The following is a 49,840-nucleotide window of genomic DNA, read 5'->3' on the forward strand; positions in this document are numbered from 1 at the left end:
GCCGCCGAGTCCGAAGACTCGGCGGCACCGGGCCGCCCACACACCGCCGAGCCAGCAGCAGCTAATCCGTGGCGATCGCGTTCAGCACGTTCATCCGTCCCGCCCTGAACGCCGGCACCAGCGCCGCGAACAGGCCCACGAAGGCCGATCCGACGAAGACTCCGATGATCGTCGGCCAGGGGATGTCGAGGACCTTCAGGCCCTCCAGGGCGAGGAGCTTCTGGGCGGTGGCGCCCCAGCCCATGCCCAGGCCCAGGCCCAGCAGCGCTCCGAAGAGGGCGATGACGACCGACTCCAGGCGGATCATGCGGCGCATCTGGCGGCGGGAGAGGCCGATGGCGCGCATGAGGCCGATCTCCCGGGTCCGCTCGACGACCGAGAGGGCCAGCGTGTTCACGACGCCCAGGACCGCCACGATGATCGCGAGGGCCAGCAGGCCGTAGACCATGTTCAGGAGCTGGCCGATCTGGTCCTTGAGCTCCTGCTTGTAGTCGGTCTGGTCACGGACCTGGTACTGCGGGTACGGGTCCAGGGCCTTCTTGATGGCCGCGTACGCCGTCTTCTCCTGGCCGTCCTTGGCGGTGGCGAACATCATGTCGTTCGGCGGCATCTTGTCGGCCGGGACATACTGCTCCAGCGTGGTGATGTTCAGGTAGCGCGAGCCCTTGTCGAGGGCCGTGTCGTCGTCCGTGATCGCCGCGACCTTCAGCTTCGCGGTCTGCCCGCCCTTGAAGGCGACGGTCATCGTGTCGCCGACCCGCATGCCGTGCTTCTTGGCGTAGAGGGAGCCGACCGACATCGCGTTCTTGCCGTACGCCGCCGACAGCTCACCGGCGATCGTCTCGCGGCGCAGGTCACTCACGTACGTCGGGTCCGCGGCCGTGACGTCGCTGTTCTCGGTCTTGCCGTCGGGCGAGGTCAGTTTCGCCTCGACCATCTTGTAGCTGGTGACGTGCGCCATGCCCGGTGTCGACTCGATGGCCTTCTGGGCCTGCGGCACGATCCGCTGGTTGCCCTGGACGATGAAGTCCGTGCCGACCGACTTGTCGAGTTCCTCCGTCGCGGAGGCAACCATGGAGGAGCCGACCACGGAGAGGCAGGCGACCAGCGCGAGGCCGATCATCAGGGCCGCTCCGGTGGCCCCCGTACGCCTCGGGTTGCGCAGGGCGTTCCGCTCGGCGAGGCGCCCGATGGGGCCGAAGGCGCGCAGCAGGACCGCGCTGAGGGCCCGGACCACGCCGCCCGCGAGCAGCGGGCCGATGATGACGAAGCCGATCAGCGAGAGCACCACACCGGCGCCCAGCATCGTCGCGCCTTCGCTCGCCTTGTCCGCGCCGGCCGCCGTGAAGAGTGCGGCGGCACCGGCGCCCGTGAGGGCCAGGCCGATCAGTCCGCGTATCCAGCCGGCCCTGCCGTCGGCCGGCGTACCGGCGTCGCGCAGTGCGGCCATCGGGGAGACCTTGCCGGCGCGGCGGGCCGGCAGGTAGGCGGCGAGGACGGTGACGACGACGCCGAGGACCAGGCCGATGACCGGGGTGGTGGCCTTCACCGTCAGGTCGGCGGTGGAGAGGTTCATGCCCGCCATCGACATGAGCTTCATCAGGCCGATCGCGATGCCGACGCCCGCGGCGACACCCAGGATCGAGCCGACGACACCGAGGAACAGTGCCTCGAAAAGCACGGACCGGTTGACCTGCTTGCGGGACGAGCCGATGGCCCGCATCAGGCCGATCTCACGGGTGCGCTGGGCGACCAGCATCGAGAAGGTGTTGATGATCAGGAAGATGCCGACGAGGAAGGCGATCCCGGCGAAGCCGAGCATGGCGTACTTGATGACGTTCATGAACTCGCCGATGCCCTCTTGGCCTTCGTCCGAGAGCTCCTTCTGCGTCTGGACCTTGAGCGCCTCGTCGGACCCCGTGAGGACCTGGGAGACGTTCTGCTTGAGCTGCGTGTGGGTCATGCCGGAGGCGGCTGTGACGTTGATCTGTGTGAACCGGTCTGTGGAACCGAGCAGTTCGCGCTGAGCGGTGGCGGTGTCGAAGTAGACGATGGCGGCACCGGGGTTGGTGATCTTGAAGGTGGCGATGCCGACGATCTTCGCCTTGAAGTCACCGGTGACGGCGATGGTGCGCAGCTCGTCACCCATCTTGAGGTGGTGCTTGTCCGCGGTGTCGGCGTCGACCATCGCCTCGGTGGGGCCGCGCGGGGCGTGCCCGGAGGTGATCTCCATCGAACGCAGGTCGTTCTTCGTCCAGTTGCCCGCGATCGTCGGGGCGCCGGTGGTGGACCCCATGTTCTTGTTGTCACTGTTGACGACGGTCACGTTCAGCGAGCTGACGGCACCCTCGGCCGACGTGACGCCGTCCGCCTTCTGCGTCCGCTCGACGAGCGAGGCGGGCAGCGACTCCGGCTTGCCGTTCTGCGGCGTGTCGTTGGTCGAAGCCCCCTTGGGGGAGACCGTGACGTCGGACGAGGTCGTCGCGAAGAGCTTGTCGAAGGTCGTGTTCATCGTGTCGGTGAAGACGAGCGTGCCGCACACGAAGCCCACCGACAGCAGGACCGCCACGGCCGACAGGGCCATGCGTCCCTTGTGTGCGAAGAAGTTGCGCCTCGAGGTCTTGAAGACGGTCATGACGTGCGCCCCCGGGCGTCGAAGTCCTTCATGCGGTCGAGGACGGCGTCGGCGGTCGGCCTGAGCATCTCGTCGACGATCCGCCCGTCGGCCAGGTACAGCACGCGGTCCGCGTAGGAGGCGGCGACCGGGTCGTGCGTCACCATCACGATGGTCTGGCCGAGTTCGTCGACGGAGCGGCGCAGGAAGCCCAGCACCTCGGCGCCGGCCCGGGAGTCGAGGTTGCCGGTCGGTTCGTCACCGAAGATGATCTCGGGTCGCGCGGCCAGTGCCCGGGCCACCGCGACGCGCTGCTGCTGGCCGCCGGAGAGCTGGTTCGGCCGGTGCTTCAGGCGGGAGGAGAGCCCGACGGTCTCGATGACCTGGTTCAGCCAGGCCTTGTCCGGCTTGCGGCCTGCTATGTCCATCGGCAGCGTGATGTTCTCCAGGGCGTTCAGCGTCGGCAGCAGGTTGTAGGACTGGAATATGAAGCCGATCCGGTCCCGGCGCAGTTGCGTGAGCTTCTTGTCCTTGAGCCCGGTGATCTCGGTCTCGTCCAGGTAGATCTGTCCGGAGGAGACGGTGTCGAGCCCGGCGAGGCAGTGCATCAGCGTGGACTTGCCGGACCCGGAGGGGCCCATGATCGCGGTGAACCCGCCCCGCGCGATGTCCACGTCGACCTGGTCCAGGGCGACGACGCGGGTCTCCCCGGACCCGTACGCCTTGACGACCTGCCGTGCCCGCGCGGCAACGGCCGTACGCTCTCCAGTGCCCCCGTGCCTGGGAATGGTTACAGCCGATGTCACGGTATGTCTCCTAAGTCGGTCACTGACAGGACAGTGACGATCTGCGGTTGTTCACATTGAGCGGTCGCGCCGTGTGGTTACAACGACAAGTCTCGTGGCCGGGGCGGTCCCCCGCGCTGGTGCCCAGCGCAGTCTTTTGCTGGGGAAAACCCCACCCCCGAAGGTGCGGGACACCGCCCTCAGCGGCATAAAGCCAGACTAAGGACGGCCTCGCCCCGTCTCGTCCTCCGGCGGGACGAACCCTCCCCGAGCCGAAGTACCGAGGTCTCCCCTAGGGGCTGTCCACCCAGCGGTGGACTCCCTCTCAGGGGTGCCTCCACCCTTGAACGCACTCAGCGTCCACCCTCCCGCGACGTGAGGCTCAAGTGGGAGAGTGTGCAACGGCCAATAGATGCAAGGGGAATGAATCAGATCCCCGGGACATGGGGGAGGCATCCGGTGGACAGCGCGACACCCGGCATACGGAAGGCGACGCCGGATCACCCCCCGACTCCGCGCGGGCGCCGGGCCGTCGTCGCCTCTCTGATGCTCTGTATGGGTCTGGCCGCGCTCGACGCCACGATCGTGTCGACCGCCGTCCCGCAGATCGTCGGCGACCTCGGCGGCTTCTCCGTCTTCTCGTGGCTGTTCTCCGGCTATCTGCTCGCCGTGACCGTCACGCTGCCCGTCTACGGCAAGCTCTCCGACACCTTCGGCCGCAAGCCGGTGCTGATCGTCGGCTGCGTCCTCTTCCTCCTCGGCTCGCTGCTCTGCGCGCTCGCCTGGAACATGGCCTCGCTGATCGCGTTCCGCATCGTCCAGGGCCTCGGCGGCGGCGCCCTCCAGGGCACGGTCCAGACGCTCGCCGCCGACCTCTACCCGCTGGAGCAACGGCCCAAGATCCAGGCCAAGTTGTCCACGGTGTGGGCCACCTCGGCGGTCGCAGGCCCGGCGCTCGGCGGGGTACTCGCCACGTACGCCGACTGGCGCTGGATCTTCCTCATCAACCTGCCGCTGGGCGCGGTCGCCCTCTGGCTCCTGATCCGCCACCTTCACGAGCCCGAGCGGGCCGCCCCCGCGCGCCCGCCGCGCATCGACTGGGCGGGCGCGCTCACCGTCTTCGCCTGCGGCGGCGTACTCCTCACGGCCCTGGTGCAGGGCGGCGTCGCCTGGCCATGGCTGTCGGCGCCCTCAATGGCCCTGTTCTGCACGGGACTCGGGCTCATAGCCGTCCTCGTACTCGTCGAACGCCGGGCGGCCGAGCCGATCATCCCCGGCTGGGTCTGGCGCCGCCGGACCATCGCCGCCGTGAACCTCGCACTCGGCGCCCTGGGCCTGCTCATGGTCGCCCCGACGGTCTTCCTCCCCACGTACGCGCAGTCGGTGCTCGGCCTCGCCCCCGTCGCCGCCGGATTCGTGCTCTCCGTATGGACGTTGAGCTGGCCGGTGTCGGCGGCCCTCAGCCAGCACGTCTACCGTCGCATCGGCTTCCGCAACACGGCGATGCTCGGCATCGGCACGGCCACGCTGATCCTGCTCGCCTTCCCCTTCCTGCCCTACCCCGGCGAGGCCTGGCAGCCCACCCTGCTGATGTTCTTCCTCGGCGGGGCGCTCGGGCTCTTCCAACTCCCCCTGCTCATCGGCGTCCAGGCGACCGTCGACTGGGCGGAGCGCGGCACGGCCACCGCCTCCGTCCTCTTCTGCCGCCAGACCGGTCAGACGATCGGCGCCGCCCTCTTCGGCGCTGTCGCCAACGGGGTGCTGGCCTCCCGGCTGGGCGGTGCGGGCGACCTGGACTCGGTGACCACGTCCCTGGAGTCGGGCGCGCCCGCCGAGCACGTGCGCCGAGCGGTGGCGGAGGCGGTCCACTCCGTCTATCTCGGCGCGGCCTGCGCGGCCGGAGTCGCCTTCCTGGTCCTGCTGTTCGTGGCCCCCCGCCGTTTCCCGGTGCTGAAGAACCCCGGGGACTAGAAGAACCCCGGGGACCAGGGGGCTTCCGAGCGCCGTCCACGCGACCTTCACCGTTCCCCCTCAGGCAGGGCTCAGGTAGAACTCAGATAGGTCTCAGGCAGGGCAGAACGCGAACAAAGTGCGGCAGATGTAAAGGGCGCGATGCGGGTAACACCCCAGGTCAGCGTAGTAAGCGCATACCGACCAGCCAGTCTGGTGAAACCCTCGCTTCGCTTGGCTACCTGCGGGTAGCCTGCGGTCGCTCACCCCGATCTCTGCGGTCCACACCGGACCGGAGCCACGCAAGGAGAACCGGGATGTCTTACGACTCGTCCCCGCCCTACTCCACCTACCACTGGGACCCACAATGGGACCCACAGCAGCCGGAGCCCGAACCCGTCGGGCCGCAACGCTCCCGGCACGCCGCACTCGGACAGCACAGCGACATCCGCCACCTGCGCACCGCGTACCGCTGGCAGCGGCGCGTGGCGACTCTGGCGGCGCTCGGCTACTTCACGCTGTTCCTCGTCCTGTCGGCGACCGCGCCCTCGTTGATGACGGGCGAGGTGACCGAGGGGCTGCCCCTCGGACTGCTACTCGGACTGCTCCAGGTCCCCGTCACCTGTGCGGCGATCGCGCTGTACGAGTACACCGCCCGCAGGAGCGTGGACCCGATCGCCGAGCGCCTCAGGAAGCAGGCCGAGCTGGACGCCAAGCGGGCGGAGGGACGCCGATGACCGGCTTCAGCAGTTCCGCCCAGGCGATGTCCCTGGTGGCGTTCACCGTCGTGGCCACCATCACCCTGCTGCTCTGCGTGATGACCGGCCCCGACCGGGACGACCTCGACGAGTTCTACACCGGCTACGGCAGCCTCTCCCCGATGCGCAACGGCCTTGCCATCGCCGGTGACTACATCTCCGCCGCGTCGGTCCTCGGCACGGGCGGCGTGATCGCGCTCGCCGGGTACGACGGGGTCGTACTCGCCCTGAGCACCGCGCTGTCCCTCATGCTCCTGATGTTCCTGCTGGCCGAACCCCTGCGGAACGCGGGCCGGTTCACCATGGGCGACGCCCTGGCGCGGCGGATGCCGGGCCGGTCGGTACGGATCGCGGCGTGCGCGGCGACGCTGACCGCGCTGCTCCCGCTGATGCTCGTACAGCTGGCGGGCACCGGCGACCTGCTGGCGTTCATCCTCGGTTTCTCCAGCGACGGGCTGAAGACGGGCTGCATCGTCGGTCTCGGCATCCTGATGATCAGTTACGCGGCGATCGGCGGGATGAAGGGCACCGCGCTGATCCAGATCATGAAGATCGTGATGCTGCTCGGCTCCGGTGCCGTCATCGCCGTACTCATCCTGAACAAGTTCGACTGGAACCTCGGCAGCCTGTTCGGCCAGGCGGCGCGCAACAGTGGTGCGGGGTCCGCGTTCCTCAACTCCGGTCTGCAGTTCTCGGGCGGACCCAGCCCGCGCCTGGACATGATCACCTCGGAGCTGACGGTGGTACTGGGCGGGGCCTGCCTGCCGCACATCACCATGCGCATGTACACGGCGGGCAGCGCCCGCCAGGTGCGCCGGTCGATGTCCTGGGCGGTGCCGGCCGTGGCCCTGTTCGTCCTCGTCATCACGGTCGTCTGCTTCGGAGCGACGGCGCTGATCGGGCGGGAGGCGATCGCGGCCGCGGACCCACAGGGCAACACGGCGTATCTGCTGGGGTCCCGGGCCGCGTTCGGGGCGGACGTCTCGACTGCCGAGACGTTCCTCTTCACCACCGTCACCGCCGCGCTCTTCCTGACGGTGCTCGCCTCCGTCGCCGGCATGATCCTCGCCTGCGCCAACTCCCTCGCCCACGACGTCTTCGCGCACGGCAGGGCCCAGCTCTCGCCGCGTCGCGAGATGACGCTGGCCCGGGTGTCCGCGGTGGCGGTCGGCATCCCGGCGATCGTGCTGGCCACGCTCGTCCAGCACCACAGCCTGCAGCCGCTGGTCACGCTGTCGTTCTGCCTGGGCGCCTCGGCCCTGGCCCCCGCACTGGTCTACAGCCTCTTCTGGCGCCGCTACACCCGGGCGGGTCTCATGTGCACGCTCATCGGCGGCTCACTCGGCACGCTCATCCTGATGACCGGCACGAACCTCGTCTCCGGTTCCCCCGTCTCCGCGTTCCCCGACCACGACTTCACCTGGTTCCCGTTCACCACGACCGGCCTCGTCTCCATCCCGCTGGGCTTCGCCCTCGGCTGGCTCGGCACGGTGGCCTCGGGCCGCAGGAAGGTGGAGGAACACCGGAAGCAGTACGAGGCCGTGGAGGGCTGGATCCTCGCGGGAGCCGTACGCAAGGAGTGAACGAACCTTCGCGGGCGGGTTCGTGGGCGGTGGGCGCGTGAGCGGTGGCCGCGCGGGCGGCGGGTACGTATAGCGGACGGTGGGCGGCAGGGACGTATGCAGCGGACGGTGGGCGGCAGGGACGTATGCAGCGGGCAGTGGGCGGCGGACGCGTGAGTGTTACTCGGCCGCCGCCCGCCCCGTCAGCGCCGCGAGGCTGCTGCGCACATGGTCCATGTGGGCCTGTACGTTGTCCCACTGCTCGCCGTGTTCGCGCAGGACCCGTTCCGTCTCGCGGGCGATGCGCTCCTCCTGGACCCGGGCCTCGGCGAGGAGTTCGGCGGCGCGGGCGTCCGCGTCCTCCTGGAGGTGGCGGGCCGACTCCTCGGCCTCGGCCAGGGCCCGTCCCGCCTCGGCCGAACCCGACTCGGCGCGCGCGACGAGTTCCTCGTGGTGCACGTCGAGCGCGGTCTCCCGTTCGGCGGCCTCGCACCCGGCCCTCTCCCAGCGCTCGGCGTGCTCCTTCTCCTGCTCGGCGAGCAGGTTCTCGCTGCGCCGCCGCGTCTCGCGCAGCGCGGCCAGCGCCTCACCGCGGGCCTCCTTCACCTCGCGCCGTGCGGAGATCCTCATCTCGTCGGCCTCGGTCTGGGCGGCGAGCAGCCCGTGCCGGGCCCGGTCGTCGGCCTCGGCGCGCACCTCGTCGGCGTCCGCCCGCGCTGCCGCGCGCACCCGCCCGGCCGCCGCCTCCGCCTCCTCCACGACTTGGCGCGCCTGCTGCCGCGCGCTCTCGCGCACCGCCGCGGCCTCCTCCTCCCCCAGCTCGAAGAGTTGCCGGGCCCGGTCGCCCAGCAGCTCGTACGTCTGGGGGGCGAGTTCCGTCACGACCTCGCGCAGCCGCAGCGCCTCGGCCTCCATCTCCCTGGCCAGCACGGTCAGTCGGGCGGCCCGTTCCCAGGCGGCGTCACGGCCCGCCGAGAGCACCGCGGCGTACGCGTCGACCTGCTCGGGACGGTAACCACGCCCCCGTACGACCTCGAAGCCCTGAGTCGACACCGATGCGCTGCTCATCCTCGAATCCCCTCTCCGGCGTGCGACTACGGTGCGCGGCGTACGTCGTACACCGTGATGCACCGCATGTGCCGCACATCCTGGCGGATCAGACGGAAGTGCGCATAATGCGACACTCCGCCGCGTGCCCCAGCAGGGCACCCCACCAACGACAGAACCACGACAGAAGGACGGCAGAAGGACGGCAGAAGGACGACAGAAAAAGGGCCGGGTCCGGTCGGTCGACCGGGCTCGGCCCTCTCACCATGCTCGGTGAAGCGTCAGAGCAGGCCGTCCCACATCTGTTCCAGCAGCACCGACCACCAGCTCTCCGGCGACCCGAGGGCCGCCGGGTCGATCGCGGCCAACTGCGCCTGGAAGTCGACGGTCCAGCGCCCCGCCTGCTCCTGGTTGAGTCCGAAGCGAAGCCGCCACATACGGCCCAGCAGCGCGAGGCTGCGCGCGAACTCGGGCAGCCCCGTGTTCACGAACTGCGGCGGTACGGGAGCACCGCCGGGGCCCGCCTCCACGGGCACGGCCACGATGTTCGCCGTCCCGTACTGGACACAGATCGCCCTGCCGAAGTCACTGCCCATGACGAGGTACGAGCCGGCGTCCGCGCCCGGTTGCACCCCACGCTCCTGCGCCAGTTCGGCGAGCGTCGGCACCGGACGGCCCGGCTGGGCCTGCGCCCAGAAGAACGGGTTCATGTCGACGGGCAGTCCGGCCACCACCAGGGTGTGCGCCACGATCGGCGGCACGCCCTGCCGGGACACCGCAGCCTGGTCGAACCGGAACACGCCAGGACCGAAGGCCGCCGCCAGCTCCTGCCCGATCGCCTCCGGCGGAATCGGCGGCACGGACTGCACCGGCGGCAACGGCGCCCGTACGGGTCCCGGCCTCGCCGGGCCGTCCGCGACCTGGTGCAGCTCGCCCTGGTGCGCGAGCAGTTGGGCCATGCCCTGCTGACGGCTCGCATGGTCGGTGCCGTACGAGGCGATGCTCGTGATCCTCGCCTGCGGCCAGCTCTCCCGGATCATCCGCGCGCAGTACGCGCCCGGCAGCTCGCAGGACTCCAGTTCGGTGTGCAGTTCCAGCACCTGCTGCGGCGGCACGTTCATCGCCCGCAGCTCGTGCAGGATCTGCCACTCCGGGTGCGGGGTGCCCGGCGCGGACCGCCGGATCAGCTGCTGCTCACTGCCGTCCTGGGCCCGGTAGCGCAGAACCGCCTGGTAGCCCGGGCCGACCGTGGGCGGAGCCTGCTGGGGGTAACCGTAGGCCGGGGGCTGCTGACCGGGCAGGGACTGACCCGGCATCGGCTGACCCGGGAACGACTGCTGGCCCGGGAACGGCTGGTGCGGGGCGGGCGGCGGCATGCCGGGGCCCCCGGGAGGCATGCCGGGCGCGCCGGGAGCGGGAGGCGGCGGAGCGGTGCCCGAACCACCGACCGCGGGACCGGCGAGCTGGGTCGCGGCATGGTGGACCCCACCGGAGGACGTACCGCCGGGCGGGTTGGGGGCACCCGGAGCGCGAGGCACGCCGGGAGCACCGGGAACGCCAGGAGCACCCGGGGCGCCTGGAGGCTGCGGAGCACCGGGGCCGCCGATCGCGGGACCGGCGAGCTGGGTCGCGGCATGGTGGACCCCACCGGAGGACGTACCGCCGGGCGGGTTGGGGGCACCTGGGGCACCCGGAGCGCCAGGGGCACCCGGAGGCTGCGGGGCTCCGGGCCCGCCCGGCCGGCCCGGAGCGCCAGGCGCACCTGGACCGGCACCCGGACCTGGACCCTGACCCTGACCCTGACCCTGACCCTGACCCGCGAGACCCTCCGGCCCGTCGGGGCCGATCTGCGAGACGAGTTGCGTCGGCACATACCCACCGGCCGGTGCGCCCGGCGCACCGGGCCCCGACGCCGGGGCCGGACCACCCGGCCGCGCACCCGGCGTACCGGGTGCCCCGGGAGGCGGCGGCGTACCGGGCGCGCCCGCGCCCCGCGCACCACGCGGCGGAGACTGCGCCTTGCTGGTCGCCGCGTCCGCGATGTCACCGGCGTTGGACGGCAGCGGCCGACCCTGCGCACTCGAAGCGGGCGGCGACTGCGGTGTGTGGGCAGCGGCGGGCGGCTGCGGGGCACCCTGCGGATAGCCGTAGGAAGGCGCGCCCGGAGGGGGCGTAGTACCGGCACCGGCACTCTGCGGGTGGCCGTACGAGGACGGCGCGGGCGGCGCGGGCGGCGTCGCACCGGGCGCCGCCGGTCCCTGGGGCGCGGTGCCCGGCGCGCCCGGACCCTGGGGGAACGCGGGCGGTTGCGGATCGCCCAGCGCGGGCGCGACGGCGGTACGCGGCAGTTGGCTGCCTCCCGAGATCAGCTTGGTCCTGGCCTCGGGTGCGGTCTCGGGCGGGAGCGGCGTGGCGCCGTCCCCGACATCCCGGATCTGCCGCGCGTACACCGTCGCGGGCAGCGGCACGGAACGGTCGTCCCCCGCTTCGGCGTTGGTGTCGGTACCGGCCCACGGAGTCGCGTCGGCGGGCAGCCCGGGGCCGGCGGGCCCGTCCCCGCCGGCGGCGGGCCACGCCGTGCCGCCGCCCGGAGCGGCAGGCGCGCCCGTGCCGGACGAGGCCCCCGAACCGGCGGCTGGTCCCGGCAACGTCTGGGGCAGCGAGCCCCCGGCACCGCCGTGACCGGCAGGGGCGGCATCGACCGGAGGAGTGGCAGCGGCGGGAGGAACGGCATCCGCGGGGGGAACGGCCGCGGCAGCGGCGACGGCAGGAGGAACCGCGTCGGAAGGAGGAACGGCGTCTTCGGGCTGGGACCCGGCCCCGCCCGAAGGTGCGCCCGAAGAACCGGCCGCAGCCCCGCCCGAGGACCCGCCGGGCGGCCTTCCCCGGTGATCCGGAACCCCCATCCGGTCCGCCGCCTCCTGCAGCCACTCCGGCGGAGTGAGCAGGAACGACGTCTGGTTGAGGTCGACGCGCGCGGGAGGCGCGGGCGCCTGGTCGGGCACCGCGTCCGGGAGCCCGTACTCCTCCTCGTACCGGCGGATCACCTCGCCCACCGGCAGCGAGGGCCACAGCGTGGCCTCCCCGCTGTCGCGCGCGATGACGAGCCGCTGGGCGCCGCCGTCGGAACGCGGACCGTCGGCCCGGTCCTCCGCCCACACCACGAACCCGAGATCGAACTCCCGGACCCGCACCTCACGGTGCTGGTAACCGGGCACTTCCCCGTTGATCCACTCTTCCGCGCGCTCCTGCGCCTGCGCGAAGGTCACCATCGGACGCTCACTCCCCCACCGAAGACACGGTGGACACCGGCATGGCCCGCGCGAAGCCGCCGTCCACCATCAGGTTCGCCACCGTCGCCAGCTCGGGCGGATTGCCCGCGAGCCGGGACAGGAACTGATCGAAGTCGTCACCACAGGGCAACAGCAGCCGCTGTACGCGCTCCGCGGGCGGCCACGCGTCCTGGTCACGGGCATCGTCGTACGCGCAGAACCACACGGAGCCGACCCGCTCGCCCTTCACCTTCACCGCGAGCAGCCCGCCCTGCACGAACCCGACTCCCAGATAGTCCTTGGTGAGATGGTCCCGCAGGCACTTGTTGACGTAGACGAGGTCGTTGACGGCGGCCTCGTCCCGCACCGTGAAGAACGGCTGATCGACCAGCAGTCCCAGCTCGGCGTCCAGCGCGGCCCCGGCCGGGGCACACCCGCCGGCGGCCTTCAGGAAGGACCGGTACGCGCCCGGCAGCCGGTACCCGAGATCCTCCTCGGCCGCCAGCACCTGCTGCTCGGTCACGGCGACCGCCGCCTTCGGCAGCCCGAAGTGCGCGGGCCGGGTCTCCTGCAGTGGCCGGGTGCCCCGCTTGTCCTGGTCGACCGCCGCGGTGGCGAGCCCGCCGTGATGCCGCAGCAACGCCTTCACCTCGACCGGCACCAGCTCCAGCCGGCGGGTCCGCGGGACGTGATGCCAGGTCCAGCCGTGCGGAGTCGCGACGGCCGGGATGGTGTCCCACAGGTCGTGCCCGGAAGCCGCCAGGGCGGCGTTCGCCGACACGTAGTCGGTCAGCCGCAGCTCGTCGACGCCGAACCCCTCGGGCGGCTCGGCGATCTCGGCGATCGCACGCGCATAGAACGAGAAGTCCGGGTAGCCGGCCTCGTCGACACGTACCCCTCTCGGGTGACGTGCCGCCCGGACCGGATCCGGGAAGTGCACGACCTGCCCGGTATAGGCCGCGTTCGGCGGCGCGGCCTGTTGCCCGAGCCGACCTGTCGTCATGGCGGTTGCCCCCTGCGGCGTTCTGAAGGATCGCGGATGTCGACAGCCTATGCGGTGGAGCGACACCGGTCACCGGGCCTCCTGTCCCGTACCGGCCAAGGGTCCTCCGCTTCCGTGACCTGCCGTCATCGGGCCGTGACGGTACGACGAGGACATCGCGTGTCGCAGCGCCCCAGCTTCCGCACCAGCCACGGAGTTTGGCACTCTGTCCGAGCACCGGGGGATGCGGTAAGAGCCTGCGTCTGAACCCCGGCCTGGCGCACGCACCAGACGGCGTGCGCCGATCCGACCGGAGTTCGGACACAGGCTCTATTGGGAGGGAACGGGACAATGAGCGCAACGCAGACGGGTACGTCCGGGGATCCGCGGGTCGGCTGGAGCAGCACCGAGGTGCCCAGCGCCCCGGTTCTCCTCCACCGCCGCGACGGCATACTTCCCACCATCGCGGCCGCTCTGTCCGTACGCGGCGCCACGCTCACCGGCACAGCGGGCCGCGGCGACCAGCCGCCGCCCTTGCACCCCCTCGTGCAGGACTTTCTCGACACCCTGACGAGCGGCCAGCGCGACCGCTTCACCGGCCGCTGCGCCGAGGTGATCCTCATCTCCCGTCACCTCGCCGCGGCCGACACCGCCCGCTCCAAACGAGCCATTCGAAAACCCATGACCAACGGCGAGGCCCGGAAATCCCTCAAGCAGGCAAAACTGACCGCCCGCCGCATCCGCGAGGACGGCGACCCGCTGCACGGCAGCTTCGCGCAGCCCTGCCGCGCCTGCACCGCACTCAGCGCCCACTTCGGCGTACGCATCGTCGACCCGACCGCCCAGGAGAAATGACAGGGCCCGCGGCCGCACGGTCCAGCACCCGCACGGTCCCGGTCCCGCACCCGTACGAAGGCGTCACCGGCGCCACCCGAAGAAGCCGACCGGGAATCCACCCGGCAGCTCAGAACGATCGCGAAGGGCAGATGCACACCGACCGCACCGCCACCACCCGCTTCTCCGTCCCGGTCGATGCAGCGCTGCGCTCCGCCGGATGGCTACCGGGCCGCTGGGACATAAGGCAGGCCGAGTTCTGGGCCGACGCCCTGCGCAACCACGAGTCCACCGCCGGGCACCGCCACGCCGTGTTCCCGGCGGCGGTGGAGGCATGGGCGGAGTTCGGCGGGCTGCGCGTCACCACGATCGAGACCGGCCGGCAGATCGCCCCGTCCCCTCTCCACCTGGATCCCCTCCACGGCCTCCACATGGCCCGTACTCTCGCCGACCTCGGCAGAGCCCTGGGCACCGAAGTGGCTCCCCTCGGCGAGGAGACCGACAGCAGAGCCCTGCTGGCCATCGACACGGAGGGCCGCGTCTACATCCTGGACCACACGGGCGACTGGTATCTGGGCAGCGACATCGGCCAGGCCCTGACCACCCTCGTCGCGGGCCGGGAACCGGTACGCCTGACAGCCGGCTGAGCCGGCTCCGGCAACTGAGCAGGCCCCGGCATCCGAGCCGACGGCCGAGCGGACAGTTGAGCCGACAGCCGAGCGGGCCCCGACAGCGGTGAACCCCGGCTCGCTATTGCGCCGGAATGACCGCCGACACCCGGAAGCCGCCCGCGTCCGTGGGCCCGGACACGAACACGCCGCCGAGACCGACGACCCGCTCCTTCATCCCCAGCAGACCGTTCCCCCCACTGGGCAGCCTGGCGTCGGACGCGGCCCCCGGCTCGGGCGGCGGCCCGTTCTCCACCTGCATCGCGATCTCCGCCCCCCGGTGCGCCAGCCGCACCCGGGTCTTCGCCCCCGCCGCATGCTTGTGGACGTTGGTCAACGCCTCCTGCACCACGCGGTAGGCGGTCTGTTCCACCATCGCCGCGTACACCCGCGCCGCCCCCTCCACGGAGAGATCGACGATCATTCCCGCGGCGGCGGACTGCCCGACCAGTTCCTCCAGATCATCGAGGCAGGGCCCCTCCCCCGACTCCTCGTCGACGGCCCGGGACGCGGCCGCCGCCGCCGCGGCCCCCACAGCCGCCAGCGGCAAGGCCTGCGCCTGCACCGACGAGAACCCGCTTCCCTGCGCCGCACCGTCGCCCCTGCGCAGCACCCCCAGCATCTCCCGCAACTCGGTCAACGCCTGCCGCCCCATGTCACCCACGAGTGAGGCGTTCTTCACGGCCTTCTCCGGATCCTTTCGGGCCACCGCCTGCAGCGCGGCGGCATGCACGACCATCAGACTCACCCGGTGCGCGACGACGTCGTGCATCTCACGGGCGATCCGGGTCCGCTCCTCGTTGCGCGCCCACTCCGCCCGCTCCTCGGCCCGCTCCGCCAGCAGCTGCAACTCCCGCTCCAGGGAGTCGGCCCGCTCCCGCAGACTCTCCATCAACCGCCTCCGGGCCCCCACGTACAGCCCGAGCAGCACCGGCGGGGCGGTCATCCCGAGCGAGGTCGTGATGGACACGAAGGGCACGGACCAGTCCCCCAGCCCCATGCCCCCCCGCGCCATCCCCTGGTACGCCCGCACATACGTGACGATGAGCATCCCCACCATCGACATGCCCGCGAGCGCCCCGATGATCCGCCGGGGCGACTCGGACGCCGCCAGCGTGTAGAGCCCCACGAGCCCCATCAGGAACCCCATCTGGGCAGGCGTGATGGCGATCGACACCAGGACGACGGCGATCGGCCACCGCCTCCGGAACAGCAGCACGGACCCGGCGACCGCCCCGAAGAGCATCCCCGCGGGCACCGGCACCCCCGCCGCCCCCGCGAACGGGAACCCCTCTATCGCGCACTCCACGGACGACACCAGCGCGAGGCCTCCGTCGAGCACCGCACTGCGCCACCTCGCCCACCACCACGGCCCGGTCAAGGCCGCGGTGCCGTCTTCCCCCGTCGTGGTCATGTCCCCAGCCTACGGTCGCCCCCCGCCCCATTTCCGGCGAGTTTCCCGTACTGGCCTACACCACTCCCCGTAATCGAACAGAAGCGAAACCGGCCGTTATCCCTCGAACTGCCGAATCGGCGCCCGTTCGACACCGGAAGCCCACATTCCGCCGGGACCGGCGGCCCTCGCGTGATCGGTGTCCGCCATGACGCGCACCCCCAGGAGCGCGGACTTGTACCGTCGCACCGAAGGGTCTTGGTACGGCATAGTGTTGGGTATCGATTTGGCGATGCGACCGGATGCCCGGTTTAGCCTGCTTCGATCCCCCATGGTGTAATCAGGCAGCACTGCGGTTTTTGGTACCGTATGTTCAGGTTCGAATCCTGATGGGGGAGCCGCTCACCTCCGGGCCCTGACAGCACTGTCAGGGCCCGCTCTCATGTCGCCCCTGAAACGCCCCGGTATCCTGCGGATGTCCGCACCCCAGACACCAGTAGCCGAAGGGCATTCCCGTGAGCGCCAACCCTCCCCAAGCTCTCGGCTCCGGAGCAGGGGATACCCCACTCGCAGCCGTCGTCGTTCTCGCAGCGGGTGAGGGCACCCGTATGAAGTCGGCCACACCGAAGGTCCTGCACGACCTCTGCGGCCGTTCCCTCGTCGGCCATGTACTCGCCGCCGCGGGCGAGTTGGACCCCGAGCACCCCGACAAACTGGTCGTCGTCGTGGGTCACGCCCGCGAGAAGGTCACCGCGCACCTCGCCGGGACCGCTCCGGGTGTACGGACGGCCGTCCAGGCCGAGCAGAACGGCACGGGGCACGCCGTGCGGATGGGCCTGGAGGAACTGGGCGGCGTCGTCGACGGCACCGTCGTGGTCGTCTGCGGGGACACCCCCCTCCTCACCGGCGCGACGCTCCAGAAGCTCGCCGCGACGCACACGGGCGACGGCAACGCGGTCACCGTGCTGACCGCCGAGGTGCCGGACGCCACCGGCTACGGCCGTATCGTCCGCGACAACGTCTCGGGAGCCGTGACGGCGATCGTCGAGCACAAGGACGCCTCCGACTCCCAGCGCGCGATCCGTGAGATCAACTCCGGTGTCTTCGCGTTCGACGGGCAGCTCCTCGCGGACGCGCTCGGCAAGGTCCGTACGGACAACAGCCAGGGCGAGGAGTACCTGACGGACGTCCTCGGCATCCTCCGGGAGGCGGGGCACCGCGTCGGCGCCGCCGTGGCGGGCGACCACCGCGAGATCGCCGGCATCAACAACCGGGTACAGCTGGCGGAAGCCCGCCGCATCCTCAACGACCGTCTGCTGCGGGACGCGATGCTCGCGGGCGTGACCGTCGTCGACCCGGCCTCGACATGGGTCGACGTCACCGTCACCTTCGAGCAGGACGCGATCGTGCACCCCGGCACCCAGCTCCAGGGCGCCACGCACCTGGGCGAGGGCGCCGAGGTCGGCCCCAACACCCGCCTGAACGACACCACGGTGGGCGCGGGCGCGAGGGTCGACAACACGGTCGCGAACGGCGCCGAGGTCGGCCCCCAGGCGAACGTGGGCCCCTACGCGTATCTCCGTCCCGGCACCCGCCTCGGGCTGAAGGCCAAGGTGGGTACATATGTGGAGACGAAGAACTCCTCGATCGGCGAGGGCACGAAGATCCCGCACCTCTCGTACGTCGGTGACGCGACGATCGGCGAGTACTCCAACATCGGGGCCGCGAGCGTCTTCGTGAACTACGACGGTGAGGCCAAGCACCACACGACGGTGGGGTCACACTGCAAGACGGGTTCGGACAACATGTTTGTGGCTCCTGTCACCATCGGGGACGGCGCGTACACCGCCGCCGGATCCGTGATCACGAAGGATGTGCCGCCCGGTTCGCTGGCCGTGGCCCGCGGCCAGCAACGGAATATCGAGGGCTGGGTGGCCCGGAAGCGTCCGGGGAGCGCCGCCGCGAGGGCAGCGGAAGCGACGTCCCGGGAGGCCGGCGGCGAAAGCTGACCGGAAAAGGTCGGGCCGGACTCGGCGTACCGTGATAGACGAACACCCGCACATCCAGCTGAGACCGCGCTTGAGGGCACGAGACCGCACTTGAGAGCACATCTCGACATCCAGCTGAGACACCTCTGAGGAGACAGTGCTGTGACCGGGATCAAGACGACCGGCGAGAAGAAGATGATGTTCTTCTCCGGCCGCGCCCACCCCGAGCTTGCCGAGGAGGTCGCCCACCAGCTGGGTGTCGGGGTCGTCCCGACGAAGGCCTTCGACTTCGCCAACGGTGAGATCTACGTCCGCTACGAGGAGTCGGCCCGCGGCGCCGACTGCTTCCTGATCCAGAGCCACACGGCCCCGATCAACAAATGGATCATGGAACAGCTGATCATGATCGACGCTCTGAAGCGGGCTTCCGCCCGGAGCATCACCGTGATCATGCCGTTCTACGGTTACGCCCGTCAGGACAAGAAGCACCGTGGGCGTGAACCCATCTCGGCGCGTCTGATCGCCGACCTGCTGAAGACGGCCGGTGCGGACCGCCTTCTGACGGTCGATCTGCACACCGACCAGATCCAGGGCTTCTTCAACGGTCCGGTGGATCATCTGTTCGCACTGCCGCTGCTCGCCGACTACGTGGGCCACAAGGTGGACCGCTCGAAGCTCACGGTGGTCTCGCCGGACGCCGGCCGGGTGCGGGTGGCCGATCGCTGGTGCGACCGGCTGGGCGCGCCGCTGGCGATCGTGCACAAGCGCCGTGACAAGGACATCGCGAACCAGGTCACCGTGCACGAGGTCGTGGGTGACGTCGAGGGCCGGGTCTGTGTGCTGGTCGACGACATGATCGACACGGGTGGCACGATCTGCGCCGCGGCGGACGCGCTGTTCGCGCACGGCGCGGAGGACGTCATCGTGACGGCGACGCACGGTGTGCTGTCGGGCCCGGCCGCGGAGCGTCTGATGAACTCGAAGGTCAGCGAGTTCGTCTTCACGGACACGCTGCCCACTCCGGGAGAGCTGGAACTGGACAAGATCACAGTGCTCTCGATCGCGCCGACGATCGCGAACGCGGTACGTGAGGTCTTCGAGGACGGCTCGGTGACGAGCCTCTTCGACGAGTAGCCGGCCCCCGGCCCGCTACGGGCCCGCGTAGATCGATTTCTTGTACGGCCTCCCCGCCGCGTAAGCTGCCACAGTTGCTCGGCGAGGGAGGCCGCACTCTTTGGTGCGGCGGTCCGTTATCGACGCGCTCTTCGTAGCAGGCCGATGGTTCGGCCGGGTGACTTATCTTCCCTGGCTTCCCCTGTACTACGAGGAGTGACCATGTCCGAGGTCAAGATCGCCGCCGAGACCCGCACCGAGTTCGGCAAGGGTGCCGCGCGCCGCATCCGCCGCGAGAGCAAGGTTCCCGCCGTTGTGTACGGCCACGGCGGCGAGCCGCTCCACATCACGCTGCCGGGCCACGAGCTCCAGCTCGCCCTGCGTACCCCGAACGTCCTGCTGACCCTGGACGTCGAGGGCAAGACCCAGCTGGTGATCCCGAAGGCCGTCCAGCGTGACGCCATCAAGGGCTTCCTCGAGCACGTCGACCTGCTGCTGGTGAAGAGCGGCGAGAAGGTCACCGTCGAGGTCTACGTGCACACCGAGGGCGACCTGGCCCCGGGCGCGTTCCTGCTCGAGCACGTGCTGAGCACGCTGACGGTCGAGGCCGAGGCCACGCACATCCCCGAGTCGGTCACCGTGTCCATCGCGGGCCTGGAGGCCGGTGCCGCCATCCTCGCCAAGGACATCCCGCTGCCCGAGGGCACCGTCCTGGCCATCGACGAGGACGCGGTCGTGCTGCAGGTTCTGGCCGCCCAGGCGGAGGAGGCCACGGACGACGCGGCCGACGCGTCCACCGAGGCCTGATCCCGCACCCGCACCCGCACCGGATCACTGTTCACCGGCCGCCGCTCCTTCGGGGGTGGCGGCCGGTGCGCATCCGCCGGACACCGACGGCCGGACAGCGGCTGCCGACAAGGACAGCCGGCCCAGGACAGCCGGTCAAGGACCCATGGGAGTAACGGACGTGACGGACGTGACCACGGAACCAGGCGCCCCATGGCTGATCGTGGGACTGGGCAACCCCGGCCCCGACTACGCCATGAACCGCCACAACGTGGGCTTCATGGTGGCCGACATCCTTGCCGGGCGGATCGGCGGCAAGTTCAAGCGGGCCGGCCGGGCGCAGGCCCAGGTGATCGAGGGGCGTATCGGGCCACCCGGTCCGCTGAACCGCCGGGTGATCCTGGCGAAACCGATGTCGTACATGAACCTGTCGGGCGGCCCGGTGACAGCCCTGCGGGACTTCTACAAGGTGCCGACGGCGAACATCGTGGCCGTGCACGACGAGCTGGACATCGACCACGGGGTGCTGCGGCTGAAACTGGGCGGCGGCGACAACGGCCACAACGGCCTGAAGTCGATGACGAAGGCGATGGGTCCGGACTACCACCGGGTCCGTTTCGGCATCGGGCGCCCGCCGGGGCGTATGCAGGTCGCCGATTTCGTCCTGAAGGACTTCGGGTCGGCGGAGCGCAAGGAACTGGACTACTTCGTGGACCGGGCGGCGGACGCGGCGGAGTGTCTCGTCATCGAGGGCCTGGAGCGGGCCCAGTCGACGTACAACTCGTGAGACGACCGGGCGGGTCGGAGTGCTCAGGGCGCTGCGGGCGCTGCGGGCTCTCAAGGGGCTCGGGCGGCTGAAAGGTCCGTACAACACGGGACTTGTCTCCCACCCGAGTTGACCGAGCGCAGTGCCATGGCCAAGGATCGCCGCCATGCCTGCCCTTGCCTCCCGTCGGAACGCGGTCGCGGCGCTGCGGTTCGGGCAACTCGCGGCGATGGGGACGGTCGCGGTGCTGATCCTGATCGCGGGTGTCTGGGCCTCCTGGGGGACCGCCCAGCACGTGATGCTGACCAAGGGCCGTGAGCGCGGCACGATGACGGTCACCAAGTGTGCCGAGGACCGGTGCACGGGTCCGTACCGGCCCGCGTCGGAGGAGTCCACCGCGCGGGACCTGGTCGTCCTCGACAGCGAGGTGGCCGTGGAGAAGGGCCGCACGTACACGGTCGTGGTGAAGCCCGGCAGTGACGAGGTCGTCCGTACGGGCACCGGTGGCCTGCTCTACGCCTGGGCGCCGCTGGGAGGCGCGCTGATGCTCGCTTCGGTGGTGGTGGCGGGCGGCCTGCGCATGAGCCGTCTGGGGTGGGTGCTCGGCGGTTCGGGCCTGGCGCTGGTCACGGCCGCGTTCCTGGCACTCTGAGTACTCCTGGCACTCTGTGTACGCGAGAGGGCGGCTGAAGGTCCGTACGGACCTTCAGCCGCCCTCTCGCGCTGGACTGGACTGCTGCCGAACTGCTGCCGGTCCGGTCAGCCGGTGTTGCGCAGGCCCGCCGCCACGCCGTTGACCGTGAGGAGCAGGGCGCGGGACAGCAGCGGGTCCGGCTCGGAGCCGGCCGCGGCCGCGTCGCGCTGACGCTTGAGGAGGGCGACCTGGAGGTACGAGATCGGGTCCAGGTAGGCGTCGCGGATGGTGAAGGTCTGCTTCAGCACCGGGTGGGCGTCGAGGAGCTCGGTCTCACCGGTGATGCGCAGCACCTCGCGGACGGTCCGTTCGTGCTCGGCCTCGACGGTGGCGAAGACGTGCTGGAGCTCCTCGGGGACGAGGGTCTCGACGTAGTGGCGGGCGATCCTGAGATCGGTCTTGGCGAGCGTCATCTCGACGTTGGAGATGAAGTTGCGGAAGAAGTGCCACTGCTCGTGCATCTCGTCCAGGACGCTGTCGAGGCCGGCTTCGCGCAGGGCCTTCAGGCCGGAGCCGACGCCGAACCAGCCGGGGACGATCTGCCGGGACTGGGTCCAGCCGAACACCCACGGGATGGCGCGCAGGCCGTCGAGCGAGACGCCCGAGCCGGGGCGGCGGGAGGGCCGCGAGCCCAGGTGCAGGTCGGCGAGCTGGTCGACCGGTGTGGAGGCGAGGAAGTACGTCGGCAGGTCCGGGTCCTCCACCAGGCGGCGGTAGGCGGCCTCCGCGGCCTCGGAGACGACGTCCATGGCGGCGTCCCAGCGGGCGAGTGACTCGTCGGACTGACGCGGGGAGGTGTGCAGCGCGGAGGCCTGCAGGGTGGCCGCGACGGTCAGTTCCAGGTTCTCGCGGGCCAGCGACGGCACGAGGTACTTGTCGGAGATGACCTCGCCCTGTTCGGTGACCTTGATCTCGCCCTCCAGGGTGCCCCAGGGCTGGGCGAGGATCGCGTCGTGCGAGGGGCCGCCGCCGCGGCCGACGGTGCCGCCGCGGCCGTGGAAGAGCCGCAGGCGTACGCCGTACCGGTGGGCGACGTCGCGCAGCCGGCGCTGGGCGCGGTGGATCTCCCACTGACTCGTCGTGATGCCGCCGAACTTCGACGAGTCGGAGTAGCCGAGCATGACCTCCTGCACGTCGCCGCGCAGGGCCACGAGCCGCCGGTAGGACGGGTCGGACAGCATGTCCTCAAGGATGGTGTCGGCGGCCTTGAGCTCGTCGGTCGTCTCCAGGAGCGGCACGATGCCGATCTTCGCCCAGCCCGCGTGCAGGTCGAGGAGTCCGGCCTCGCGGGCCAGCACGGCGGCGGCGAACACGTCGTCGGCGCCCTGGCACATCGAGATGATGTACGACTCGATCACCTCGGGTCCGAAGACCTTGAGGGCCCTCTTGACCGTCTCGAAGACTCCGAGGGTCTTCTGTCCGGCCGCGTCCAGCGGCGCCGGCGTCGGCCCGAGGGGCCGGCGGGAGCGCAGTTCCTTGGCGAGCAGCTTGTGCCGGTACTCGCGCGGCATGTCCTCGTAGCGCCAGGACTCCTCGCCGAGCCGGTCGAAGAGCTGCCCGAGCGCGTGGTGGTGGGCGTCGGCGTGTTCCCGTACGTCCATGGTGGCGAGCTGGAGGCCGAAGGCGGCGAGCGTACGGATCGTACGGTTCATGCGGCCGTCGGCGAACAGGGCGCCCCGGTGCTCGCGCAGCGAGGTCTGGATGAGGGCGAGGTCCCGCAGCAGTTCGGCGGTGCCGAGGTAGTCGCGGCCGTCCTCGTGGGCGGTGCCCCTGGCGAGCCGCTGCTTGGTGTTCTCCAGCTTCTGCCGGATGCAGGTGGCCTTGAGCCGGTAGGGCTCTTCGGCGTTGAGACGCTTGTAGCGGGGGCTGATCTCGGGCAGCCGCTCCAGGTCGGTCTGCAGGGAGCTGAGCAGTTCCTCGGTGGCGCCGGTGTAGCGGATGGAGTTCGAGAGGAAGCCGCGCAGTTCGTCGATCAGTTCGAGCGCGTCGTTGATGCCGTGCTCGTGCTGGAGGATCAGGACGTCCCAGGTGACCTGCGGTGTCACGTTCGGGTTGCCGTCGCGGTCGCCGCCGATCCAGGTGCCGAAGCTGAGGGGGCGGCTCTCCTCGGGGAGCTGGACGCCGACGCGCTCCAGTTCCGCGGTCAGATCCTCCAGGACGTCTCCGACGGCGCCGGCGTGCAGCTCGTCGAGGTAGTAGATGGCGTTGCGGGCCTCGTCGGCCGGTTCGGGGCGCACGACCCGCAGCTCGTCGGTCTGCCAGACCAGGTCGATGTTCTCGGCCAGACGGGTGTCGTAGCGGCGCCGGTCGGCTTCGATGACCGGGGTCTCCAGCAGGGCGGCGATGCGGCGCAGCTTGTTGAGGACCGAGCGCCTGGCCGCCTCGGTGGGGTGCGCGGTGAAGACGGGGCGCACATTGAGGTGCTGCACGGTGGCACGCAGGTGCTCGGGGTCGGCGTCCTTCAGCCGGTCCGCCGTACGGGCGAGGAGTCCGCCCTCGGCGGCGCGCCGGGCGCGCAGCTCGCGGCCGCGGTGCACCTGCTCGGTGACGTTCGCCAGGTGGAAGTAGGTGGAGAAGGCACGGACCAGCTTGGCCGCCGTCTCCAGTTCGGTGCCGCGCAGTAGCTCGGCGGCGGCCTCGCCGTCCTCCCGGGTGAGGCGGCGGACCTTCTCGACCAGTTCGAGAAGCTCGGGTCCCTCCTGCCGTACGAGGGTCTCGCCCAGCAGATCGCCGAGGCGGCGGATATCGGCGCGCAGCTCACTGCCGGTTGTCGTGCTCTGGTCGTCGGCACTGCTCACAGGTGCGGCTCCTTGCAGTGTTGAAGCTCGTCTGGAGGGGAACCCGTCAGCCCGAGGCGGCAGGTGCCGCATCAGCGGCCGGGCATCCGGGAAGAAACAGAGCGGACCGCGCTGTCCGACCGAGACCAAGGATAGGTGTCCATCCGGACGTGCAGTCTCTCGGGCTCTTGCCCCGAGTAAACGCGCTGCCATACTTACGATGCCGTAGGTTACGGAACCGTAGGCACTGTTTTCAGCTACTCGCAGGCGCGGTTACCGGCCACACCCACCCTCTTCGACCCCACAGGGGACGCCCCATGACCACAAGTTCCGATGTGATCGATGACGCCCCGAGGGCGCCCGACGAAGACCCCGCACCCTCCTCCGCCACGCTGGGCGGCGAGAAGAAGCGCACGATCGAGCAGCTCACCCTGCTCCTCTTCATCACCGTCCCGTTCCTGGCCGTCCTCGGGGCGGTTCCGCTGGCCTGGGGCTGGGGCGTGAGCTGGCTGGACCTCGGCCTGCTGGTGTTCTTCTACTTCCTCGGCTGCCACGGGATCACGATCGGATTCCACCGCTACTTCACGCACGGCGCCTTCAAGGCGAAGCGGCCGCTGCGCATCGCGCTCGCCATCGCAGGCTCCATGGCCGTCGAAGGGCCGCTGGTCCGCTGGGTGGCCGACCACCGCAAGCACCACAAGTTCTCCGACGCCGAGGGCGACCCCCACTCACCGTGGCGCTTCGGCGAGACGGTCCCGGCCCTGATGAAGGGCCTGTGGTGGGCCCACATCGCCTGGATGTTCGACGAGGAGCAGACGCCGCAGGAGAAGTACGCGCCGGACCTGATCAAGGACAACGCGCTCCGCACGATCTCCCGCCAGTTCCTCCTCTGGGCGGGCCTGTCCCTCGCGCTCCCGGCCCTGATCGGCGGGCTCGTGACGATGTCCTGGTGGGGCGCGTTCACCGGCTTCTTCTGGGGATCCCTGGTCCGGGTGGCCCTGCTGCACCACGTGACCTGGTCGATCAACTCGATCTGCCACGCGGTGGGCAAGCGGCCCTTCAAGTCGCGTGACCGTTCGGGCAACGTGTGGTGGCTGGCCGTGCTGTCCTGCGGCGAGTCCTGGCACAACCTGCACCACGCGGACCCGACGTCCGCCCGGCACGGTGTGGAGCGCGGCCAGGTGGACTCCTCGGCCCGTCTCATCCGCTGGTTCGAGCGGTTCGGCTGGGCGTACGACGTGCGATGGCCGTCACGCTCACGTATCGATTCCCGGCGCAACCAGGACGGGAAGGGCGACCGACGCGAGGCGGAGACCGCCGAGGCGGCATGATTGACGGCGTGGTCGACTCCAGCACACCCAGCAATGAAAAGCCGCGGCGCGCCCGCCGTACCCGGATGACCGGTGCGGAGCGGCGGGCCCAGTTGCTGGAGATCGGCCGCACCCTGTTCGCCCAGAAGGGCTTCGAGGCGACGTCGGTGGAGGAGATCGCGGCGAAGGCCGGCGTCTCCAAGCCCGTCGTCTACGAGCACTTCGGCGGCAAGGAGGGGCTGTACGCGGTGGTGGTGGACCGCGAGATGCGCCGCCTCCTGGACGGGGTGACGAGTTCCCTCACGGCCGGCCATCCCCGCGAACTCTGCGAGCAGGCGGCCTTCGCCCTCCTCGACTACATCGAGGAGTACACGGACGGCTTCCGCATCCTGGTCCGCGACTCCCCCATCCCCCAGTCAACAGGCAGCTTCGCGTCCCTGATCTCGGACATCGCCACGCAGGTGGAGGACATCCTGGGCCGCGAGTTCAAGCGCCGCGGCTTCGACCCGAAGCTCGCCCCGCTGTACGCCCAGGCCCTGGTCGGCATGGTCGCCCTCACCGGCCAGTGGTGGCTGGACGTCCGCCGCCCGAAGAAGGAGGAGGTGGCGGCCCACCTGGTCAACCTGGCCTGGCACGGCCTGGACGGCCTGGAGGCGAAGCCGCGGCTGATAGGCCGCCGGAAACATTGAACAAGCGACCACAAGGTCAACTTTGTGGTAGAAATGCGCCCATGACTGAGATTGCGATCAGCGCGGCCCGTTCCCAGCTCGGCGACCTCGTCCGGCGTGCGGCTCACGGCCGCGAGACCATCGCCCTCACCGACCACGGGCACGTGGCCGCGCTCCTCGTCTCCCCTCAGGTCATAGAGGATCTCGAAGACTCCCTCGCGATCGCCGACTACCAGCGACGCAAGGCGGAGGGGACGCTGGAAGAGGGCATTCCCATGGCGGAGGTACGCAGGCGGCTGGGGCTTGAACAGCTGTGACCTACGAGATCACCTTCGAGCCACACGCACTCAACTCGGCAGCCAGGTTCCTCGACGAGGATCCGAGCGGCCTCGCCCTGACTCTGGACGTCATCGACAAGCTGGCCCATGACCCTCGGCCGAGCGGATCCACTCCATACGGGTCCCCCGACGTTCGCCGTCTACGTATCGGCGACTACCGGATTCTGTACATGATCGACGATGCCGTGATCCGCATCCTCATCACTCACCTGGGCCGTACGGCCTGAATGAATATGAAGGTTTCTGCGGAGACGGTTTGCCGTGTCTGCGGGCTGGACGACGGGGAGACACCCCTCTGGGATGAGTACGGTGTGCCGCAGTACGTCATCTGTGCCTGTTGTGCCACGGAGTCGGGGATCGGCGACGACAACCTGTCCCAGGTGCGCGAGATCCGCGGCTACTGGGTGGCCCGCGGCGCCGAGTGGGACGATCCGCGGCTGAAGCCGAAGAACTGGGAACTGCTGAAGCAGGTCGCCAACATCCCCCCTGAGTGGCGCTGACGCACCACAGAGTCGGCGCGGGCCCGCGTGACCGCACGCGAGCCCGCGCCGGAAGCCGGTGGGCATGCCCGCGTCGACGTAGTACGCGCGCAGGGCGCCCTCGGACCCCGGCGGAACGGCGAGCTGGACGTGGTCGACCCCGGTGAGCATCCGGTCAGGCAGCCTTCCGCGCCACCGCGAACAGCCGGCGGAACGGCAGGACCGTGCCGTACGGGGCTGTCGGGTAGGCCTTGCGGAGCAGGTCGCGGTACTCGTCGACGAAGGCGTCCCGTGCCTCGGGGTCGTCCGCGAGAGCCGTGAGAACAGGACGCATCCCGGTCCCCTTGGACCAGTCGAGGACCGCGTCCTCCCCCTGCAGGAGCTGCATGTACGTCGTCTCCCAGACGTCCGCCTCGCAGCCGAGAGTCGCCAGCCGGTCCAGGTAGAGAAGCGGCGGATGTACGGAATCCTCGCGGCGGAGGACTCCGGCCAGGCGGTCCCTCCAGCGGGCGGAGGCGGCGAGTTCGCGCATCAGGGCGTGCAGGGGCGCGTCGATGTTGTTGGGCACCTGGAAGGCAAAGGTGCCGCCCGGGGCCACCGCGTCGAGCCAGGAGCCGAAGGCCTCCAGGTGACCGGGCACCCACTGGAGCGCGGCGTTCGAGACGATCAGGTCGTACGTCCGCGTGGGCGCCCAGTCGGTGAGGTCCGCGTGGGCGAAGTCGAAGCGGCCGCCGCCGGCCGTGGGGCCCGCGTATTCGTCCGTCCTGGCCAGCATCTCCGCGGAGTTGTCGTACCCCGTGATGTGCGCGGCCGGCCAGCGCTCGGCGAGCTGGGTGGTGACGTTGCCGGGGCCGCAGCCCAGGTCGGCGATGCGGGCGGGGTCGCCGGGCAGCGCGGGGACGCGGGCGAGCAGCTCGGCGAAGGGGCGGGCGCGGTGTTCCGCGTGGCGCAGGTACTGGCCCGGGTCCCAGGTGGGAGTGGTGGCGGCGGGCATCGAGTGCCTCCTCGAAGTCACGGTCCCGGTGGCGGCCACCGGTGAGGCGGGAAGTCGTCGGTCGAGCTGGACTCCACCCTCACACCGAAACTCTCTCGACGTCAAGAGACTTCATGTCAAGAGACTTCATGTCGACACAACCAGTACACTGATCGTCATGGAGGACGAGGTCGATCGGCTGGTCGCAGCATGGCGCCGGGAGCGCCCCGACCTCGACGTGGAACCGCTTGAGGTACTCAGCCGCGTGAGCAGGCTCGCGCGGCATCTGGACCGCGCGCGGCGAATCGCGTTCGCCGAGCACGCCCTGGAGCCCTGGGAGTTCGACGTGCTCACCTCGCTGAGGCGCGCGGGAGCCCCGTACCAGCTCTCCCCCGGCCAGCTCCTCACCCAGACCCTCGTCACCTCGGGCACGATGACGAACCGTATCGACCGGCTCGCGAAGAAGGACCTGGTCGAGCGGCTCCCCGACCCCAGCGACCGCCGCGGCGTGCTCGTGCGCCTCACCGAGGAGGGCCGCGACCGCGCCGACCAGGCACTCGCCGGTCTCCTCGCCCAGGAGCGGGCGATCCTCGCGGAACTCAGCCGCGTCCAGCGCGGTGAACTTGCCGGGCTGCTACGCCAGTTGACCGCCCCGTTCGACAACATCCCCGGCTAGGTCGACCGGACCGACGCCGGCGCGGCGGGCGAGCGCCACGGCCGCGAGGGTCGAGTGCACGCCCAGCTTCCCCAGCACGTTCTGCATATGGGTGCGGACCGTGTGCGGGGAGAGGAACAGCCGCTCGGCGACGGCCTTGCGCCCCAGCCCTGCCACCATGCAGCGCAGCACCTCACGCTCGCGCGGTGTCAGCGACTCCACCAGCCGCTCGCTCTCGGTGCGGTGCTTGCGGGCGGCGGTCAGTTCGCGCAGTACGCCGGTGAGCAGGGCGGGCGGCAGATGCGTCTCGTCCCGCAGCACACCCCGGATGACGGTCAGCAGCCGGGACAGCGAGCAGTCCTTGGCGACCCAGCCCGAGGCGCCCGCCTGCAGGGCGAGAGCCGCACGACGCGGATCGTCCTTCTCGGCGAGGACGACGGTACGGACGCTGGGCTGGCCCGAACGGACGCCCGCCACCAGCGAGATGCCGTCGACCAGGCCTTCTTCGTTGTTGTCGTGCACGGACACGGCCGGGCGGACGCCCAGCACGTTGCCACCGAGATCGGCGTCGACCAGCAGCACATCGAACCTACGGCCTTCCGCGATCGCCCTCTCCAGGCAGCGCAGCGCGGCAGGGCCACTGCCGGCCGCGGAAACGTCGACGTCGGGCTCGGCGGCCAGTGCCGCGGCGAGCGACTCGGCGAAGATACGGTGGTCGTCGACGACCAGAACACGGATGCGAACCACTGAAACCCCCACTGGTCGGGGGACGGACCGGCGCAGGTACGGCGCCCGAGGTGATCCCGAGCCTTCTGTCAGCTCGGAAGACAGGGTGCCGCAGCCGCACGGCCGCCGCCGTGCTGGAACTGCTACCCCCACTTCGGGCGTCGTACCCGACTGTCTCGCCCCCTGATCAGCACCGGCCCCCACCGGTGCTGCTCATCAGAGTACGGCTGGGCGCCAGGAGCGGAAGGTGATTTGCAGAACTGATTGTCCTGCGCGTTTATGGTGAGCCGCATGTTTCGTATTGAGACAGAAGTCGACAAAGAGCGTACCCAATTCCTCCGGTCCCGGCTGCGGGAGGCCAATACGGCTGCCTCCCCCATCCTGCGTTCTCTGCGCGGCACCCCTGGCGAACGGGAAGTTCCGCTCCAGGTCTGGGCCTTGGAGCCGGGGGGCGGGGTCGCGGGCGGACTGGTCGGGCACACCTGGGCGACGTGGCTGCACGTCGCGTACCTCTGGGTCGACGAACGGCATCGCGGGGCCGGGCTCGGCGCACATCTGCTGTCCCGGGCGGAACATCTGGCCCGTACGTCCCGTGGTTGCCACTCCTCCCGCCTGGAGACGTGGGACTTCCAGGCACCCGAGTTCTACCGGAAACAGGGCTACGAGGTGGTGTGCGTGATCCCCGACTACCCCCCGGGGATCACGGAGTACACGCTCACGAAACGGCTGTCGGTCACAGTTCCCTGAGCGCGTCCGGCGTGATGTCGAGGTCGAGGTCGTACGGCACGCCGAGCACGAGTCGATCGTGGTGGATGCCAGTCAGCGCGTACGTCTTGGACAGTGGGTCGAGTTCGTAGGCCCGCACCACCGGATGCTGGTTCGCGCCAGTCATCTCGACGAGCCAGAAGTACGGGATGCCGGCGGCGGCGTACTTGCGGGGCTTGGTATCGCGGTCACGGGCCTCGGAGTCCGGGGAGACCACCTCGACGGCGAGCAGGACGTCCTCGGCGTTGTACCGAGTCAGCGCCGGACCCGTGACGGCCTCAGTGCGAACGACGCAGAGGTCCGGCTCGGGGCCGTTGCGACGGTCCAGCACGACGGTCATCTCTCGACGGACCTTGAGCTCCTTGGGAACCGTGCGGCGCAGGCCGACCACCATAAGGTCGATCATGGTGCTGTGGAAATCCCGCTGTGGGCTCACGAAGACAAGGCTCCCGTCGATCAGCTCGGTGTGCGGCGGGAGGTCGGTCAGCGTGAACAGGTCGTCCACGGTGTACCCGTCCTGCGGCGGCACCGGCCAGCGGCAGCCGTGCTCGGCGATCGGCTCGGCGGTCATGGTTCCTCCCATGGACGGGATTCTCGGCCTGCCCGTCCACGGTAGCTGTAGGAATCCCCGGGCGTCATCACAAAGAGTGACCGGGGCGGTTCGCGTCCTTGAGTCCGGGGTGTATCAACACCTTTCTCCGCTCACAACCCGCTGCCTCCCCGATCGGCATCAGCGTGCGGGGAGGCAGCAAGGCGAGGAGTGGCGGGGCGAGCGATCAGGCCACCCGCCGCGCCCCCGCCGAGGGAACCGCCGGGAACACCCGCGGCGCCGTGTAGCCCGCCGCCGCGAAGGCCTCCTCGACCGCCTTGGTGACCGTGTCGGCGTCCGCGGCCTCGACCAGCACGACAGCCGATCCCCCGAAACCGCCCCCGGTCATCCGCGCTCCGAGCGCGCCCGCCTGGTTCGCCGTGGCGACGGCGAGGTCCAGCTCCGGGCAGGAGATGCGCAGGTCGTCGCGCAGGGATGCGTGGCCGGCCGTCAGGACGGGGCCGATCCCCCGGATGTCCCCCGCGTCCAGCAGGTCGATGACCTGCTCGACCCGGTGGTCGTCCGACACCACGTGCCGCACGTACCGCCGCACCCGCTCGTCCGACAGGCGCGCGAGCGCCGCGTCCAGGTCCTCGTACGGGAGGTCACGCAGGAAGGGGATGCCGAGTTGCCGCGCGCCCTCCTCGCAGCCCTTCCGGCGCTCCGCGTACGCGCCGTCGCCCAGCGCGTGCTTGACGCGGGAATCGACCACGAGGAGCTGCAGCCCGTGGGCCGGGAGGTCGAAGGGGATCTGCCGGATGGACAGGTCGCGGCAGTCGAGGTGGAGGGCGTGGCCCTCCGTGGAGCAGGCGGACGCCGTCTGGTCCATGACTCCGCAGGGGACGCCCACGAAGTCGTTCTCCGCGCGCTGGGAGATCCGGGCCAGCTCGGGCAGCGTGAGGCCGAGTGCGAACAGGTCGTTCAAGGCCAGGGCCGTCACCACCTCCAGCGCCGCCGAGGAGGACAGGCCCGCGCCCGTCGGAACGGTCGAGGCGAGGTGGATGTCCGCGCCCGTGACGGCGTGCCCGGCCTCGCGCAGGACCCAGACGACACCGGCGGGGTAGGCCGCCCAGCTCGTGTTCGTCAGCGGCGCCAGCGCGTCGACGTGCAGTTCGACGACCGGGCCCTCGATGTCGGCCGAGTGGATCCGCAGGACGCCGTCGTCACGTCGCGAGAGAGCCGCCACCGCCGTGTGCGGCAGCGCGAGCGGCATGACGAAGCCCTCGTTGAAGTCGGTGTACTCACCGATCAGGTTGACCCGGCCGGGCGCCGCCCAGATCCCCTCGGGGGCCGCCCCGTACAGCTTCTCGAACCCTTCACGGACCTGCTGCGCCGCCTGGTCCACGTGCTCTGCCCCCACTAGTGACCCTCCGCCTCAGCGATGTTCTGTGCGAACTCCCACGCGTCCGCGACGATTCCCGCGAGATCCGCGCGGGACGGGTTCCAGCCGAGCCGTTCGCGGGCCCTGGCGGCGGAGGCGACGAGGACCGCCGGGTCGCCGGCCCTGCGCGGGGCCGCGACCTCGGGGATCGGGTGTCCGGTCACCCGGCGGACGGTCTCGACGACCTCGCGGACCGAGAAGCCGTTGCCGTTGCCGAGGTTGCAGATCAGGTGCTCGCCGGGCTGCGCGGCGGCGACCGCCAGCAGGTGCGCCTCCGCGAGGTCGGCCACGTGGATGTAGTCGCGGACGCAGGTGCCGTCCGGCGTCGGGTAGTCGTCGCCGTAGACCGAGATGGCGTCGCGGCGGCCCTGGGCGACCTGGAGGACGAGCGGGATCAGGTGCGACTCGGGGTCGTGCCGCTCACCGCAGGTGCCGTACGCGCCCGCCACGTTGAAGTAGCGGAGCGAGACGGCGGCCAGCCCGTGCGCTGCCGCCTCACCCGTGATCATGTGGTCGACGGCGAGCTTCGAGGCGCCGTACGGGTTCGTCGGGGACGTCGGCGCGGACTCGACGATCGGGGACGTCTCCGGCTCGCCGTACGTCGCCGCCGTGGAGGAGAAGACCAGCTTGCGGACGCCCGTCTCACGCATCGCCGCGAGCAGGGCCATCGTGCCGCCGACGTTGTTGTCCCAGTACTTCTCGGGCTTCACGACCGACTCGCCGACCTGCGAGAACGCGGCGAAGTGCAGCACGGCGTCATACGAGGAGTCCAGCCACTTGGCGGCGTCGCGGATGTCGCCCTCGACAAAGGAGGCACCCGCCGGGACGCCCTCGCGGAAGCCGGTGGAGAGGTTGTCGAGGACGGTCACCTCGTGGCCCGCCTCCAGCAGGTGCTGCGCGACCACGCTGCCCACATACCCCGCACCGCCGGTGACCAGGTACTTCCCACTCATGAACTCGCTACCTCTCGCAGTCGCTGGGCCGCGGTCTCCGGCGGCACGTCGTTGATGAACACGTTCATGCCGGACTCGGAACCCGCGAGAAACTTCAGCTTGCCGGAAGTGCGGCGGATGGTGAAAAGCTCAAGGTGGAGTGCGAAGTCCTCGCGCACCACTCCGTCGAAGTCCTCCAGCGTGCCGAACGGCGCCTGGTGCCAGGCCGAGATGTACGGCGTCGCGGCCTCACCCTCGCCGAAGATCCGGTCGAAGCGTCTCAACAGTTCCAGATAGACCTTGGGAAACTCTGTGCGCGCGCCCTCGTCCAGGCCCAGCAGGTCGGGCACGCGGCGCCGGGGATACAGGTGCACCTCGTACGGCCAGTGCGCCGAGTACGGCACGAAGGCCACCCAGTGCTCGGTCTCCAGGACGACGCGCTCGTCGGCGAGCTCCCGCTCCAGTACGGCGTCGAAGAGGTTCTCCCCGCCCGTCGCCTCCTTGTGCGCCGCCAGCGAGCGGAGCATCAGGGCTGTTCGAGGCGTCGTGAAGGGGTAGGCGTAGATCTGCCCGTGCGGGTGTCCGAGGGTCACACCGATCTCGGCGCCACGGTTCTCGAAACAGAACACCTGCTCCACGGAGGGGAGGTGCGACAGCTCGGCCGTGCGGTCGGTCCACGCTTCCAGGACCAGGCCTGCCTGTTCCTCGGTCAGATCGGCGAAGGACGCGTCGTGGTTCGAGGTGAAACAGACGACCTCGCACCGCCCGGCGTCTCCGGCCAGCGACGGGAAGCGGTTCTCGAACACCGCGACGTCGTACGAGGACTCCGGGATCTCGCTCAGCCGGTCACCCTCGGAGGGGCACAGCGGACATTCGTCGGCCGGCGGGTGGTAGATGCGGCCCTGGCGGTGCGAGGCGATGGCCACCGCGTCACCGAGCAGCGGGTCGCGCCGTACCTCCGAAGTGGTGACCGTCCGGTCGAGCGGGCGCCGGTCCACCGCGTCGCGCACCGTGTCGTCGCGCGAGTCGTAGTAGATGAGCTCACGACCGTCGGCCAGCCGGGTCGAGGTCTTTTTCACGCCGGACTCCCCATCCCTACCCGATCAAATCAGTAAACAGAACCAAACACATCGAACCATAAATCCCCACGGACGTCATCACCACAACCAAACAAAGACCACCAAAGTGAAGTGAGCGCAGCATGCAGACCCCAGCGACATCTGGGGCAACCACGTGCGGGCAACCACATGCGGAGGAGTCCCCGACGGTCTGACTTTCGACGGTGTCGGAGTCGGAGGTCGGAGTCGGAGGTCGGATTCGGAGTCGCTCAGCGGCTCGCACTCCGCGGGCTCTGCGGGCGCGTGAAGGCTCCGCGGGCTCTGCGGGCGGTGAGGGCCCGTCGCGCCCCGCGGCACAGCCGCCGATCGATACAGCCCCGCGCCCTTTCGGGGCGCTCAGAGTTCCGGGCCCGCGCCCAGTTCCGGGAGCGAGTGCTGGACCGGGCCCGCCCGGTCGAGCAGGCCCGTCCGGGCCGCCAGGGCGGCTGCCTCCAGGCGGGAGCCCACGCCCAGCTTCATCAGTACCCGCTGTACGTGTGTGCGGGCGGTACTCGGCGCTATGCCCATGCCGGCCGCGATGAGCCGGGTGTCCTCGCCGTCGGCCACCCGCACCAGGACCTCCACCTCCCGGGGCGTCAGCATCTGGAGCAGCCGCTGTCCCTCGTCGTCGGGCTGCGCGGCCGGGTTGAGGAGTTCACTGAAGGCGCCCTGGAGGAGCTGCGGGGCCACCGCGGCCTCCCCTGCACGGGCCTTCATGATGGCGCGCTCGACACCCTCTATCCGCTCGTCGTGCCGGACGTAACCGGAGGCGCCGGCGGCGAACGCGGCAGCGATCCCTCGCGGGTTGGGCACCGGCCCGAGGACCAGCACCGCGACCTGCGGACGCTCCCTTTTGATCTTCACCACCGGGTCGAAGATGCCCGGTTCGGCAGGCGTGGCCGTGCCCATCAGGCACACTTCCGGTGCCCTTGTGATCACCAGCTCCGCCGCCCCCGCGGCGGGCGCGGCCGCGGCCAGCACCCGGTGCCCGCGCAGCTTCAGGGCCGAGGCCAGCGCCTCGGCGAGCAGTCGGTGGTCGTCGACCACCATGAGCCGCACTCCCATCGAGCCCAACCCCCCAGTCCCCCCAGTCCCGGTCCCCCCAGGATCCCCACTGGTACCCCATGGATCGGAGCCCCCCGGCTCTCCATCCCCCGGAAGCTACACGCTTGTTCGACGTTGCGCTTCCCCTACAGGAGAGAAGTGCCCCGGATTTCCGAAAATCCTCTCTTTCGCGAGCGATGGGGGGTACGAGAACGGCTCCGCCCCTGAGCAGGGGCGGAGCCATGATCGACGAACGAACGCTTGATCGGCGAACTACCCGGAGCAGGGCCACTCGGACCCGGCCGCCGGAGGCGGGCTACCCGGCGCCGAAGCCGATCGCCACATAGTCCTTCTCGTCCTTGGAGTACGGGGCGCTGATCAGGTCCTCGGCCAGGAAGAGCCGGCCGCCGGTGTACAGCATCTCCGACGTCGCGGGAACCATCCCGCTGATCGCGCTGCGGACCTGCTCGGTGGCCGGGGTCTCCAGGAGCTTGGTCTCCTTGAAGGTCTTGCCGTTGATGGAGACGACCTGGGAACCCTTGTCGTAGGGGCCGCCCTTGTACGCGATGATGTTGCCGCCGTCCATCCGGATCGGGAAGATCTCGTAGCCGTCGCCGGCGTCGGCGCGGTCGCTCGTGGACTTGCCCGTGGCCAGCGAGAAGGACACGATCTCGTTGACGCGGCTGTACTGCTCGGCGCCCTCGTGCTGCTTGGTCGGCACGTACAGCTTGTCGTTGCCGACCGCGATCGACTTGCAGTTGTTGACCTTGTTCACACCGCAGTCGTGCTCGTACTTGCCGTCCTCCAGCGTGATCTTCGTACGCAGCTTGCCGCTGTCGTCCAGCGAGAAGATGTCGGTCGCGCCGGTCGCGGTGATCTCTCCGGAATCCACGCCGAAGACGACCGGCTTGGTGGAGATGATCTTGGCGTTGTCGATGCCCGAGGGAAGCTTGTAGCTCCACTTGACGGTGCCCGACTTCGGGTCGAGCCGCTGGACCTCGTACTTCTCGTTGTCGTAGTCACCGCACTTGCGGACCGCGATCAGCTGCTCGCCGCCCGCGTAGCCGACGTCCTCGCAGGTGTCGACCTTCGGCTGCCACAGGATCTTGCCGTTGGTGATGTCGAAGGCGGCGCCGCCGTTGAGGCCGGAGCCCGCCGCGACCGTGGTGCCGGTGATGGTGACCTCCTTGAACGCGGCCTTCTCACCGCCGTTCGGAGCCACGGACTTCGTCCAGAGCGATTTTCCGGTGTTCACGTTGAAGGCCGTGACCTCGGTGCACTCCGGGTACGGGTCGGCCTTGGTGCGCGGGGCGTCCTCCGCGACCACCACGGCGACGCCGTCCTTGGTGATCTCGCGGGAACCGGCACAGGTCAGGCCCGTCAGCGGCAACGACCAGGACTCCTTGCCGGTGTCCGGGTCGTGGCCGACGACCTTGCGGACGCCCGCCTTGGCGTAGACCTTGTCGGTCAGCCAGGAGCCCTCCACGCTCCAGACGTCCTTCTTGGGGACTTCGGGCGCGGGCAGCTGGAAGAGGACCTTCGCGCCGGTGCTGGACGGCACCTTCTCCGAGCCACCGCCACCACCGGCCACGCCGTCACCGTTGTCGCCGTCCTTGCCGTCGGTGCCGCCGGGGCCCGCGGAGGTGTCCTTGTCGTCGTCCTTGCCGGACCAGTTCGCGTACAGGACACCGCCGCCGACGATGAGCGCGATCACCACCACGGCCGAGACGATGATCGCCACCTGGCTGTTGAACTTCCGCCCGCCCTGCGGGGCCTGCGGCTGCATCGGCATGGTGTTCGGCTGCGGATAGCCGTACTGGGGCTGCTGCCCCGGGTAGCCGTAGCCGGGCTGGGCGGGTTGCTGGCCCGGGTAGCCGTAGCCGGGCTGAGCCGGCGGCTGCGGGGCTCCCTGGGGAGCGCCAGGGGCCTGCGGGTAGCCGTACGGCTGCTGCGGAGGACCCGGGGGCGCGGCGGGCGGCGCGGCCGGGGGCGGAGTCCCGGGCGCCTGCGGGTAGCCGTAGCCCGGCTGCGGGGGCTGCGGCGGGGGCCCGGCGGGCGGGCCGGCCGGCGGGGTGGGCGGGCCGAACCCGCCCTGCGGCGGATCCTGCGGGGCGCCGAAACCGCCTCCCTGTGGTGGCTGGTTGGGCGGCGGGGGCGGCGGCGGCTGACTCATGGCGTGAGTACCTCGGATGCGAAGGGGACGACGGGGACGAGCGGTACGAGCGGTACGACGAAGACGAGGGGAACGGTGGAGGCGAAGGCCGGGTGGACCTGCGTGGAGCGGACGCGAGGGCCGGGCGCGGGCACGGGCGCTGGCGCTGGCGCTGGCGCTGGCGCGCGAGCAGAACCGGCCCGGAGGAGGAGCGGAGCCGCCCGGGTCACTTGCCGTAGGCCAGCATCAGCTTCTCCTTCGACGCGTCGGAGCCCGACAGCCGGGTGGTGGAGAGGTAGAAGCGCCCGTCCACGTAGTCGACGGCCTTCGAGAAGAAACCGTTCTCCACATCCGCCACGCCCTGCGGGTTCTGCAGCAGCGTCTTCGGCGTGTGCGAGCCGCCGCCGGTCGGGATCGAGACGATCCGGCCGCCCGCGTCGTACGAGGGTTTCACGTACGCGACGAGGTTCGTGCCGTCCTTCTTCATCGGCATCATCGACTCGTCCCCGGGGGACTTGGTACGCCACTTCTCCTTGCCGGTCTCCAGGCTGACCGCGACGATCTCGTTGGCGCCGCTCTTCGCCTCGGTCGGCAGATAGAGGGTGTTGGCGTCTGCCGCCACGCCCTCGCAGCCCTGGAGGTCACGCGAGAGGATCGCCCAGCCGCACTCCGGCGCGAACGACTCGTCGACGTCGAGCTGTGAACGGGCCGTGCCGTCGTTCTTCAGCGTGGTGACGTTCCACTGCTTCTTGTCCTCGTTGGTGATGTAGAGGACGACCGGATCGACGGAGTACGCGCGTTCGACGCGCCAGCCCTTGGGGATCTTCTTGGTCCACTTGGCCTTGCCGGTCGCCGGGTCGAGCTCCTGCACCTCGTCGTGCTCGTCGTCGCCGCCCGCGCCGCAGGTCGAGACGGAGAGCAGCTTGGCGCCGCCGGCGAACGCCGACGGGAAGCAGGAGCTGCCGTACCTCTTCTTGTCGAAGAGCTTCTCGCCGCTGCCCGTGTCGTAGCCGATGCCGGACTGGGAGCGGCCGACCATCAGGGTGTCCCCGACGATGTTCAGGCCGAGGGAGAGGGAGCTGTCGAACAGCTCACCCTTCGGAATCTCCTTGGTCCAGCCCTTCTTACCGGTGGCGAGGTCGATCTCCACGAGCCGGTTGCACTCGGCGGCGTCCTTGGTGCCTTCCTTGTACGCCACGAAGACCTTGTCGTCGGACGTCTTCTGGGTGGACACGGCACAGATCGCCTGCGGGAACGTGATCGCGGGCCAGCTGACCTTGCCGTCGTCGACGTTGTAGGCGAAGACCTGCTTGTACGCGGCCTTCACGGCGACCTCGTCCGTGATCCACATGCCGGGGGCGTCGGCACCGGAACCGGGCGCGTCGGGCGCCTCCTTGTACCAGAGCACCTTCGACTCGCCCGCCTGGCGGCCCTCGTTGAGGTCCTCGGCGCCGGCGTTGCCGTCGCCCTCGCCGTCACCGGGATTGACGGGCGCGTCGGAACCGGTGGTGGGCTTGGAGTCCTGGCTCTTGTCGGCGACGGGCTTCTTCTTGCCGTCGTCGTCGTTGCCGGAGACCGCGTACACGGTGCCGCCGATGACGAGCGCTGCGGCCAGCGCCGCGCCGATGATCACGGCGGGCTTGCCCTTGAAAGGACTGCGCGAGCCGCCGCCGGGCGGGGTGCCGGGCGCACCCGGGAACTGCGGCTGCTGCGGGTATCCGTACCCCGGCTGCTGGCCGTAGGCCCCCGGCTGGGCGTACGGACCCGGCTGCTGGCCGTAAGGCCCCGGCTGGGCGTAGGGGCCGGGCTGCTGCGGGGGCCCGGCAGGCGGGCCGGTCGGCGGGGTGGGCGGGCCGTACGGGCCGGGCTGCTGCGGGTAGCCGTAACCGGGCCCGGGCGGGGGCGCTGGGGCCTGCGGAGCACCGGGCGGGGCCTGCGGCACACCTTGCGGAGGCTGCGGAGGCGGCGGGGTCTGCGGAGCTCCCTGCGGGGGTGGCGGGGCCACCGGCGGCTGGGCGGGCGGCGGAGGCGTGGCTCCTCGCGGGTCCTGCGGAGTGCCGAAACCGCCTTGCGGCGGCTGGTCCTGCGGCGGACCGAAACCACCCTGCGGTGGCTGGTCCTGCGGCGCTCCGGACCCGTCCTGCTGCGACGGCTCCTTGGGTGGCTGAGTCATCAGCGCGTTCCCCCTCTTCACTGATTTTTAGCCATGCCCTGCAGTACGCACCGCACCGGGCGATGCACTCACAGTGGTTGCCAGACGGCCTGAGACTGTTCTCAGACGGCTCTTTCTATCACCCTGCAGCGCTCGAACAACGGGCCGGTTCTCCCCTTGTTCCCAAGGGAGGACCGGCCCGTGATGCCCTCGTTACGCTCCTTCACGCACTCTTCACGCGTCGTCTGCGAGCTCCAGCCAGCGCATTTCCAACTCCTCGCGCTCGGTGGCCAGTTCACGCAGGTCACTGTCCAGTTTCGCCACTTTCCCGAAGTCCGTGGCGTTATCGGCGATTTGGGTGTGCAGCTTGCTCTCCCGCTCGGAGATCTTGTCCAGCTGCCGCTCGATCTTCTGGAGTTCCTTCTTCGCGACGCGGTCCTCCTTGGAGGACGCGGAGGCGGCGGAAGCGCTCTTGTCCGCGGCGGAGGACGGAGCCGAGGCCGAGGCCGAGGCCGCCATCTTGTGCCGCCGCTCCAGGTACTCGTCGATGCCGCGCGGCAGCATCCGCAGGGTCGCGTCGCCGAGGAGCGCGAACACCCGGTCGGTCGTCCGCTCGACGAAGAACCGGTCGTGGGAGATCACGATCATGGAGCCCGGCCAGCCGTCGAGGAGGTCCTCCAGCTGCGTGAGGGTCTCGATGTCGAGGTCGTTCGTCGGCTCGTCGAGGAAGAGGACGTTGGGCTCGTCCATCAGCAGCCGCAGCAGCTGGAGCCGGCGGCGCTCACCGCCGGACAGGTCGCCGACGGGCGTCCACTGCTTCTCCTTGTTGAAGCCGAAGGTCTCGCAGAGCTGCCCCGCGGTCATCTCGCGGCCCTTGCCGAGGTCGACCCGGTCGCGGACCGCCTGGACGGCCTGCAGCACCCGAAGAGTCGGGTCGAGTTCGGTGACCTCCTGGGAGAGGTAGGCGAGCTTGACGGTCCTGCCGGTGACGACCCGGCCCGCGGCGGGCTGCTTCTCGCCCTCGGAGCGGGCGGCCTCCGTCATGGCCCGCAGGAGGGAGGTCTTCCCCGAGCCGTTCACACCGACCAGACCGATCCGGTCCCCCGGCCCGAGCTGCCAGGTCAGATGCTTGAGGAGCACCTTGGGCCCGGCCTGCACGGTGACGTCCTCCAGCTCGAAGACGGTCTTGCCGAGCCGGGACGAGGCGAACTTCATCAGCTCGCTGCTGTCCCGGGGCGGCGGCACGTCCGCGATCAGCTCGTTGGCGGCCTCGACGCGGAACCGCGGCTTGGACGTACGGGCGGGGGCGCCGCGGCGCAGCCAGGCCAGCTCCTTGCGGACGAGGTTCTGCCGCTTGACCTCCTCGGTCGCGGCGATGCGCTCCCGTTCGGCGCGCGCGAAGACGTAGTCGGTGTAGCCGCCCTCGTACTCGAACACGTCGCCCTTCTGCACGTCCCACATGCGGGTGCAGACCTGGTCGAGGAACCAGCGGTCGTGGGTGACGCAGACGAGCGCGGACCGGCGCTCGCGCAGATGCTGGGCGAGCCAGGCGATCCCTTCCACGTCCAGATGGTTGGTGGGCTCGTCGAGGACGATCAGGTCCTGCTCCTCGATGAGCAGCTTGGCCAGCGCGATGCGCCGCCGCTCACCACCGGAGAGCGGTCCGATCACGGTGTCGAGGCCCTGCGGGAAGCCCGGCAGGTCGAGCCCGCCGAACAGGCCCGTCAGTACGTCCCTGATCTTGGCGTTGCCCGCCCACTCGTGGTCGGCCATGTCCCGGATGACCTCGTGGCGGACGGTGGCCTCGGGGTCCAGGGAGTCGTGCTGGGTGAGCACACCGACGTTCAGGCCGCCCGAGTGCGTGACGCGCCCGGTGTCGGCCTCCTCCAGCTTCGCGAGCATCCGGATCAGTGTGGTCTTGCCGTCACCGTTGCGGCCGACCACCCCGATCCGGTCCCCTTCGGACACACCGAGGGAGACTCCGTCGAGCAGCGCACGGGTTCCGTACACCTTGCTGACCTGCTCGACATTGACCAGATTGACGGCCATCGCACTCCTGACAAGGGGGATCGATCGACCTTCCAGGGTAGTCGCCCGGAAAGGTGATCCTTCCGGCCGCCCTGTAAGGCCGGTAAGGGGCCGCGCCCGGGCCCCGCGGACGACGAACAACCGTCAGAGCACAACGGCCCCGGGCACCGGCCCCGCAGCCACGCGTGCGGCGCGGCACGTACCGGAAGCCACCAGCGCGTCCGCGACCTTCCGCGCCGACTCCTCGTCGGAGACGAGAAACGCCGTGGTGGGCCCGGACCCGGACACCAGCGCGCCCAGCGCCCCGGCGGAGCTGCCCGCGGCCAGCGTCGAGGCCAGCGACGGCCGCAGCGACAGCGCGGCGGCCTGGAGGTCGTTGGAGAGAGCGGCGGCGAGAGCCACGGCGTCCCCCTCGGCCAGCGCCCTGAGAAGCGCGCCGGAGGCGACCGGTTCAGGCACCTCGACCCCTTCCCTGAGCCGGTCGAATTCCCTGAGCCGGTCGCATTCCCCGTACACGGCCGGGGTCGACAGCCCGCCGTCGGCGACGGCGAACACCCAGTGGAAGGTCCCCCCGACCTCCAGTACCCGCAGCTTCTCGCCCCGGCCGGTGCCGAGCGCCGCCCCGCCGACCAGGCTGAACGGCACATCGCTGCCCAGCTCGGCACAGATGTCGAGGAGTTCGTCCCGCGAGGCTCCCGTACCCCAGAGGGCGTCGCAGGCGAGCAGCGCGCCCGCGCCGTCGGCGGAGCCGCCCGCCATGCCGCCGGCGACCGGGATGTCCTTGGCGATGTGGAGATGCACATCGGCCCGGCGCCCGTACCGCGCGGCCAGCGCCTCCGCCGCCCTGGCCGCCAGGTTCGTACGGTCCAGGGGGACCTTGGACGCGTCAGGTCCCTCGCAGGTCACCCGGAGGGAGTCGGCGGGGGTCACCGTCACCTCGTCGTACAGGCCGACCGCGAGGAAGACGTTGGCCAGGTCGTGGAATCCGTCGGGCCGGGCGCCGCCGACGGCCAGCTGGACGTTGACCTTGGCGGGGACCCGCACCGTCACGCTCACTGTTCGTTCTCCGCGGTCCGCTCGTTCTGCGCGATCGGTTCGTTCTGCGCGATCCCCTTGTTCTCGGCGATCCGCGCGAACTCCTCCACCGTCAGGGACTCGCCGCGCGCCTGGGGCGAGACTCCGGCCGCGACGAGGGCGGCCTCGGCGGCCGGCGCCGAACCGGCCCAGCCGGCCAGCGCGGCCCGCAGGGTCTTGCGGCGCTGGGCGAAGGCGGCGTCGACGACGGCGAAGACCTCGCGCTTGGTGGCGGTCGTCCGGACCGGCTCCGCGCGGCGGACCAGCGAGACGAGCCCGCTGTCCACGTTCGGGGCGGGCCAGAAGACGTTGCGGCCGATGGATCCGGCCCGCTTGACCTCGGCGTGCCAGTTCGCCTTCACGGAGGGCACTCCGTAGACCTTCGAGCCGGGCGGCGCGGCCAGCCGGTCGGCGACCTCCGCCTGCACCATCACTAGCGTGCGCTCGATGGTGGGAAAGGTGTCGAGCATGTGCAGCAGGACCGGGACGGCGATGTTGTACGGGAGGTTCGCGACGAGGGCCGTCGGGGCGGGGCCCGGCAGCTCGGTCACCTGCATGGCGTCGTGGTGGACGAGCGAGAAACGCTCGGCGCGGGCCGGCATCCGGGCGGCGATCGTGGCGGGGAGCGCGCCCGCGAGGGCGTCGTCGATCTCGACGGCGACGACCCGGTCGGCCGCCTCCAGGAGCCCCAGGGTCAGGGACCCGAGGCCCGGCCCGACCTCGACGACCACGTCCTCGGGGCGGACGTCGGCGGTCCGGACGATGCGCCGCACGGTGTTGGCGTCGATGACGAAGTTCTGACCGCGCTGCTTGGTGGGCCGTACGCCGAGGGCTTCCGCGAGTTCACGGATGTCGGCGGGGCTCAGGAGGGCGTCGGAGGCGGGGCTACTCACGCCCCAAGGGTACGGGGGCCCGGCCGGGGTTCGAGCGCGGAGCCCCGCAGGGCCCCGGCACTCCGGCGGCCCCGGCACTCCGGCGGCTCCGGGAACTCCAGGGACTCCAGGGACTCCGGGACTCCGGCGGCTCCGGCGGCTCCGGAATGCCTCACCCGCGCAGTCGGCCGCCGCAGTGCGGCCAGGGGCTCGCTCCCCGGCGCACATACAGCTTCTTCGCACGGTACGTCTGCTCGGCCGCCGACGCCTCCTGCGGCCGCCCCGCCCCGCCGAGGTTCTGCCAGGTCTGCGTGTCGAACTGGTAGAGCCCTCCGTACGTCCCGGTCGAGTCGACCGCCCCCGGCCGCCCGCCGGACTCGCAGTGGGCGAGCCCCTGCCAGTTCAGGTTGTCCGCACCCTGCACGGACATGGGAAGCGGCTTCGTGCCCACCTTCACCACCTGCGTCCGCGGTTCGTGCACCGTCTCGGCCCCCAGCCGCCGAGGCTTCTGCCCGACGCCGTTGACCGTCCGCAGGGAGTACGTGACGCGCCGCAGCCCGGGTTCCCCCGCCTGCTCCACGATCTCGGTGCCCCGGAACAGCTCGGGGTCCGGCATCCGCCGCACCTCGAAGGGGATCGGCTCCTCACGGACCTCCTTCGTACCGACGATCCGCATGACCGTCACCGTCTGCCCGTCGCGCGGGAAACTCTCGTACGGCACGGACGTGGTGTCCTGCCCGTACAGCGTGATCCCGGCCTCCTCCACGGCCTCGCGGACGGTCGCCGCGTTCGTGCGGATGGTCCGGGCCCGCCCGTCCGCCATGATCGTCACGGTCCGCTCGGTACGGACGTCGAGGGCGAGTCCCGCCCGCCCGATCTGCCGGGCGCGCGGCGCCGACACGTACGCGCCCTCCGCTCGTACCCCGATCTCCCGCAGTGCCTCGTCCACGGTGTGCGCCGTCGTCCAGAGGTGGCTCCGCCGGCCGTCGAGGGTGAGCCGCACGGGCCGCCCGTACCGCACGGCGATCGCTTCACCGCTGGTGATGGCGGTTCCGGGACCGGGAGCCACCACGTCGTGGGCGCCCACCCGGACGCCTTCGTCGGCGAGCAGTTCACTCACGTCGTCCGCGAAGGTGTGCAGGGTGCGCGGCTTGCCGTCGACGGTCAGCTCGATCGCCTTGTCGTCGGCGACGAACGCGGAGGTGCCGCCCGCGAGGAACGCCACGACCAGCGCCTGCGGGAGCAGTTTCCGTACGTCGGGCCGTTCCGCGCTTCTGCGGCGCCGAGCAGCCCGCCGGGCTTCGACGCGTCCGCCGGGCCGGGGCAGCTCGGCGGTCGGGGTGAGGGGCACCGCCTGCCGCGGGAGTGTCGGGGCGTCGGGAGTCGTGGCGTCGGGAGGAGAGGGCTCGCCGGTCCGCTCGTCCTCGTGCTCTTCCCCGTGCTCTTCCTCATGCTCGTGCTCGTGCTCATAGCCGTGTTCGCGGTCGTGGTCGTGGGCGGGCTCGCGGTGGTGCTCGTCCGCGGGCTCGGGTTCATATCCCCGCTCGCTCTCGTACACGGGCTCGTACTCGTACCCGTAGACGGGCTCGTGCTCGTACGCGGGCTCGTACCCAGGCCCGTGTACATGTCCGTGTCCGTGCTCGTACGCGGGCCGGTAGGTGTCCGGGTGTCCGTGACCGTACGGCCAGGGGTTCTCGTATGACGGGCCATACGTCTCGTACTGCGAACTGCTCACGACGACACGCTCCAGAAGACCGGTGGAGAGAGGTACGCCCGCGGTTGTTCAGGGTGGTAGAAGGCGGGTGGGCGGACAGAACCTAGCGGAGCGTTCGTCACTCTCCAAAGCGTCGCGACTACACACTGTCACGAAACGCCCTCGATCGGCCCTCTGGAGCCCGATGTCCGTTATGGCTCAGTAATCGAACGCCCGCGCAGTGTTCGCCGAGAGCGCCGTCGCCAGCACGTCCTCCCGCAGGCCCCGTACGGCGGCCATGGCCCGAACCGTGACCGGAATGAGATATGGGGCATTGGGCCGTCCGCGGTACGGCACGGGGGTCAGGAAGGGCGCGTCGGTCTCGACGAGGACCAGTTCGAGCGGCGCCAGGGCGAGGGCGTCGCGCAACGGCTGCGCGTTCTTGAAGGTCATGTTCCCGGCGAACGACATGTAGTAGCCGGCGCGGGCGCAGACCTCCGCCATCGCCGCGTCACCGGAGTAGCAGTGGAAGACGGTCCGCTCGGGCGCGCCCTCCTCCTTCAGGATCCGCAACACGTCCGTGTGGGCGTCCCGGTCGTGGATGACCAGCGCCTTGCCGTGCCGCTTGGCGATCTCGATGTGGGCGCGGAAGGACCGCTCCTGGGCGGCCATGCCCTCGGGGCCGGTCCGGAAACAGTCGAGGCCGGTCTCGCCGACGCCCCTGACCTGCGGGAGGGCGGCGAGCCGGTCGATCTCGGCGAGCGCCTCGTCGAGCGCGCCGTCGCCACCGGCCTCCCGGGCGCCCTGCCGGGACCAGCCGTCGGGGTCACCGTGCACGATGCGCGGGGCCTCGTTCGGGTGGAGCGCGACGGTCGCGTGGACGGCGTCGTACGCGGCGGCCGTCTCGGCGGCCCAGCGCGAGCCCGCCAGGTCGCAGCCCACCTGCACGACCGTCGTCACGCCGACCGACGCGGCCTTGGCAAGGCCCTCCTCGACCGTGCCGGTCTGCATGTCGAGATGGGTGTGCGAGTCGGCCACCGGCACCCGCAGGGGGTCCGGCAGCGGCGGGGCTTCGGCGTTGGAAGGCATGCCCCGATCCTACGAAGGGGGTCGTACGGGCGAGGAACGCCGGGTCTCACGCCTCGCGGCCCCAGCGGGACCGAGCAGGACCGCCGACCGGGCGGACCCGCGGGGCGTGGACCCGGCGCCCGGGGCGACCGGGGCCCTGGGAACCCGGGAGCCCGGGAGCCCGGGAGCCCGGGAGTCACCCCGCCTTGCGGTGGTGGAACGGGTGCAGCAGGTCGGAGAGGTGCCAGTGGTGGTCGGCCTCGGGCCCCGCGGCCGTCTCCGGCAGCTCTGCCGCCTCAGGCGACTGGGGTGACTGTGCCGTCTGTGGCACCGCGCGGACCTCAGCGGCCTTCATCGGCGGCACGGACAGCGAGCGGCGCATCGAGCTCTGCGCCGAGGACACCTGGCCGGCCCGCATGATGCGCACGATATGGCCGTCGCAGTTCACACAGCTCGGCCGGCTCAGCGGCGACGGCACCACCAGGCCGTCGGCCAGGTACGTCACGAACTCGGCCCCCTCGGCGTCGAAGTGGTGCTCTATCTCGTACGACTGCTCCCAGCCGTGCCCGCAGCGCATGCAGGCGAAGGAATACGACTCGTGGACCGTGTCGGTGGCCGTGCTGTCGGCGGCCGTGCTGCGGTGGGCGGGTCCGCCGGGGATCTGCCCGGTCTGCCCTGCGATCTCACTCATGCCAGCTCCTCTTGTCCGCTGGACAAGGACGGGTGCGTTCCTTACCAGTGGACGCTTCTACCGGCGCGAATGCATCAGACCTGTCGAGTGTTGGAGCCGTCTTGGCCGTTCCTTGTCGGACGGCCCTCAATACACGGTCTGAGCTTTGCTTTTGACGATAGTCCTTTGCTCGCTCATGGGGCCTGTGCGCCCCCCTCATGACGTCGTGCGCCCCACTTATGGGGCCGTGCTCGTGGCGTTCTTCGCCGCGATGTTCTTTGCTGCCGTGTTCTTCGCCCCGGTGTTCGTCGCGGTGTTCGCCCCGGTGTTCTTCGCGGCGTTCTTCGCGGCGACGACCGCGTCGAAGACCTCCCGTTTGGGCAGTTTCGCGTCGGCGGCGACAGCGGCGATCGCCTCCTTGCGGCGCTCCCCCGCCTCCTCGCGTACCCGCACCCTGCGCACCAGCTCGTCGGCGTCGAGCGACTCGGTGCGCTCCGGCGCGCCCTCCACGACGACGGTGATCTCCCCGCGCACCCCTTCGGCGGCCCAGGCGGCGAGCTCCCCGACGGGCCCGCGCTTGACCTCCTCGTACGTCTTGGTCAGCTCGCGGCAGACGGCGGCCCGCCGCTCCGCCCCGAACACCTCGGCCATCGCGGCGAGCGTGTCGTCGAGCCGGTGCGGCGCCTCGAAGTACACGAGTGTGCGGCGCTCGCCCTCGACCTCACGCAGCCGCGAAAGACGCTCGCCGGCCTTGCGGGGCAGGAATCCCTCGAAGCAGAACCGGTCGACGGGCAGCCCGGACAGCGCCAGCGCGGTGAGCACGGCGGACGGCCCGGGGACGGCCGTGACCTTGATGTCCTTCTCCACGGCAGCGGCGACCAGCCGGTATCCCGGGTCGGACACGGACGGCATCCCGGCGTCGGTCACGAGCAGCACGCGCGCACCGCCCACCAGCGCCTCGACCAGTTCGGGCGTACGCGCCGACTCGTTGCCCTCGAAGTACGACACGATCCGCCCGGACGGCTGTACGTCCAGCCCCTGGGTCAGCCGCCGCAGCCGCCGGGTGTCCTCGGCGGCGATGACGTCGGCCCCCGCCAGTTCCGCCGCAAGACGGGGCGGCGCGTCCGCAATGTCCCCGATGGGCGTGCCTGCGAGTACAAGAGTTCCTGCCACGGTTCCATCGGTTCCTGTCACGGTTCCATCCTCGCAGGGCGGTCCGTGGGACTCACACAGACCTGTTCCCTACGATGGCGCAGTGACAAGTACCGCGTCCTCCACGGACACCCGGCAGGGACAGGGCGTCGAAGAGCAGCGGCCGTCGTGGCAGCAGCGGCTGCGCAGGTTCGGCTACGCGGCCGGGCCAAGAGACGACGTCCGCGACCGCCTCGTGCCCGCGTACACCGAGCCCAGCCCACGTCTGTGGGCGGCGATCGGGCTCCGCCAGGAGGCCGCCGAGCGCATCGTCCGCCGGTCGGCGTGGGGCGGCCCGCTGCTCATCACGCTGATGGCGGGCCTGATGCGGTTCTGGAACCTGGGCAGCCCGAAGGCGGTGATATTCGACGAGACGTACTACGCCAAGGACGCCTGGGCGCTCATCCACCGCGGATACGAGGTCAACTGGGCGAAGAACGCCAACGACCTGATCCTGCAGAACGGCGGGAACGTCAAGATCCCGACGGACGCCGCCTACGTCGTCCACCCGCCGGTCGGCAAGTACATCATCGGGCTCGGCGAGTGGATGTTCGGGTTCACCCCGTTCGGCTGGCGGTTCATGACGGCCCTGCTCGGCACGCTGTCCGTGCTGATGCTGTGCCGGATCGGCCGCCGTCTGTTCCGTTCCACGTTCCTCGGCTGCCTGGCGGGCGCGCTGCTGGCCGTGGACGGCCTGCACTTCGTGATGAGCCGCACCGCGCTGCTCGACCTGGTGCTGATGTTCTTCGTCCTCGCGGCCTTCGGCTGTCTGCTCATCGACCGCGACAAGGTCCGTGAACGTCTCGCCGCAGCGCTCCCGACGGACGCCGACGGGAGGGTACGCCCGGACTCGCACGTCGCGCAGAGCACGCTCCTCGGCCGCCGCCCCTGGCGCCTGGCCGCCGGCCTGATGCTCGGCCTCGCCATCGGCACCAAGTGGAACGGCCTCTACATCCTCGTCGCGTTCGGCCTGATGACGGTTCTGTGGGACGTCGGCTCCCGGCGGGTGGCGGGCGCCCACCGCCCCTACCTGGCGGTCCTCAAGCACGACGTGGGCTGGGCCTTCCTCTCCACCGTGCCGGTGGCCGTCGCCACGTACATCGTGTCGTGGACCGGCTGGTTCCTGTCCGCCACCGACGGCAAGGGCGGTTACTACCGCAACTGGGCCACGGCCGACGGCCGCACCAGCGACTGGTCCTGGCTGTTCCCCGACTGGTGGCGCAGCCTGTGGCACTACGAGACCCAGGTGTACGACTTCCACGTCGGCCTGCACTCCCCGCACACGTACCAGTCGAACCCGTGGAGCTGGATCGTCACCGGCCGCCCGGTCTCGTACTTCTACGAGTCCCCGCAGCCCGGCAAGGACGGCTGCCCGACGGACGCGGGCGAGAAGTGCGCCCGCGAGGTCCTGGCCCTCGGCACGCCGCTCCTGTGGTGGGCCGCGGCCTTCGCGATCCTCTACGTCCTGTGGCGCTGGCTCTTCCGCCGGGACTGGCGCGCGGGCGCGATCGCCTGCGGTATCGCGGCGGGCTACCTCCCGTGGTTCCTCTACCAGGAACGCACGATCTTCTTCTTCTACGCGGTCGTCTTCCTCCCCTTCCTGTGCCTGGCGGTGGCGATGATGGCCGGCGCGATCCTCGGCCCATCCGGCTCCACCGAACGCCGCCGAGTGGTGGGCGCGGCAGCGACAGGCGTCCTGGTCCTGCTGATCGCCTGGAACTTCATCTACTTCTGGCCGATCTACACGGGCGGGGCCATCCCCATCGACAGCTGGCGGGCGAGGATGTGGCTGGACACCTGGGTCTAGTGCCGCGACAGGCAACGTTCGCCCCGTCGCGACGCCCGGCACCGGATCCCAGGTGGACTGGTTCACGAACTGCTGCAGGTTCTGCTCGTTGTCCTACTGGTAGGGGCTGCGGACGACGATCGAGACGTTCTGGGTGAGTTGGTGGGACGGGGCTGAAGTCTGGCAACGGGCCCACAGCGTGGGCTTG

41 protein-coding genes, 1 tRNA gene and 1 pseudogene are annotated in these 49,840 nt (G+C 70.5%); 19 read left to right on the plus strand and 24 right to left on the minus strand.

The window, feature by feature from the left end; all coding sequences use genetic code 11:
- Positions 1–61: 61 nt before the first annotated feature.
- A complete protein-coding gene (locus AB0D14_RS38150) occupies positions 62–2,635 on the minus strand; it encodes an FtsX-like permease family protein (RefSeq protein ID WP_362787965.1) in 2,574 nt (857 codons plus the stop codon).
- Positions 2,632–3,420, minus strand: a complete 789-nt coding sequence (locus AB0D14_RS38155) for an ABC transporter ATP-binding protein (RefSeq protein ID WP_362787968.1) — start codon at positions 3,418–3,420, stop codon at positions 2,632–2,634. The genes AB0D14_RS38150 and AB0D14_RS38155 overlap by 4 nt, the downstream gene beginning before the upstream one ends.
- 459 nt (positions 3,421–3,879) lie before the next feature.
- Between AB0D14_RS38155 and AB0D14_RS38160 the strand changes: the two genes are divergently transcribed.
- The 3 genes from AB0D14_RS38160 (at position 3,880) to AB0D14_RS38170 (ending at position 7,690) form a co-directional block, all read left to right on the plus strand.
- Positions 3,880–5,370: an MFS transporter gene (locus AB0D14_RS38160; RefSeq protein WP_362788064.1), complete on the plus strand. Its 1,491-nt coding sequence runs from the start codon at positions 3,880–3,882 to the stop codon at positions 5,368–5,370.
- A gap of 296 nt (positions 5,371–5,666) precedes the next feature.
- Positions 5,667–6,086, plus strand: a complete 420-nt coding sequence (locus AB0D14_RS38165; protein WP_362787970.1) for a DUF485 domain-containing protein — start codon at positions 5,667–5,669, stop codon at positions 6,084–6,086.
- Positions 6,083–7,690, plus strand: coding sequence for a cation acetate symporter (locus AB0D14_RS38170; RefSeq protein WP_362787972.1), 1,608 nt, complete (start codon positions 6,083–6,085; stop codon positions 7,688–7,690). Before AB0D14_RS38165 ends, AB0D14_RS38170 begins: the two co-directional genes overlap by 4 nt.
- Positions 7,691–7,849: 159 nt before the next feature.
- On the opposite strand, the gene AB0D14_RS38175 is transcribed toward AB0D14_RS38170, so the two are convergent.
- The 3 genes from AB0D14_RS38175 to AB0D14_RS38185 form a co-directional block, all read right to left on the minus strand.
- Positions 7,850–8,737, minus strand: a complete 888-nt coding sequence (locus AB0D14_RS38175) for a cellulose-binding protein (RefSeq protein ID WP_362787975.1) — start codon at positions 8,735–8,737, stop codon at positions 7,850–7,852.
- Between the two features lie 260 nt (positions 8,738–8,997).
- Entirely contained in the window at positions 8,998–11,988 is a 2,991-nt protein-coding gene (locus AB0D14_RS38180) for an SUKH-4 family immunity protein (protein ID WP_362787977.1), read from the minus strand.
- A gap of 7 nt (positions 11,989–11,995) precedes the next feature.
- Positions 11,996–12,991, minus strand: a complete 996-nt coding sequence (locus AB0D14_RS38185) for an SMI1/KNR4 family protein (protein WP_362787980.1) — start codon at positions 12,989–12,991, stop codon at positions 11,996–11,998.
- Positions 12,992–13,321: 330 nt separating this feature from the next.
- Between AB0D14_RS38185 and AB0D14_RS38190 the strand changes: the two genes are divergently transcribed.
- Positions 13,322–13,825 (plus strand): YwqJ-related putative deaminase, encoded by a 504-nt coding sequence (locus AB0D14_RS38190; RefSeq protein WP_362787983.1) that lies wholly within the window; start codon positions 13,322–13,324, stop codon positions 13,823–13,825.
- 131 nt (positions 13,826–13,956) lie between these two features.
- Positions 13,957–14,451 (plus strand): SUKH-3 domain-containing protein, encoded by a 495-nt coding sequence (locus AB0D14_RS38195; RefSeq protein WP_362788067.1) that lies wholly within the window; start codon positions 13,957–13,959, stop codon positions 14,449–14,451.
- Positions 14,452–14,554: 103 nt separating this feature from the next.
- On the opposite strand, the gene AB0D14_RS38200 is transcribed toward AB0D14_RS38195, so the two are convergent.
- Positions 14,555–15,886 (minus strand): histidine kinase, encoded by a 1,332-nt coding sequence (locus AB0D14_RS38200; protein ID WP_362787986.1) that lies wholly within the window; start codon positions 15,884–15,886, stop codon positions 14,555–14,557.
- A 304-nt stretch (positions 15,887–16,190) separates the two neighbouring features.
- On the opposite strand from AB0D14_RS38200, the gene AB0D14_RS38205 reads away from it, so the two are divergent.
- From AB0D14_RS38205 to AB0D14_RS38230, 6 genes are all read left to right on the plus strand, one after another.
- Positions 16,191–16,263 (plus strand) — tRNA-Gln (locus tag AB0D14_RS38205).
- 117 nt (positions 16,264–16,380) lie between these two features.
- Positions 16,381–17,874, plus strand: coding sequence for a bifunctional UDP-N-acetylglucosamine diphosphorylase/glucosamine-1-phosphate N-acetyltransferase GlmU (gene glmU, locus AB0D14_RS38210; RefSeq protein WP_362787989.1), 1,494 nt, complete (start codon positions 16,381–16,383; stop codon positions 17,872–17,874).
- A gap of 141 nt (positions 17,875–18,015) precedes the next feature.
- Positions 18,016–18,987, plus strand: coding sequence for a ribose-phosphate diphosphokinase (locus tag AB0D14_RS38215; RefSeq protein ID WP_362787992.1), 972 nt, complete (start codon positions 18,016–18,018; stop codon positions 18,985–18,987).
- Between the two features lie 201 nt (positions 18,988–19,188).
- Positions 19,189–19,773 (plus strand): 50S ribosomal protein L25/general stress protein Ctc, encoded by a 585-nt coding sequence (locus AB0D14_RS38220; RefSeq protein WP_362787995.1) that lies wholly within the window; start codon positions 19,189–19,191, stop codon positions 19,771–19,773.
- Positions 19,774–19,918: 145 nt separating this feature from the next.
- Positions 19,919–20,539 carry an aminoacyl-tRNA hydrolase gene (pth, locus tag AB0D14_RS38225; protein ID WP_362787997.1) on the plus strand — a complete coding sequence of 207 codons (621 nt, stop codon included), beginning with the start codon at positions 19,919–19,921 and terminating at the stop codon, positions 20,537–20,539.
- A gap of 145 nt (positions 20,540–20,684) precedes the next feature.
- Positions 20,685–21,170, plus strand: coding sequence for a hypothetical protein (locus tag AB0D14_RS38230; protein ID WP_362788000.1), 486 nt, complete (start codon positions 20,685–20,687; stop codon positions 21,168–21,170).
- A gap of 107 nt (positions 21,171–21,277) precedes the next feature.
- Here the strand turns inward: AB0D14_RS38230 and ppc are convergent, their stop codons facing one another.
- Complete coding sequence (gene ppc, locus AB0D14_RS38235; RefSeq protein ID WP_362788002.1) at positions 21,278–24,010, minus strand: phosphoenolpyruvate carboxylase; 2,733 nt, start codon at positions 24,008–24,010, stop codon at positions 21,278–21,280.
- Positions 24,011–24,306: 296 nt separating this feature from the next.
- On the opposite strand from ppc, the gene AB0D14_RS38240 reads away from it, so the two are divergent.
- The 5 genes from AB0D14_RS38240 to AB0D14_RS38260 all read left to right on the plus strand — a co-directional run bounded on the left by AB0D14_RS38240 (position 24,307) and on the right by AB0D14_RS38260 (position 26,805).
- The gene (locus AB0D14_RS38240) at positions 24,307–25,320 is read left to right on the plus strand and encodes a fatty acid desaturase (RefSeq protein WP_362788005.1); all 1,014 of its coding nucleotides are present in this window, start codon (positions 24,307–24,309) and stop codon (positions 25,318–25,320) included.
- Positions 25,317–25,988 (plus strand): TetR/AcrR family transcriptional regulator, encoded by a 672-nt coding sequence (locus AB0D14_RS38245; protein ID WP_362788007.1) that lies wholly within the window; start codon positions 25,317–25,319, stop codon positions 25,986–25,988. Before AB0D14_RS38240 ends, AB0D14_RS38245 begins: the two co-directional genes overlap by 4 nt.
- A gap of 41 nt (positions 25,989–26,029) precedes the next feature.
- A complete protein-coding gene (locus AB0D14_RS38250) occupies positions 26,030–26,284 on the plus strand; it encodes a type II toxin-antitoxin system Phd/YefM family antitoxin (protein WP_362788009.1) in 255 nt (84 codons plus the stop codon).
- Positions 26,281–26,532: a type II toxin-antitoxin system RelE/ParE family toxin gene (locus tag AB0D14_RS38255; protein WP_362788012.1), complete on the plus strand. Its 252-nt coding sequence runs from the start codon at positions 26,281–26,283 to the stop codon at positions 26,530–26,532. Before AB0D14_RS38250 ends, AB0D14_RS38255 begins: the two co-directional genes overlap by 4 nt.
- 84 nt (positions 26,533–26,616) lie before the next feature.
- Positions 26,617–26,805: a hypothetical protein gene (locus tag AB0D14_RS38260; protein WP_362788073.1), complete on the plus strand. Its 189-nt coding sequence runs from the start codon at positions 26,617–26,619 to the stop codon at positions 26,803–26,805.
- 63 nt (positions 26,806–26,868) lie between these two features.
- On the opposite strand, the pseudogene AB0D14_RS38265 reads toward AB0D14_RS38260, so the two are convergent.
- Together AB0D14_RS38265 and AB0D14_RS38270 are read right to left on the minus strand one after the other, a co-directional pair.
- Positions 26,869–26,955 (minus strand): annotated as a pseudogene (locus tag AB0D14_RS38265) (glyoxalase); the annotation flags it as partial.
- Between the two features lie 4 nt (positions 26,956–26,959).
- Complete coding sequence (locus AB0D14_RS38270; protein WP_362788015.1) at positions 26,960–27,778, minus strand: trans-aconitate 2-methyltransferase; 819 nt, start codon at positions 27,776–27,778, stop codon at positions 26,960–26,962.
- 157 nt (positions 27,779–27,935) lie between these two features.
- On the opposite strand from AB0D14_RS38270, the gene AB0D14_RS38275 reads away from it, so the two are divergent.
- A complete protein-coding gene (locus tag AB0D14_RS38275) occupies positions 27,936–28,433 on the plus strand; it encodes a MarR family transcriptional regulator (protein WP_362788018.1) in 498 nt (165 codons plus the stop codon).
- Here the strand turns inward: AB0D14_RS38275 and AB0D14_RS38280 are convergent.
- The gene (locus AB0D14_RS38280) at positions 28,392–29,159 is read right to left on the minus strand and encodes a response regulator transcription factor (RefSeq protein WP_362788021.1); all 768 of its coding nucleotides are present in this window, start codon (positions 29,157–29,159) and stop codon (positions 28,392–28,394) included. The two genes, AB0D14_RS38275 and AB0D14_RS38280, sit on opposite strands and share 42 nt — an antisense overlap.
- 258 nt (positions 29,160–29,417) lie before the next feature.
- Here AB0D14_RS38280 and AB0D14_RS38285 point away from each other — a divergent pair, with 258 nt between their 5' ends.
- Positions 29,418–29,885: a GNAT family N-acetyltransferase gene (locus tag AB0D14_RS38285; RefSeq protein ID WP_362788023.1), complete on the plus strand. Its 468-nt coding sequence runs from the start codon at positions 29,418–29,420 to the stop codon at positions 29,883–29,885.
- On the opposite strand, the gene AB0D14_RS38290 is transcribed toward AB0D14_RS38285, so the two are convergent.
- The 14 genes from AB0D14_RS38290 to rsmI all read right to left on the minus strand — a co-directional run bounded on the left by AB0D14_RS38290 (position 29,872) and on the right by rsmI (position 47,828).
- The gene (locus tag AB0D14_RS38290) at positions 29,872–30,474 is read right to left on the minus strand and encodes a Uma2 family endonuclease (RefSeq protein ID WP_362788070.1); all 603 of its coding nucleotides are present in this window, start codon (positions 30,472–30,474) and stop codon (positions 29,872–29,874) included. The genes AB0D14_RS38285 and AB0D14_RS38290 overlap by 14 nt on opposite strands.
- A gap of 205 nt (positions 30,475–30,679) precedes the next feature.
- Positions 30,680–31,852 carry a galactokinase gene (gene galK, locus AB0D14_RS38295; RefSeq protein WP_362788026.1) on the minus strand — a complete coding sequence of 391 codons (1,173 nt, stop codon included), beginning with the start codon at positions 31,850–31,852 and terminating at the stop codon, positions 30,680–30,682.
- On the minus strand, positions 31,852–32,826 hold the full coding sequence (gene galE, locus AB0D14_RS38300; protein ID WP_362788028.1) for a UDP-glucose 4-epimerase GalE: 975 nt from the start codon (positions 32,824–32,826) through the stop codon (positions 31,852–31,854). Before galE ends, galK begins: the two co-directional genes overlap by 1 nt.
- A complete protein-coding gene (gene galT, locus AB0D14_RS38305) occupies positions 32,823–33,884 on the minus strand; it encodes a galactose-1-phosphate uridylyltransferase (protein ID WP_362788031.1) in 1,062 nt (353 codons plus the stop codon). Before galT ends, galE begins: the two co-directional genes overlap by 4 nt.
- 375 nt (positions 33,885–34,259) lie before the next feature.
- Positions 34,260–34,967, minus strand: coding sequence for a response regulator transcription factor (locus tag AB0D14_RS38310; protein WP_362788034.1), 708 nt, complete (start codon positions 34,965–34,967; stop codon positions 34,260–34,262).
- A 295-nt stretch (positions 34,968–35,262) separates the two neighbouring features.
- Positions 35,263–37,119 (minus strand): PQQ-binding-like beta-propeller repeat protein, encoded by a 1,857-nt coding sequence (locus tag AB0D14_RS38315; RefSeq protein WP_362788037.1) that lies wholly within the window; start codon positions 37,117–37,119, stop codon positions 35,263–35,265.
- A 205-nt stretch (positions 37,120–37,324) separates the two neighbouring features.
- A complete protein-coding gene (locus tag AB0D14_RS38320; RefSeq protein ID WP_362788039.1) occupies positions 37,325–39,271 on the minus strand; it encodes a PQQ-binding-like beta-propeller repeat protein in 1,947 nt (648 codons plus the stop codon).
- A 213-nt stretch (positions 39,272–39,484) separates the two neighbouring features.
- The gene (locus AB0D14_RS38325; protein ID WP_362788042.1) at positions 39,485–41,299 is read right to left on the minus strand and encodes an ABC-F family ATP-binding cassette domain-containing protein; all 1,815 of its coding nucleotides are present in this window, start codon (positions 41,297–41,299) and stop codon (positions 39,485–39,487) included.
- Positions 41,300–41,422: 123 nt separating this feature from the next.
- Positions 41,423–42,334: a 4-(cytidine 5'-diphospho)-2-C-methyl-D-erythritol kinase gene (locus tag AB0D14_RS38330; RefSeq protein WP_362788045.1), complete on the minus strand. Its 912-nt coding sequence runs from the start codon at positions 42,332–42,334 to the stop codon at positions 41,423–41,425.
- The gene (gene rsmA / locus AB0D14_RS38335; RefSeq protein ID WP_362788048.1) at positions 42,331–43,245 is read right to left on the minus strand and encodes a 16S rRNA (adenine(1518)-N(6)/adenine(1519)-N(6))-dimethyltransferase RsmA; all 915 of its coding nucleotides are present in this window, start codon (positions 43,243–43,245) and stop codon (positions 42,331–42,333) included. The genes AB0D14_RS38330 and rsmA overlap by 4 nt, the downstream gene beginning before the upstream one ends.
- 151 nt (positions 43,246–43,396) lie before the next feature.
- Positions 43,397–44,959: a ubiquitin-like domain-containing protein gene (locus AB0D14_RS38340; protein WP_362788050.1), complete on the minus strand. Its 1,563-nt coding sequence runs from the start codon at positions 44,957–44,959 to the stop codon at positions 43,397–43,399.
- A gap of 177 nt (positions 44,960–45,136) precedes the next feature.
- Positions 45,137–46,006, minus strand: a complete 870-nt coding sequence (locus AB0D14_RS38345) for a TatD family hydrolase (protein WP_362788053.1) — start codon at positions 46,004–46,006, stop codon at positions 45,137–45,139.
- Positions 46,007–46,181: 175 nt separating this feature from the next.
- A complete protein-coding gene (locus tag AB0D14_RS38350; protein WP_362788056.1) occupies positions 46,182–46,676 on the minus strand; it encodes a hypothetical protein in 495 nt (164 codons plus the stop codon).
- Positions 46,677–46,892: 216 nt separating this feature from the next.
- Complete coding sequence (rsmI, locus tag AB0D14_RS38355) at positions 46,893–47,828, minus strand: 16S rRNA (cytidine(1402)-2'-O)-methyltransferase (protein WP_362788059.1); 936 nt, start codon at positions 47,826–47,828, stop codon at positions 46,893–46,895.
- Positions 47,829–47,910: 82 nt separating this feature from the next.
- Between rsmI and AB0D14_RS38360 the strand changes: the two genes are divergently transcribed.
- A complete protein-coding gene (locus AB0D14_RS38360) occupies positions 47,911–49,653 on the plus strand; it encodes a phospholipid carrier-dependent glycosyltransferase (RefSeq protein WP_362788062.1) in 1,743 nt (580 codons plus the stop codon).
- Positions 49,654–49,840 lie beyond the last annotated feature (187 nt).

It is taken from the genome of Streptomyces sp. NPDC048484 (assembly GCF_040651415.1).
Lineage (GTDB): Bacteria > Actinomycetota > Actinomycetes > Streptomycetales > Streptomycetaceae > Streptomyces.

Bases quoted from the DNA above. Each gene is read 5' to 3' on its own strand.
- AB0D14_RS38150 (WP_362787965.1), bottom strand. From the start codon at position 2,635: ATGACCGTCTTCAAGACCTCGAGGCGCAACTTCTTCGCACACAAGGGA.
- AB0D14_RS38165 (WP_362787970.1), top strand. From the start codon at position 5,667: ATGTCTTACGACTCGTCCCCGCCCTACTCCACCTACCACTGGGACCCA.
- AB0D14_RS38170 (WP_362787972.1), top strand. From the start codon at position 6,083: ATGACCGGCTTCAGCAGTTCCGCCCAGGCGATGTCCCTGGTGGCGTTC.
- AB0D14_RS38175 (WP_362787975.1), bottom strand. From the start codon at position 8,737: ATGAGCAGCGCATCGGTGTCGACTCAGGGCTTCGAGGTCGTACGGGGG.
- AB0D14_RS38180 (WP_362787977.1), bottom strand. From the start codon at position 11,988: ATGGTGACCTTCGCGCAGGCGCAGGAGCGCGCGGAAGAGTGGATCAAC.
- AB0D14_RS38185 (WP_362787980.1), bottom strand. From the start codon at position 12,991: ATGACGACAGGTCGGCTCGGGCAACAGGCCGCGCCGCCGAACGCGGCC.
- AB0D14_RS38190 (WP_362787983.1), top strand. From the start codon at position 13,322: ATGAGCGCAACGCAGACGGGTACGTCCGGGGATCCGCGGGTCGGCTGG.
- AB0D14_RS38195 (WP_362788067.1), top strand. From the start codon at position 13,957: ATGCACACCGACCGCACCGCCACCACCCGCTTCTCCGTCCCGGTCGAT.
- AB0D14_RS38200 (WP_362787986.1), bottom strand. From the start codon at position 15,886: ATGACCACGACGGGGGAAGACGGCACCGCGGCCTTGACCGGGCCGTGG.
- AB0D14_RS38220 (WP_362787995.1), top strand. From the start codon at position 19,189: ATGTCCGAGGTCAAGATCGCCGCCGAGACCCGCACCGAGTTCGGCAAG.
- pth (WP_362787997.1), top strand. From the start codon at position 19,919: ATGGGAGTAACGGACGTGACGGACGTGACCACGGAACCAGGCGCCCCA.
- AB0D14_RS38230 (WP_362788000.1), top strand. From the start codon at position 20,685: ATGCCTGCCCTTGCCTCCCGTCGGAACGCGGTCGCGGCGCTGCGGTTC.
- AB0D14_RS38240 (WP_362788005.1), top strand. From the start codon at position 24,307: ATGACCACAAGTTCCGATGTGATCGATGACGCCCCGAGGGCGCCCGAC.
- AB0D14_RS38245 (WP_362788007.1), top strand. From the start codon at position 25,317: ATGATTGACGGCGTGGTCGACTCCAGCACACCCAGCAATGAAAAGCCG.
- AB0D14_RS38250 (WP_362788009.1), top strand. From the start codon at position 26,030: ATGACTGAGATTGCGATCAGCGCGGCCCGTTCCCAGCTCGGCGACCTC.
- AB0D14_RS38270 (WP_362788015.1), bottom strand. From the start codon at position 27,778: ATGCCCGCCGCCACCACTCCCACCTGGGACCCGGGCCAGTACCTGCGC.
- AB0D14_RS38275 (WP_362788018.1), top strand. From the start codon at position 27,936: ATGGAGGACGAGGTCGATCGGCTGGTCGCAGCATGGCGCCGGGAGCGC.
- AB0D14_RS38285 (WP_362788023.1), top strand. From the start codon at position 29,418: ATGGTGAGCCGCATGTTTCGTATTGAGACAGAAGTCGACAAAGAGCGT.
- AB0D14_RS38290 (WP_362788070.1), bottom strand. From the start codon at position 30,474: ATGACCGCCGAGCCGATCGCCGAGCACGGCTGCCGCTGGCCGGTGCCG.
- galE (WP_362788028.1), bottom strand. From the start codon at position 32,826: ATGAGTGGGAAGTACCTGGTCACCGGCGGTGCGGGGTATGTGGGCAGC.
- AB0D14_RS38310 (WP_362788034.1), bottom strand. From the start codon at position 34,967: ATGGGAGTGCGGCTCATGGTGGTCGACGACCACCGACTGCTCGCCGAG.
- AB0D14_RS38315 (WP_362788037.1), bottom strand. From the start codon at position 37,119: ATGAGTCAGCCGCCGCCGCCCCCGCCGCCCAACCAGCCACCACAGGGA.
- AB0D14_RS38320 (WP_362788039.1), bottom strand. From the start codon at position 39,271: ATGACTCAGCCACCCAAGGAGCCGTCGCAGCAGGACGGGTCCGGAGCG.
- AB0D14_RS38325 (WP_362788042.1), bottom strand. From the start codon at position 41,299: ATGGCCGTCAATCTGGTCAATGTCGAGCAGGTCAGCAAGGTGTACGGA.
- AB0D14_RS38345 (WP_362788053.1), bottom strand. From the start codon at position 46,006: ATGCCTTCCAACGCCGAAGCCCCGCCGCTGCCGGACCCCCTGCGGGTG.
- AB0D14_RS38350 (WP_362788056.1), bottom strand. From the start codon at position 46,676: ATGAGTGAGATCGCAGGGCAGACCGGGCAGATCCCCGGCGGACCCGCC.